General features: G+C 72.0%; 33 protein-coding genes. 23 read left to right on the top strand and 10 right to left on the bottom strand.

Going from position 1 to position 49,100, the window contains the following annotated elements; all coding sequences use genetic code 11:
- Positions 1-359 (top strand): hypothetical protein (locus JF597_RS31335; RefSeq protein WP_294003065.1); only part of this gene is annotated, 359 nt, incomplete at its 5' end.
- Here JF597_RS31335 and JF597_RS31330 read toward each other — a convergent pair.
- From JF597_RS31330 to JF597_RS31315, 4 genes are all read right to left on the bottom strand, one after another.
- Positions 325-3,972, bottom strand: coding sequence for a hypothetical protein (locus JF597_RS31330; RefSeq protein ID WP_294003063.1), 3,648 nt, complete (start codon positions 3,970-3,972; stop codon positions 325-327). The two genes, JF597_RS31335 and JF597_RS31330, sit on opposite strands and share 35 nt — an antisense overlap.
- 976 nt (positions 3,973-4,948) lie before the next feature.
- Positions 4,949-5,362 carry a hypothetical protein gene (locus JF597_RS31325; RefSeq protein WP_294003061.1) on the bottom strand — a complete coding sequence of 138 codons (414 nt, stop codon included), beginning with the start codon at positions 5,360-5,362 and terminating at the stop codon, positions 4,949-4,951.
- Complete coding sequence (locus tag JF597_RS31320; RefSeq protein ID WP_294003060.1) at positions 5,362-7,326, bottom strand: hypothetical protein; 1,965 nt, start codon at positions 7,324-7,326, stop codon at positions 5,362-5,364. Before JF597_RS31320 ends, JF597_RS31325 begins: the two co-directional genes overlap by 1 nt.
- Positions 7,327-8,110: 784 nt before the next feature.
- Positions 8,111-8,833, bottom strand: a complete 723-nt coding sequence (locus tag JF597_RS31315; RefSeq protein WP_294003058.1) for a hypothetical protein — start codon at positions 8,831-8,833, stop codon at positions 8,111-8,113.
- Positions 8,834-9,160: 327 nt separating this feature from the next.
- Here JF597_RS31315 and JF597_RS31310 point away from each other — a divergent pair, with 327 nt between their 5' ends.
- The 4 genes from JF597_RS31310 to JF597_RS31295 all read left to right on the top strand — a co-directional run bounded on the left by JF597_RS31310 (position 9,161) and on the right by JF597_RS31295 (position 13,697).
- Positions 9,161-9,958, top strand: a complete 798-nt coding sequence (locus tag JF597_RS31310) for a hypothetical protein (RefSeq protein ID WP_294003056.1) — start codon at positions 9,161-9,163, stop codon at positions 9,956-9,958.
- 1,470 nt (positions 9,959-11,428) lie between these two features.
- Positions 11,429-11,608, top strand: coding sequence for a hypothetical protein (locus JF597_RS31305; protein WP_294003054.1), 180 nt, complete (start codon positions 11,429-11,431; stop codon positions 11,606-11,608).
- 550 nt (positions 11,609-12,158) lie between these two features.
- On the top strand, positions 12,159-12,494 hold the full coding sequence (locus tag JF597_RS31300) for a hypothetical protein (RefSeq protein WP_294003052.1): 336 nt from the start codon (positions 12,159-12,161) through the stop codon (positions 12,492-12,494).
- 9 nt (positions 12,495-12,503) lie between these two features.
- Positions 12,504-13,697: a helix-turn-helix transcriptional regulator gene (locus JF597_RS31295; RefSeq protein ID WP_294003050.1), complete on the top strand. Its 1,194-nt coding sequence runs from the start codon at positions 12,504-12,506 to the stop codon at positions 13,695-13,697.
- Positions 13,698-13,810: 113 nt separating this feature from the next.
- Here the strand turns inward: JF597_RS31295 and JF597_RS31290 are convergent, their stop codons facing one another.
- The 3 genes from JF597_RS31290 to JF597_RS31280 all read right to left on the bottom strand — a co-directional run bounded on the left by JF597_RS31290 (position 13,811) and on the right by JF597_RS31280 (position 18,204).
- Positions 13,811-13,942: a hypothetical protein gene (locus JF597_RS31290; protein WP_294003048.1), complete on the bottom strand. Its 132-nt coding sequence runs from the start codon at positions 13,940-13,942 to the stop codon at positions 13,811-13,813.
- 212 nt (positions 13,943-14,154) lie between these two features.
- Positions 14,155-14,793 (bottom strand): hypothetical protein, encoded by a 639-nt coding sequence (locus JF597_RS31285; protein ID WP_294003046.1) that lies wholly within the window; start codon positions 14,791-14,793, stop codon positions 14,155-14,157.
- Between the two features lie 3 nt (positions 14,794-14,796).
- Complete coding sequence (locus tag JF597_RS31280) at positions 14,797-18,204, bottom strand: DnaB-like helicase C-terminal domain-containing protein (protein WP_294003044.1); 3,408 nt, start codon at positions 18,202-18,204, stop codon at positions 14,797-14,799.
- Between the two features lie 569 nt (positions 18,205-18,773).
- On the opposite strand from JF597_RS31280, the gene JF597_RS31275 reads away from it, so the two are divergent.
- Complete coding sequence (locus tag JF597_RS31275) at positions 18,774-20,132, top strand: DNA-binding protein (RefSeq protein WP_294003067.1); 1,359 nt, start codon at positions 18,774-18,776, stop codon at positions 20,130-20,132.
- 175 nt (positions 20,133-20,307) lie between these two features.
- Here JF597_RS31275 and JF597_RS31270 read toward each other — a convergent pair whose 3' ends face one another.
- Positions 20,308-22,029: an SIR2 family protein gene (locus tag JF597_RS31270; RefSeq protein WP_294003042.1), complete on the bottom strand. Its 1,722-nt coding sequence runs from the start codon at positions 22,027-22,029 to the stop codon at positions 20,308-20,310.
- A gap of 164 nt (positions 22,030-22,193) precedes the next feature.
- Here JF597_RS31270 and JF597_RS31265 point away from each other — a divergent pair, with 164 nt between their 5' ends.
- The 8 genes from JF597_RS31265 (at position 22,194) to JF597_RS31230 (ending at position 30,965) form a co-directional block, all read left to right on the top strand.
- A complete protein-coding gene (locus tag JF597_RS31265; RefSeq protein ID WP_294003040.1) occupies positions 22,194-23,060 on the top strand; it encodes a trypsin-like peptidase domain-containing protein in 867 nt (288 codons plus the stop codon).
- 272 nt (positions 23,061-23,332) lie between these two features.
- Complete coding sequence (locus tag JF597_RS31260; RefSeq protein WP_294003038.1) at positions 23,333-24,169, top strand: TnsA-like heteromeric transposase endonuclease subunit; 837 nt, start codon at positions 23,333-23,335, stop codon at positions 24,167-24,169.
- 41 nt (positions 24,170-24,210) lie between these two features.
- The gene (locus JF597_RS31255) at positions 24,211-26,133 is read left to right on the top strand and encodes a Mu transposase C-terminal domain-containing protein (RefSeq protein ID WP_294003036.1); all 1,923 of its coding nucleotides are present in this window, start codon (positions 24,211-24,213) and stop codon (positions 26,131-26,133) included.
- On the top strand, positions 26,127-28,223 hold the full coding sequence (locus tag JF597_RS31250; RefSeq protein WP_294003034.1) for a DDE-type integrase/transposase/recombinase: 2,097 nt from the start codon (positions 26,127-26,129) through the stop codon (positions 28,221-28,223). The genes JF597_RS31255 and JF597_RS31250 overlap by 7 nt, the downstream gene beginning before the upstream one ends.
- Positions 28,220-29,251 (top strand): TniB family NTP-binding protein, encoded by a 1,032-nt coding sequence (locus tag JF597_RS31245; RefSeq protein WP_294003032.1) that lies wholly within the window; start codon positions 28,220-28,222, stop codon positions 29,249-29,251. Before JF597_RS31250 ends, JF597_RS31245 begins: the two co-directional genes overlap by 4 nt.
- Before the next feature lie 32 nt (positions 29,252-29,283).
- Positions 29,284-30,180: a TniQ family protein gene (locus JF597_RS31240; RefSeq protein ID WP_294003030.1), complete on the top strand. Its 897-nt coding sequence runs from the start codon at positions 29,284-29,286 to the stop codon at positions 30,178-30,180.
- Positions 30,181-30,291: 111 nt separating this feature from the next.
- Positions 30,292-30,567, top strand: coding sequence for a hypothetical protein (locus tag JF597_RS31235; RefSeq protein ID WP_044471827.1), 276 nt, complete (start codon positions 30,292-30,294; stop codon positions 30,565-30,567).
- A complete protein-coding gene (locus JF597_RS31230) occupies positions 30,567-30,965 on the top strand; it encodes a hypothetical protein (protein ID WP_006375026.1) in 399 nt (132 codons plus the stop codon). Before JF597_RS31235 ends, JF597_RS31230 begins: the two co-directional genes overlap by 1 nt.
- Positions 30,966-31,196: 231 nt before the next feature.
- Here the strand turns inward: JF597_RS31230 and JF597_RS31225 are convergent, their stop codons facing one another.
- Both JF597_RS31225 and JF597_RS31220 read right to left on the bottom strand, forming a co-directional pair.
- Positions 31,197-34,397, bottom strand: coding sequence for an SMC family ATPase (locus JF597_RS31225; RefSeq protein ID WP_294003022.1), 3,201 nt, complete (start codon positions 34,395-34,397; stop codon positions 31,197-31,199).
- Positions 34,394-35,716 (bottom strand): exonuclease SbcCD subunit D, encoded by a 1,323-nt coding sequence (locus JF597_RS31220; protein WP_294003020.1) that lies wholly within the window; start codon positions 35,714-35,716, stop codon positions 34,394-34,396. Before JF597_RS31220 ends, JF597_RS31225 begins: the two co-directional genes overlap by 4 nt.
- A 135-nt stretch (positions 35,717-35,851) precedes the next feature.
- Between JF597_RS31220 and JF597_RS31215 the strand changes: the two genes are divergently transcribed.
- From JF597_RS31215 to JF597_RS31175, 9 genes are all read left to right on the top strand, one after another.
- On the top strand, positions 35,852-36,697 hold the full coding sequence (locus JF597_RS31215) for a hypothetical protein (RefSeq protein ID WP_294003018.1): 846 nt from the start codon (positions 35,852-35,854) through the stop codon (positions 36,695-36,697).
- Between the two features lie 48 nt (positions 36,698-36,745).
- The gene (locus JF597_RS31210) at positions 36,746-37,885 is read left to right on the top strand and encodes a hypothetical protein (protein WP_294003016.1); all 1,140 of its coding nucleotides are present in this window, start codon (positions 36,746-36,748) and stop codon (positions 37,883-37,885) included.
- Complete coding sequence (locus tag JF597_RS31205) at positions 37,882-39,393, top strand: hypothetical protein (protein ID WP_294003014.1); 1,512 nt, start codon at positions 37,882-37,884, stop codon at positions 39,391-39,393. Before JF597_RS31210 ends, JF597_RS31205 begins: the two co-directional genes overlap by 4 nt.
- Positions 39,383-40,732: an AAA domain-containing protein gene (locus tag JF597_RS31200; protein WP_294003012.1), complete on the top strand. Its 1,350-nt coding sequence runs from the start codon at positions 39,383-39,385 to the stop codon at positions 40,730-40,732. The genes JF597_RS31205 and JF597_RS31200 overlap by 11 nt, the downstream gene beginning before the upstream one ends.
- Positions 40,733-40,911: 179 nt before the next feature.
- On the top strand, positions 40,912-42,354 hold the full coding sequence (locus JF597_RS31195; RefSeq protein ID WP_294003010.1) for a DUF3375 domain-containing protein: 1,443 nt from the start codon (positions 40,912-40,914) through the stop codon (positions 42,352-42,354).
- Positions 42,351-42,941, top strand: a complete 591-nt coding sequence (locus tag JF597_RS31190; protein ID WP_294003008.1) for a DUF4194 domain-containing protein — start codon at positions 42,351-42,353, stop codon at positions 42,939-42,941. The genes JF597_RS31195 and JF597_RS31190 overlap by 4 nt, the downstream gene beginning before the upstream one ends.
- Complete coding sequence (locus JF597_RS31185) at positions 42,938-46,381, top strand: ATP-binding protein (protein ID WP_294003006.1); 3,444 nt, start codon at positions 42,938-42,940, stop codon at positions 46,379-46,381. Before JF597_RS31190 ends, JF597_RS31185 begins: the two co-directional genes overlap by 4 nt.
- Positions 46,378-47,556 (top strand): Wadjet anti-phage system protein JetD domain-containing protein, encoded by a 1,179-nt coding sequence (locus JF597_RS31180; RefSeq protein ID WP_294003004.1) that lies wholly within the window; start codon positions 46,378-46,380, stop codon positions 47,554-47,556. The genes JF597_RS31185 and JF597_RS31180 overlap by 4 nt, the downstream gene beginning before the upstream one ends.
- Positions 47,557-48,168: 612 nt before the next feature.
- On the top strand, positions 48,169-49,100 hold a 932-nt coding region (locus JF597_RS31175; RefSeq protein WP_294003002.1), incomplete at its 3' end, for an NAD-binding protein.

The raw sequence follows: 49,100 nt of genomic DNA, 5'->3' as shown, positions 1-49,100 counted from the left end.
AGCACGAGGGGCGGCGGGTGTGCGCGGCGTGCCGGCATGTGGCGCGGCTGGCCGAGAAGCACGAGGCGCTGCGGGTGCGCAGGGCTGAACTGGGCTGGTGGGCTGGGGTGTTGCTGTCGGAGCGGTTGGCGGTGGTGTGGGTGGAGCTGACCGCGGCGGCACCGTCGGGGTCGGGGCGGGCGCGGCCGCCGCTGGCCGGGCGGGTCCAGGTCGCGGACGAGACAGGCCTCGTCCTGGAGGACGTCCTGGTCCGTCTCGCCGGGCCACGGACCGGCGGGGCGCCGGGCTCGCGTGAGCAGCTGCTCGGCGCCGTCGAACACCGGTTCAGGCCTGGGCGGCGTCGATGTCGCCGGAGTTGACCAGTGCTTCCCTCAACGCCCGTAGCACGGCGGGGTGTTCGTGTGCGGGCCTAGCAGCGGCGGCGTCCAGCAGGGCGCGGGCGTGGCGTCGTACGGCCGCGTCCTGCCCGGTCTCAGCGGGGTGGGTGACCAGCTGTGCGGCCAGGAGGAGTGCGTCCTCGCTGTCGGGGTGGCGGGCGGCGCGTTCGGCGACGAGGTCGGCGTCCGTCAGGGCCGGGGTGTGCTCGGCGCTCGCCCGCGTCAGGGACAGCCACAGGTCCTCGTCGAGGCCGGTGTCCGCGAAGTCGCCCGCGCTGGCGAGGGCGCCGGACGGCAGGCCGGCCGCGAGCGCGGCGCGCCACAGGCCGGCCGCTGCGGCCAGCCGTTCGGCGGCATCGGGCCAGGCGGGGCCGCCGGTGCGCGGGGTCCGGGAGGCGATGGCGGCCAGCAGCAGGCCGGTCGCGTCCGCTCCCCCGGTACCGGTGGCCAACTCGGCCCACAAGACGGCCGGATCGCCCAGGAAGGCGGGGTCGGCCAGGAGCACGGCCGCCGTGTGGGCGGCGGCGCCGGGCGCCGGACCGGGATCGGCGTCGCGCAGCGCGGCGAAGAGCTCGGCACGCTCCAGGGCGGCGAGGACCTGGCGGTCGTACGGTCCCCAGCGCAGCCAGGAGTCGGCCGGCGAGGGACGGCCGGGGGCGAGACCGTACAGCGCGGTCCGGTGGTCGGCGGCGAAGTCGGGGGCGTGCCGGTGCAGGGCGGGCAGGCGCACCCCGATCGCGGTGGCCACCGCGTCCTGGTCCCCGCGCGCGGGGAGCGCACCGGACACCGTCTGAAGGACGTCGGCGGGCATCTCCCCGGCGGTGCGGGCCCGGTGGACGGCGTACTCGAGCAGGCACCCCAGCGCCCGCACTCCCGGATCCGACCCCAGCAGCGCCGCGTCCACTCCCCCGCCGCCTGCCGGGCCGGGACCGTCGGTGGGGGTGTCCTGGGCCGGGTCGGCGGCGGGGCAGGCCAGAGGGGCGGCCAGGGCGTGCAGGTGGGCCAGGACGGCCTTCTCCTGGTCGTCGGCGAGGGCGGTGTCGGTGCGCCACACGGTGGTGATCAGGTCGAACAGGGCCTGGTCGGCGAAGAACACCGCGGTGCTCCGGTCGTCGGCGGCCGCGGTGTCGGTGGCGGAGGTCGTCTCGTCAAGGCGGCGGCGTACGTCGAGCACCGCGGTGACGGCGTCCGTGAGCGCAGAGCCGGAGAGGGTGCCGGGACGGTCGGCGAGGACGGCGGCCGCGGCGAGGTAGAACGCGCCGAGCTCCGGCAGCTGAAGGGCGGCCAGGACGGCGGGCACGTCGGCGGTCCAGGCGGCCGGGTCGGTGGCGATGAGACGGTGCAGGACCATCGCGTAGCCCTCGGCGCCGGCGTCATCGGTCGCGGCCAGAGCGGCGGCGGCCGCCGCCGGACCGTGCCCGGCGGCGGCCTCGGCCAGGTCCTCGGCGTCCAGCACTGTGGTGGCCTTGTGCGGCTCCAGCACGGGCGCGGTACGCGGGTCGGACGAACCGGCGGGCTTGAGACGGCGCGCCGCCTCAAGCACCGGCTCCCAGTCGGCCAGCAGCCGCGCGGGCAGGACGGGCGACCAGTCCCACACCCGCAGCCACGAGGCGAGCGGCTCGGCGAGACCGTCGACCTGCTCGGCGTCGGCGGGCAGGACCTCGGCCACCTGGGCGGCCGACGGCGCGGTGCCGAGCGCTGTACGGACGTCCGCCTCCAGCTGCACGGCGTGCTCGGGCGGGCAGGTGCCGAGCACGAGGTCGAGGAGGCGGGCGGGCTCCGGCGCGGGCTCAGCGGCCAGCAGGCGCGGGACCAGCACGACGGCCTGCTCCCACCACTCCTGCCCGGCCGATCCGCCGGCGGGCGGACGGCCGGCCAGGTGAGCGGCGAGCAGCCGGTCGTGCAGCCGGCCGTCGACCGGGGCCACCCGGGCCAGCGGGCGGGTGCGCTCGGTCAGGTGCACGCCGGCGTCCGCGTCCGCTGCGGCGAGGTCGAGCACGGTGCGCGCCAGCCTCGGCCCGCCGTACGCGGCCGGATCACCGGCGTGCACCAGGTCGAGGTCGCCGCCGAAGACGAGCGGTCGGGAGGCCTCGGGCAGCAGCGCGATGTCGCGGGCGAGCAGGCCGGCCAGCACGGCCCGGATGATCGTGATGTTCGGGTGCGCGCTGGCGGCGCGGCCGGCCGGGTAGGCGGTGCACGCGAGTTCGCGCAGCAGCGCCGCGACCTCGTGACCGGGCAGACGCGCGGCCGTCTCCTCGGCGATCAGCTCCCGCGCCTCCTCCTCGCCGGCCACCGCGGCCGCGACCACCGCTTCCGCCGCGGCGACGTCCCTGGCGGCCAGAGCCTCCTTGGCCTTGGCCTCGGCGGTGGCCACGCGCTCGGCGACGGCCCGCAGCGACAGGTGGCCGGCGTGCTCGTCGTCGACCGCGCCAGCCAGCAGCCCCTCCACCACGAGGATCCACTCGCGCGTCCGCTCGGCGCGCGGGACCGTGCGCGCCCACCTCGCCGCCAGGTGCAGCGTCGCCCCCACAGCCGCACCCCCGCCCTCCTGTACTCCGGGGTGGGCAAGGACGGCGCGCAGCTGGCCGGCGTCGACGACGGCCCGGTGGCGTACGGCCAGGCTCAGCAGCCCGTCCAGGGCCAACCGGCCGGCCGCGGCGACCTGTTGCGCGCGTGCGACCGCGGCGGCGCCCTCGCCGGACGGTGCGGCCAGCCATCCCCGGGCGGCATCCGGGTCGGCGCTGGCGACGTGGCCGAGGAACGGGGCGGCCGGCCACCGTCCGCCGGCCGCCCCGTCCGGCATCAGCAGGTGCGGCGCGTGCTCCTGCAGCACGTTCAGCCACGCCGGCGCCGGGCCACAGCGGAAGAAGTAGTCGGTGGCGCGCGGGTCCGACCAGCGGGCGAGCTCGGCGACCTCGGCCTCGCCCGGGGCCTGGAGGGCGGCGAGCTCGAGGACGTGGGCCGCCCGGTCCGGGAGCGGCACCAGCAACTGGTGGGCCGCGCCGAGGAGATCGGCGTACAGCTGGACGGCCTCGCCGGGGCCGGCGGCGCTGCCGTGCAGGATGCCCGAGGCCACCCCGTAGACGGCTCCCCACACGTCCAGCGCCGTCTCCTGCGCCGCGCCGAGCGTGACCCCGGTCAGCCGCTCGACGATGCCGCGGGCTCGCGCCCGGTGGAAGCCACCCGGGCGTTCCAGCTCGCCGCGCAGCACCTCGGCCGCTGCCGACACCCGCTCCCACCCCGCGCCCACCGGGCCCCCGGAGCTGGAGTTGGCGGCCCCGGCGGCCGGCTCGCCGGACGGGGAATCGGCGGCAACCGGCGGGAGTGCGTCCACCGCGGCCAGCAGGTCCTTCGCCGCGGGCTTCAGGCCCGCCGTGACCGGGGCGCCGGGCAGGCTGAGCAGCGCGTCCGCCGCGGAGCGCACACACGCCGCGGCCACCTCCGCCGGCCGTACGAACCCCTCCCCGGTCAGCACCCGGTGCGCATCCCGCAGCAGCCCCAACGCCCGTACGCCCGCCTCGCCCTGAGCCGCCAGGGCGCCGGCGAGGACCTCGTCGACCACGGGCAGCTCAGCCGGCGGCATCTCGTTGCTCACCGGAGCACCGTAGAGCCCGGCGGGGGTGCCCGGGCCGGAACCGGACAGGCCGGCCACCGGGCCCGAGTCGGCGCAGCAGGACGGGAGTGTGGGCAATACGGGCGCGCGGCGGGTCACTCCTCGTCGCGGATCTTGTAGAACTCGTGCGCCTCGTTGAGCAGCTCCGCCGCTGCCGGACGCGGCGCGGGGCAGCATGTCCGGCCGCGTGTGTCAGGCGGCGAGGTCGGCGGCGGTACGCGCAGCGGATGGTCTCCTGGAGGGTGAACATGCAGTCGACGTCGGTCAGTTCGTCCTCCCGGGATGCGGGCGGCCTCCCGCATCGTGCGCAGGGCCAGTGAGGGCGTACAGGCCGCCGCGCCCCCGCGGGCCAGGTAGGGGGTCAAGCGGCCGGGCAGAGGGGCAGTCCACGTCGGTTTCGTCGAGGTCGACGCAGACCACGCACTCCTGATCGAACAACGGCCGGGCGCAGCAGCACGACGACGCTCCGAGAGCCCGGGCGGGCCCCGCACATCGACGAGATGCGACGGGCGCTCGAGGACCCCGGCGCCCAGCTCGCCCACGGCACCGAGCGCCAGCGACGGCCTGGGCACCGGGGCGCAGCAAACGCCGTACGGCCGGGGCCCGGCCGGAAGGGCGGGGTCGTCGTACAGCCGCACGCTGCCGCATGGGTGCGTGCGTGGAAGTGTGTGAATTTGCGAAAACCCCTCAGGCGGCGCCCAGTGCCCTGGCGGTCAGGTTGGTGCGCAGCCGCGGCAAGGGCGGACGGGGAGCAGCACTTCGATCGGGAAAGGCCGGCCGTTGGCCGGCGGGGGCGTGCCCCCTGTCGGGGGCCGTGTGCGGGGTGGGGGTCGGGTCACTTTCGGGACCCTGGTCGACTCGGGTGCGGGACCGGGGCTGTTGGCCCCGGAGCGGGTGGGCCCCCGGCACCGTCCTTCCGGTGCGGGGGCCCTTGTGTGTTTCCGGTGCCGGCCGGGGGTCAGGTGCGCCGGCGCGGTATGCGCGTCCGGTGCACGAGCGGGATGCCGAGACGGGCGGCCACAGTTTTTTCCAGGGCGGAGACGACGTGGCCGGGGGTGGCGTCACGCAGCGGGATCACCCAGTACTCGACCCACTCGTCCCGCTTCGACGTGCTGCCGTTGACGTGCTGGCCGAGTCTGGTCGCGGCGGCCCCCCGGTTCAAGGCCCGGGTGGGGGCGGTCTTTCCGCAGTAACAGGCGTTGCCGTTGCGGTTGACCGCGATGTAGATGGCCTTGTCCTCGTAGACGGAGTCCTCACCGATGGGGATCGGCTCGGGCTGCGGTTCGAGGAGCCACTGGCCCGCGAGGCGGGCGAGCATGGCGTACCGGTCGTCGGTGATGGCGACGACGCCGGCCCAGGTGGTGTCGGTCATCAGCGCGGCTCGCCCTCGGCGATGCGGGCGAGGTCGTTGCCCATGAAGCTGAGCTGCTTGAAGGACGGCTCCACGACGGTCCAGGAGAGTTCGGTGGTGGTGCCGTTCATCTTGCGCATGGCGATCAGGTCGTCGAGGTCGGAGGCGGCCGTGGTGAGGGACGTCTGGAAGGCCGTGAGGGCCTTGTCCTCGAGTTCGGTGGCGGTGGGGTCGTTCTGGTGGCCCTCCGGGGCGAACCCGTGATTGGCGGCGAGGCGCAGGTGGGCGTTGAAGTCGCTGCCCTTCCAGCCGTCCTTCTCGACGAGGTGGCCGTCGGCCCACCACTTCGGGGGCAGGCCGGCACGGATCCGCTTGATCGCGTCGGCGAGCACCTGCCGGCCCTCCTTCGTGTCGAGGACGGTCTTGATGACCGTGCCGACGCCGGCGCGCATGACCTTGATGTTGCCGACGATCTGCTCGGCGGAGCCGCCGGGCGCGAGGAGGTAGCCGCTGGTGACGAGGGTGACCATGGCGATCACGCCGAGGAGTAGCCGGGCGGGGACGTCGCCGTTGTCGGCGCGCGCCAGGAGGTCGTCCACAGCCTGGTCGTTGTCGATGTTCTCGACGGACCACTCGTGGTCGGCGAGTGCCTGCCACAGGCAGCCGGTGTCCAGCGCGGTCCGCACGGGCGCCAGCTTCTCCTTGGGGAGGCTGGAGTAGGAGCGCAGGCCGAGTTCGACGATCGGGCCGCTGCGGTGGGTGACCTGGAGGCTGCGCTTGTCGAGCTTCGCGGCCATGACCGCGTTCAGCCGGGGCTCCTTGCGGGTGAGCTGCTGGACGACGTACGTGAACCGCAGGTCGCGGAAGGCGGGGTTGAGTCCGAGGGACTTCATGGCGTCGGTGACGTCGGCGCGGCCGAGAAGGACGTCCCGCACGGCCTGGGCGTCGTCGCCGAGCTCGCCAGCGTCGAACAGGGCAGTGACGATCTCCTCGGCGGTGACACCGTTTTTCGAGGGCTCCTTGAACTCCCTCACTCCGATGTTCATGCGCATCAGCAGCGAGCGGACCGCGACGGGGAAGCGTCCCATGCCCATGTCCGGGTTGTCGTCGGTGTAGCCGACGATGACCTGCACCGGGACGGTCATCGCGTTGAGGAGCCTGGCGGCCTGGTCGCGCCTGGCACGGGCCGCCCTGCTCGTGCCGGTGGCGGCGTTGATGTCGCGGTGGGCGTTCTTGACGATCTCCCGGACGAGATCCCGCCGCTCGACGAGGGGAAGCCGCATGAGGTGGGACGGAAGCAGACTGTCGGGGTCCTTGGCGTTGGTGGGGCGGATCGAGCTGGCCGGGACCTTGATGCCGACGGTGCAGGACGCCCAGCGGCTGTTGCCGTCGACGAGGCTCAGGTCGTCGTCGGGGTGGCGTCCGGGGTTGAGGAAGGTGGCGGGGACGGCCGTCAGGGGCCGCTCCACGATGCGTCGGCCGACTTCCTGCGGGTTGTTCTTCCTCACGCCCTTGGACGCCCGGTCGATGGCGGCGAGGAGGTCGTCCATGGCGTCGGCGTAGACGAGGGTGGCGTCGGTGTCGTGCGCGGTGGGCATGGCCAGGACCCGCAGGTTGGCGCTGGTGTCCGGGTCGGCCGCGTAGTGGGCCTCGTCCAGGAGACGGTCGTTCTCGATCGCGGGGGACAGCATCAGCGTGTACGCGCGGTAGGTGAGGACGCTCAGCCAGCCGGTCTCCACGCGGTGGCGCTCCAGGCGGGCGCCTTCGAGGAGTCCGGGCTCGACAGCGCCGTACGCGATCCGGCGGATGGCGGCGGAGGAGATCTGGACGTCGCGGTGGCTCTCGAGGAACTTGATCGCCTTGGTGGTCTTGCTGACCGGCTCGACGCGGTGCTCGAACGGCGTCGAGCGGTCGCCGGAGCGGATGTCGATGACCTCGATACCGTCGATGTCGTCGTGCTCGTCAGGGATGTCGATGGTGCTCACAGGGCCTCAATCGAATGGGCCGGCGCGAGGCGGGCTCGCGGCCGGTGACCGGCGTACGCGAGCAGAGCGCCATCGGAGCGCAACGCACCCGTGCCCGCCCGGTGAGGACCGCGGTCCGTCGCTGAGCTGACCCGGCGTCGCTTCGGTGACCCGCAGGCGGATCCGGGTACCCGCCCAGTGACGTGCAGGCGGCGTACTCAGGTCTTGCCGGTGGATACCGCGGTGTCCACCGGCTGCACAACAGGCCGCCCTCGGCGGCGACGATGACAAAAGGGTACGCCCCTCCGAGCGGACGCAGCACGCGAGTTGACGGTCTTTCCGATCCGACCGGCTGCGACCTGCACGATCTCGCCCGACGGCCCGTCAGGGGCTGGGTGGGGGTCGCCTACCGTACGGGCCGCCGGGTCACCTCGACGTCCGCTCCACCAGGGTGCAGCGGACGACACCGTCGTACGGCCTCGCCACGGCGCGGTACGTGGGCGCGGCGGGTGACGAGCAGCAGGCCGGACCCGTTCCACGACGTCCCGGGACCCGCGCTTTCACCGGTTCCGGGAGCACGGCGGCCGTACGGCGGAGGAACCCCCGGGCCGGGCCGCCGAGTTGCGACGAGCCCGCGGACACGGTCGGCGCCGTACGGCGCTCGCCCCGTCGGCGCGCACCGCCGACCGCGTCCGCTCGAAGGCATCCACCCGCTCCGGCCGGTCACCCATACCCGGATTTCGACCAAAATGGCAGGTCAACCATCATACGGGGCAGGGCGGTTGTCTCATGCCGTCCGCGTGGGTCAGGCGGCCGGGTGGACGGCGAGGTCGGCGGCGGTACGCGCGAAGCGGGCAGCCTCCTCCAGGGTGAACATGCAGTCGGCGTCGGTCAGTTCGTCCTCGTCCGGGATGAGGGCGGCCTCCCGCAGCGTGCGCAGGGCCGCCGCCGCGACCACGGCGACCGGGGCCGTCGTGGTGTACACCCGCTCCCGCATCCTGGTATCGGTGAGCCATCCGCCGGCCCGCACCCCGTAGATCGCGGAGTTGCAGATGTGGTTGTGGTGGCCGACGAGCCTGTCGAGGACATCCGCGGCCGCGCGCAGCAGGTCCGGGCTCACCAGGTCCTCTTCCTCGGCGACCATCTCCAGCACCTCGTACACGACCTGGACGAGGGGGGCGTCGTGCAACGTGACCTCGCCGACGGCGTGCTCGTCCAGGGCGGCGACGTGGCGCGCGCGGGCGGCGGAGTTGACGGACATCCGGAGCAGGGCCTGCTTCAGCCCGCTGTCCTTCAGCGTCCAGGCCATGGCCTCGTCCACGAGGCGGGCGGCTTTCTCCCCGTCGGCGCCCAGGTCGGCGCGCAGGTGAGCGGCGAGCCGGCGGACGGGCTCGGTGTGGACGGGTTCCCTGCGGACGGACCGCGGGCGCGTCTCCTCGCGCAGCAGCTCGGTGTACTTGCCCTTGGTGCCCGTGGTCTTCTGCACGAGGCGGGCGCGCCAGCCGGCGCGGGACTGGTTGCGTGGCATGACGACTTCTCTCCGGGCACCCCGCGCCTGTCCGCAGTCGTGCGGGTGGGTGTCGCGGGCCCTGGTGGGGACCTTGGCCGTCTGAGCTGTCCCGGCGCGGGCGGGGATACAGCGGCGGCGGTCGGCGGTGCGCGTCCTGCCGCCCGGCATCGTAGCGGAAACCACCCGCCCTCCCCCGCCAACTCGCGCTCACCCCTCCAGCGCGCGCAGGGGTGAGCTGGGCAGTACCGGCGGCGTCCGGACACGAGACCGCGGGGACGTCTGGCGCTTGGACAGGTCGCGTTTCCCGCTACCGTCCGGGCAGCACACACAAACAGGGGGCCATACGTGCAACAACCGATCACCCGGATACGCCGCTCGTGGACCGAGAAGCCACGGTCGACCCGGATTCTCACCTACGTGCTCATTCCCGCCGGAGTCGTCCTGCTCGTCGAGGGCTTGCGGCTCGACAGCAGCAACTGGTGGACGGGCCACGACTACCTCCTCAACATCTACTCCGCGGCCACCGGCGTCTGCTTCGGTGTCCCCGCCGCGCTGCTCCTGTTCAACAAGCTGGCCAGCGACCAGGACACCGCCCGCCAGGCCAGACTCGCCCTGGCACGCGCTGGCGCCGAAGCCACCCAGTTCCAGCGGGCGTTGCTCTCAGTCTTCAGCGCGGCCGACCTCACCGACCTGACCGCCAAGGTCACCGACCTGCGCGACCAGATCACCGGCATCCGGGATCTGCCCGCCGACGCTTCTTCCCGCGACCAGGACATGGAGCGCTTCCTCGCCGACTTCGACACACTGCTGCCCAGCCCACTTGGACGCCCCCGCCGCTCTCTCAGATCGTTCCCCACCCACTACAGCGCCGAGTGGGCACCGGTGGATGACTGGCGCACCCGGGTGCAGAGCCGGTGGAACATCCTCTACAACGAGGTCCGTCCCAACCTGCCCGGCAACGGCTGGATCGCCGCCGACTCGGACACCGCCGCCCAACAGGCCCTCGACCGTCTCCTCCTGTCAGGCCGCAACCCTTGGAGAGCAGACCAGAGCGACGGTGCCGCCGTGAAGGCGATGCAGTACTTCCTGCGGGACGTCACCGCACTGTGCGGGGCCGCCACCGCACTCAACACGTACACGTGACCGCACCAACGAGGACAAGGTGATCCGCCTTCGCGCCCGGCCGGCTGCGGCAGCCTGAGCCGCAGCAGCTGGCGAGCGGTGGCACCAGCGTTTGACGCGGTCGCGCACGGCCCGGACGGTCGGGATGGGGCTGACCGGGGGAAGGCACCCAGACGGCTCGCGACGAGGACGTGGACGGGGAGCAGCACTTCGAGGCGGGGCCTGCCGTTGGCCGGCGGGGGCGTGCCCCCTGTCGGGGGCCGCGTGCGGGGTGGAGGCCGGGTCTCTTTCGGGCCTCTGGCCGGCCGGGGCGCAGGACCGGGGCCGTTGGCCCCGGTGGTGAACGGGCGGGTGGCGGGGGCGGGTTGTCCGTGCGGGGGTGTCGCGGGAGGTCACGGGGCCGCTCGCGGTACTGACAACAGGGCCTGGTCAGGGCGTTGTTGGTACGGACGTCCCATTGTCGGACCCTGCCGGTAGCGTCGTTGATGTCACGGGCCCCCAACACGCCGAAGAGCCCCTGAAAACACGGTCCTTGCTTGGCGGCCGGCCGTGTCCCAGGAGCTCCCGGCGTCGTGGTCCCCCAACCCCTCGTACGGGCAGCAGGAGGAACCTTGACTGACACCTGTGAAGCTACAGCACGGCACCGACAAGTGCTCCTACCAGCACAAACAGGCGGCGCGGGCGGTGGGCGGCAGGCGGGGCGCCCTCGCCCCGGCGCCGCGGTCCGGGCGGAGCTCGCCGTCCGATGACCGAGCTCTCCATCACCCCCGGCCTGCTGCTCACCCTCATGGTGTCGGCGGGCGCGGCCGTCGCCGTCTACCTCGACACCAAGAAGGGCAGCAGCACGGTCCCGGCCCGCGGAGACCTGTACATGGCGATCACCGCGGCTGCGGCCGTCGCGACCGTCCTGATGAGCCTCGGCCTCGCGTCCACGCCGCCGCCGGCCGCGCACCCCGGCGCCGTCCTGCCCGCCGCCAGGCAGCTGCTGAACCACTCCGGGCATCGGGCGCGGGGAGGGGCCGGCCGCACCGCCGGCTCCTCCCCGGGCAGCACCGGCCGGCGGCCAGCGGCGCAGCCGTGTACCGGCGAGATGGGATACGCCGCCGGCGACGACATCGACACCTCGCACGGGCCGGCCGCGGCGCAGCCGACAGCGCCGGTCGGGACCGCCGTCGGGCCCGGACCGTGCACGAGCAGCGAGCAGCAGGACGTTCCGCGTACGAGAGCCCAGCCCAGCACCGAGCCTTCGCCCGCACCTACCCCGGCCAGCGTTGCCGTCCCCCGCATCCCCAATCCCCGCGGGGAGAATGCGTCGCGGACCGGCCGTCCAGGCCAGGGACGCGGCGGACGAGGCGCATCAGCCCGGCCGGCCGGGCGTACGGCGATCCCCGGGCGGGCCGTCCGGGGCGCAGCTGAACGGCCCGCGGGTGAGGTGAGACAGCGTGCGAGGGTGACGCTGCGCGATGCTCTTGGAAGAGCAGATTCTGAACGATGTACGGGATTTCCCGGTGGCACCAGACGGCCCCGAACACCGCACTGAACAACGCCGAACGCTGCCGAACACCACCAACCAGCCGGACAGTCATCACCAGCAACGTCGGCCACAACGACGCTCCCCGCGCGAACGCCCTCCTCCTCGACACCCCCCGCGCCGGCCGGTCGAACAGCTGAGCAACGGCCTCGCCGCAGGCCCGGGGCGCGCGGGAAGTCACCGCCGTCGCCCTGGACGCACGTCAGGCCGGCACCGAGGGCGGTGCCGGCCTGACGTGGCGGCGGGCGCGGGCCAACGCGCCTGCCGGGAGTCCTGAAGCGGTTCGGGCTTGCGACCAGTAGCCGTCAGGAGGACACCGGCGAACTCGCCGCCGGTGTCGTGCTAGGACCACCGTCTTGCTGATACGGCCTAGGCCGCAAGTCGGCCGGAACAAACGGTGGGCCGCCAGAGGCGCCGCAGGCGCGCAACCCGTCGTCACCAGGCCGGTTTTGGCGGGCCGGCCGGGCGGCGGATTTCACGGCGAGACGAGGAACACCGGCGGGGCCGGTAAGCCACACACCGGACAAAAGCCGTACCGGGGCGGGGCGGCGGGATACCGGAGCGTGGAAGGCTGTGTGCCGCGCAGCCCGACCAACGGCAGGGCCAACTGCCTTAAGGACTGCGTCACTTTGCGACCAGTAGCCCCGGCATGCCGTCGGCGGCCCCCGTCAGGATGGAGTCCTGCGCACCATGAGCCTTCCCCCTCTCCCCCACCCGGCCGGGCCCGCCCCGGTCTGCACCTGTGCACCCAGCGCCCCGGAGGCACCGGCGCCGGAGCCGACGGGCGGCGGTGAACCGGACGGCGCCGCCGGGCGGTTCGGGCCCACCCACGCGCTGATCCTACTGATCGCCGTCCTCGGGCTCGGCTGCGGCCTGTTCCTCGCCGGCACCGAGCTGGGGACCGTCTTCGCACTCCTGGGCGGCTGCGGGGCGATCGGGGCGGCCACCCTCACCGCCGCCGGCGGCGGCCGCCGCCTGATGAGCATCCTCGTCGAGGCCGCCGTACGCTCCGGCGCGGGCAAGTAGGTGCCGGCCATGACCCGTCCCCCCGCCGGCGCCGCCGCTCAGCGCCACTACGCCCGTCTCGCCGAGCACCTCACCGCCCTGCGCGACACCGCCCGGCTGACCCAGCGCGCCCTGGCCGACGCCGCCAACATCTCCCGCGGCGCCGTCCAGCGCGCCGAGTCCGGCGCCGCCCCGCCCACCGCGGCCGTCCTCGACGCCTACCTCCGCGCCTGCGGCGCCGGCCCGGCCGACCAGGACAAGGCCCACCGCCTGCACACCCTCGGCCGCACCACCCAGCGCGGCAAGCTCCGCGCGCTCCAGGCACCCGCCCCCCACCTCGTCCGCGACGCGCGCGACTTCAGCCTCGCCCTGGCCGCGGCGTACGAACGGGCAGGCGCCCCGCCCCTGCGCGACCTCGACCGGCCGGGCCGGCCACGGGTGCCGCTCGCCACCGCGTCGCGGATCGTCAACCGCAAGGCCCTGCCCGCCAGCCGCGAGCAGCTGATCACCTTCCTCACCGTCTGCGGCATCCGTCCGGGCGCACAGCACCCGTACCTCGACGCCTACCAGCACGTCACCGCCCAGCGCGGCACCCGCCCCGCACCCCCGTGCAGGCAGCTCACGCAGTTGATCCGCCGCACCCACCCGCTCCCCCTCGCCCACGGCGGACCGGACACCGGCGCCCACTACGACTTCGGCCGGCTCGCCGCAGGCATCAGGCCGGCCATCGAAGCCCTCGCCGCACACCGCGCCCGCTTCGACGTCGACCGGCTGGCCGCGGGCATCAGGCCGGTCGTGGAAGCCCTCGCCGCAGACCACTCCCGCTACGACGTCACCGCCCTGGCCGCGGGCGTCCAGGTGCTCGCGGACGCCTTCGCCGTCATGTTCCGGTCGGCCAGCCGGGAAGCACACCGCAACGGCACCACCACACCCGACTGGATCACCGCCACCCGCCTCCTCACCGGCGGCACCGGCGGCACCGGCCCCACCCGACCCGACACCGCCGTCCACACCACCCTCACCACCGACGACCACGGCATCGACCTCATCGCGCACACCCCCGACGGCGGCACGGTCCTCTACCAGATCAAGACCCACCAGCAACGGCCCGGTCCTCCCCCGGCGTTGACGGGCACCCGCGTCCCGCCACCGGTCCGCTCAGCAGCCGGCCTCAGCACCCACCGGGGCCGGCCGGTCCTCTCCGCGGCCGCCACCGCTTCCTGACCGCCGCAAGGCGAGCTGCAGCCGCACGCAGACGGGACAACGGATCCGCGTCCCCTGACCGGCCGGAACGGCCTGCGCGGCGGTCACGCGGGGCCAGGTGCCCGGGCCCTGCCTCAGGACGACGGGCCCGCCAGCAGACCGTTCAGCACCCCGGCCAAAGCGACCTCGTCACCCTCCACGTCACCCGGCCCGACGGCGCCGAGGCGGGCACCACCACGACGCTGTTCGAGCCCGAGTACCACCACATGGTCTCCCCTCCCCGCACCTGACCCGGCACCGCCGACCGCAGGCCGGCGAAAGAGGAGCACACGGGGTGGGGTGTTCACCCGGCGAGGTAGCGGCCGAGGAGGACGGCGCCGAGGAGGAGGGGCGAGAAGATGCCCAGGAGGTTGATGAAGTTCATCAGCGGGCCGTCGCCTCGTCGTTGGCGTGGTGGCATGGGTGTTCGGGTCCTTTCTCAGGCGCCGAGGCCGACGTAGGAGACGTAGGTGTAGGCGCCCCAGTCGGAGTCGAGCTCGGTGATGATGTCGTCCCAGATTTCCTCGAGTTTGCCTTCGTCGCCGGCTTCCATGGCGTCGACCGCGTCGTCCCAGATGTAGCGCACCGCGGGCAGGGTCCGCACGGCCTGCTCGCCTTCGAGGTTGGGGCGGCGGGCGTGCTCGTCGACCAGGGATTGGTCGATGGGGTGGATCTCGACCGCGGTGCCCTTTCCCTGGTTGTTGAGGTGCTGTTTGAAGGCGCCGAGGTTGTCCAGGATGCGCTGGGTGCGCAGGTTCCAGTACGCGGTGTCGACGAGCTCGAGGTTCGCGGCGCTGGGCTTCTGCTTGCCGGCGAACCAGTTCTTCAGGGCACGGGACTTGACGGTGATCCCGGCCTCCCGCATGGCCTCGACGCCGGCGTCGCTGTTGAGGTACTTCAGGCGCGCCTTCAGGCCGCGGGGGGAAGTGACGGGGGACTTGATGCCGCCCTCGATGATCTGACGTTCCAGGGCCTCTTCCAGGGCGCGGCCGAGCGCGACGCCGCCGCGGACGTTCTCGAGGGAGCGGTTCGCGCCGTAGGTCCCGAAGTTTTTCCAGCCGCTGTCGTCGTACGGCATCGGTTAATTCCCCCCGAGGGTGTAAAGGCGCTTCACCTTCATCTGGGTGGGCTTGCGGCCCTCTTCCCAGACTGTTTTCCAGTCGCCTCCGGCGACGTGAAGTTCATCGACGCCGGATGCCTGGACCAGGATAAGGCCCCCCTGATGGGCTTTCCATCCTTTCAGCCAGAGGCTTGCGAACGCCTGGGAGCGGATGGTGTGGACCCACTCGGGTCGGCGGAGTTCCCGGTTCTTTCCTGATTCGCCGATCGTGGAGGTGAACCGGGAGTACATGGCTTTGACGTATTCCTCGGTGGCCGAGTCCTCGTTTTCGATCGCGGTCTGACGGGCCTGCTGCAGGACGCGGCGGAATTTCTCCAGGAGTGCTTCGGACGCGCCGGAGGTCCACGATTCCAGGATCCGGGGCGCCTCGCACAGGTCGAGTTCGTGGCAGCGGATCAGGAGACGGACGGTGGCCTCGTCCAGGAGGTAGGGGCCGGGCTCCTTGCGGTTGCCGATCGGGTTGGGCAGGTGGTCGTGGGGCCATACGAAGTGGTCGACGCGGTGGATCCCGGCGCGGCGGCGGTCGTAGCCCCCGCCCGGGTCGTGCTTGAGTGCGCCGATGGGCAGGTGCGTCTTGAAGGCGGACAGGTAGGCCGCGTTGGTGTCCAGGCCGACCACGTCCAGCGGGTGGCGCTCCCCCTTCTTGATGGCCTCATACAGGGGGGCGTTGCGCCATTTATGGCGGCCTTCCCAAATTCCGTCAGCCTCACCCTGCCCGGGTTTCGAGAGGAAATCCAGAGCGGGCGGATAAACGGTGTGGACGTAATTGGCGCCGACCCGGGTGAGTTTGAACAGGGCCATGGAGTCCGGCACGGCCTTCTTCTTGAGGGTGCTGATCGCAGCGTCGACGTCGCCGTTCGTCTCGTCGAGGGCCTGCTCGACCGCGTCGCGGATCTTGTTCAGGAAGAAGGTGTAGTTCCGGCCGCCGGTGCCGGGAGTGTCCTCGGGCGGAGGCGTGTCGTCACTGAACGACGCCGACGGTGCCTCCACCACACGCCGAGCCAGGTCGGCCGCCCGGGCGCCCTCTGCGGCACCGGGCGCGGCACCGGAGGCCTCAGCAGCCGTCTCGGACTCTGCGAACTCGGCGGGCGCGGCGGCGGGGGCCGGGCCTGCCTCCGGCGTGCCAGTGGCAGGGACCGGCGGCGACGCCGGGGCCGGGGCGGTGGCCGGGGTGGGGGCGCTGGTGGGGGTGGGGGCGCTGGTGGGGGTGGGGGCGCTGGTGGGGGTATCGCGGTGAGTGGCAGTGAACGCGGCCAGCGCGGCGCCGAGCCGCTCCCCCTCCGGTGTGGCCGGCACCGGCGGGCGGCGGGCGGCGAGGCCGTCCAGGGCCTGGCGCAGCCCGGGCAGTTCACCCTCCCGGGCGGGCGCGGCGGAGGCCTCGCGCAGCGCGGCGAGCGCGCCGGCCAGGCGGGCGGACAGGCCGTGGCGGGCACCGGAAGTGAACGGCAGTGCAGCGTCGAGGAGTTCAGCCTCCACGGCCGCGAACCCCTCCCCCACGGCCGCCGAGACGGTCGGCGCGGGACCGGGCTGCAGGGCGACACCCGGAGCGGCCTCGGCGGCCGGGCCAGCGGTGGCCTTCTCGCCCTTGCCGCTGCCGAACGCGTGCGCGGCCTTCGGGTCCCGCGGGCGGGCCGGCGCGTCGGTGAAGCGTGCGCACGCTACATCGGCGCGCAGCGCCACGGTCGTCAGCTCGCCGAAGTCGCGTTCGGCCACCGTCACCTGGGCGTCGTTGCCGGTGCGGGTCAGGGTCAGGGTGACGTGCGCGGCGTCCAGCGCGGCCAGGGCGTCGGGGTCGGCGGTGTCGAGCACGGCCACCACCGGCACGTTCCGGGTGCGGGCCAGGTGCGCCAGCACCCGGGCCGCCTCCGGCAGCGCGGGGCCGGACAGCGGGATGAACGGATCGGCCGCGTGCTGAAAGCGGTCGACGACGACCAGGGCCAGGCCCTCGACGTAGGGGGTGGTCTCGGCGATCGCCTCGGCGCTCAGGCCGGTGCCGTCGTCGACGTGCAGGTCGGCAGCGGCCAGCCGGGCCTGGACCGCGGCTGCGGCCTGCTGCTCGTCCGCGGTCAGGGAACCCGTGCGCAGCCGCCGGTAGTCGAGCCCGGCCTCGCTGGCGATCACCCGCAGCGCCACAGCCGTCCGCGACGGGCCCGACGCCGCGTACAGCACGGGGAGTTGGCGAGTGAGGGCGGTGTGCCGGGCAGCATGCACGGCCAGAAGCGAGCCGCCGGCGTGCGGCTCGGCCGCCACCACCGTCAGCACCCCCGACGGCAGGCTCCCCAGCGCGGCATCCAGGGCGTGCAGACCGAACCCGAACCGCGGCACAGCCGGCGGCGCGACGGCCTCGGTCAGGGCCAGCCCGGCGACCTCCCCCAGACCGTGCAGCCGGTGCAGCCCACCACCCGCGGACGGGACCAGTGGGGGGACCTCGACCGTACGCGCCGAGACCGCCGTACGGCCCGCGTCCCGGCCGCCGACGGCTTCCTCAGCGGCAGTGTGGCCGGCCGGCTCAGCCCCGGCGTCCCGGCCGGCCACAGCGGCGTCGGGCCCGACGGAGTCCGGGCCGGCACCCTGCAGATCCGCGGTGCGGTCGGCGACGGCCGGCGGCGCAATTACAGGCGCAGCACCAGAACTCGCCGAGGCCGCGACCGCGGCCTCGGCAACACCTTCGCCAGCGGGCGGGACGGCGAGGTCGGCAGCCGCGGACACATCGGCTGACGCGGCGTCCGCGACGTCGACGGCAGGTTCGGCGGAGGTCTCGGGCGCAGCGAAGACCTGGCGGGCAGCGGGCAGGCCCTTTCCAGCGGCCTCATGGGCCTGGGGCGCTGCGGACGCGCCGGACGGGAGATGCGCGGCGTCCGCCCACGCTGCGGCCGGTGCGAGCGGTGCGGGCGCGCCGCCGACTGGAACGGCAACCAGTGCATCGCCGGGCAGGACCAGGGCAGCGTCCACCAGGACCGCAAGCGGTGTCGTACGGTCCAGCAGCACCTGCGGCACACCCGGCACACCCGGTCGGCCGGCCGCGTCGATCACCCGGTCTCCCAGCTTCGGACGCGCTGCCGTCCGCGCCCACGACGGCCACCCCACCAGCCTCGCCCGCGAGGCGGCATCCAGCCGGCCCACCGGAATCAGCGCCGCACGGTAGGTACGGTGCGTTTTCCCGTCACGCTTGACCACCACCGTCATCCGGCCCTCGTCCCGGGCCGCGTCCACCAGCTCATACAGCCGGTTCCGCGCCTCGGTCACCCCCAACACCTCCGGCTCCTCGACCGGCATCGGCGCAGCGGCGGACGGATCGGCGGCACCGCCGGCCCCTTGCGCCGCGGGCTCGGCTGCGGACGGATCGGGGGCAGCGGAGTGGGCAGACATCAGGATCTCCAGACACGAGAAGCGGGACGGCCTGAGCACGGCCCCGGGCCCACCGGCAAACCACCGGGCGCTGAACACGACCACGCCCCCGCTTTCACGAACCAGCAGCGGGCGGGGGTGGACTCGGTCAAGACGGGCAGGGCGCAGCCACAGACACAACACACCTCCAGCGCACCCGAGTTGCCCCGGGCCACCAGCAGCAAGCCCCACCCTACCCAACACGTAACGGAACCCGCCACACGACCCGGGCGTCGACACGTAACAATAAAAGGGGAGAAGATGCTGGCGACGTGATGGGTGCAGGTGAGAATACGTAACGCAAGGTCGAGGGGGCGCGGGGCGGGCCAGGCCGACGCCGACGTCCGGCAGACGACTCGGGCGAACGGCAGGCTGCAGCGAGCCGCCGATTGCCTTGTGGGTCATGCCGGAACACCGGCGCCGAGTCTGGCAGCGGCCTGACCCGGGGAGCATCTCGGCCATCACCATTACCTTCTTCAGGGTCCCGCATGGGGCTCCAAGAACAGGAAACGGCACAGGGGAGAGCTGTGGCAGCAGGGGCGTTGCGGACCGTGCCGCTGGCCGGGGAACTGACCGCGTCGCTGATCAGCCGGGTTGCAGCCCGCTACGGTCTGGCGGCCGGGAATGTGCTGCGGCTGTGGACGTGCCGTAACTTTCCTGCGCGGCACGACGGCGGCGGCGTGCGGGCCGATGCGGAGGTCGTGCTCAACGATGCGGGGCGGCGTGTGCTCGCCGAGCTGTGCAGGGTGGAGCCAGCGGTGCTGGCGCGCGCTTTGCCGGCACTCACCGTGGACGACCCCAAGATCAGCACCGGCAGAGAGGCCGCCGTGGCGCAGGCGCGGTGGCGGGCGGCGGGCTCGGTGGTGGGGCCGGCCGCGTTCGGCTGCCGTCTGTGCACCGCGCGGCGCACCGGGCAGGCGGTACGTGCGGTGCGGTACGTGCCGCACTGGCGGCGGGTCTGCCTCAGGCACGGACGCTGGCTGTTGGACGCGGACGCCGACCAGCCCCTGCAGCACCTCGATCTGCGCGGCGTTGCGGAGGTGGTGGCCGCGCAGCGGCGATGGCCGGGCGTGGCGCGGCGTGCGGTGCGGGCCGGAGTAGAACCGGAGCAGGTGTTCGCCGTGGCGCATGCGGTGGTGGCCCGCTGGTGGGAGGAGGCCCTGTTCTGGGAGCAGGAGGAGATCTGGCCGCGCCGTCTGCACCAGCTGGCGGGCGGCAGCGTGGGGTCAGAGCTGGAGTGGTGGCGGATCGTGGGCAGGGACGCGGCTGTCTTCCCCGAGGTCGTGACCGTCGCCGGGGCGCTGCTGGAGCCGGCGACGGCCGAACTGGCCTGGCGCGCAAGCGGCGGGACGCAGCCTCGGGCGCGGGACGCCGATGACCCGTTCTGCTCCTGGCTGGGCGAACAGGTGGCCCGGACATGGCTGGGGCCCTTGGCAGCGGCCGATTACGGCAGCCCGCTGAGCAACTGGACGGGGGCCGTCGTGCGCGCACGACGCGGCGGGCCCGAAGGATGGCGAGATGACCCGTGGCGGCTGAAGCGTGAGCTGCAGCCCGCATCCATGGCCGGCCAGCTGCGCGTGCGGGCGGCGGAGAGGCAGGCGGGCGGCTCGGGCACCCGGTGGCGCGCCACCGTGCCCGCGGAACACCGCCTCCGCATCACCCAGTTGCTCGACGAGAGCCGGGAGCAGCTGGCTCAGCTGCGCGGCGTGCAAAGCGGCACCACCGCCGAGGTGGCCCGCACGCTGCTGGAGCACCTCAGCCACAGTGCCGAGCTGATAGACCGGGCCGTGCTGCATACCGCCGCCGCGGCCGTCGCTGCCGGGGTGGCGCTTCAGGACGTGGCCCAGTGGTCCCGCCTGCCCGCCGAGGAGCTGGCAGAGATTCTTGCCGCGGGCCAGGTCGACGGCTGACGCCCGGGGGCTGGTGCCGTGAGGCAAGCACACCAGCTACGCCACACCACAGTGCTGGGGACGGCGAGCGAGGTGTTGAGGGAGTCCATGGGCGAAGGTACCGCTGGCCCGGTGGCGGGGGTGAACGCTGTTGCTGTGTCGAGGTGTTCAGCTCAAGCACCAGGTCGGGTATCTCCTACGCGAAGCGCCTGCGGTGGGCGATGTCATCGAAGGAGAGTTCGGCGGAGGCCATCAGGTCCTGGAGCCGGGTGAGCTTGCCGCCGAGGAAGCCTTCCCGGAGCAGGGGAAGGTGGTCGCCGTGCTTGTCGATCTGAGTCCTGAGCCAGGTAGCGGGGGCGGGCTCGTACGTGTCGAGGTAGCAGTTCTGGCGGATGTGGGGCATGTCGAAGCCCTGGTCGGCGTCGTTCTGGACGAGCAGGCGCAGGTACTCGAAGCGCTCCCACGCCTCGCTGTAGGCGGTTGTGCTGAGGGCGAGGTGCCGGGTGAAGAGGGGGCGCAGCAGGTCGTGGAGGTATTCGGAGGACTCACGGCCAGGGGGGTTGAGGGTCGCGTAGGGGCTGAGGGCGGCCACGGCGTGGGGCTTGCCGCCCCATCGGTGCTCTACCTGCGGCTCGGTGAGGACCTGGACGAGGGTGTCCCAGCGTTCGGCGGCCAGCGCGGCGATACCTGCCGTGTAGATCATCATGACGGCGGGACCCTGTGCGAGGCGGGTCAGGGCGGGGAGGCCGCCGGGGGGCTGAGGTGCGGCGAGGGGTTCGATGTCGCGGAGCCACCAGCGGTCGGTGGTATTGCTGCCCCAGTAGGCGGTGACGGCGACCAGGGCGAGCAGCAGTTCCGTCTCGGACTCCAGAGTGGCGATCCGGCGGTTGTGTTCGGCCTCGATGTCAGCGCCCTTGGCAAGGTTCCACGGCCCCGTGGTGCGCAGGGGGAGGACGGCGACGCGGTCGAGCTCGCGGCGAAGGGTGTCGTGCAGGGTGATGGCCTGGCTGAAGCCGTTCAGGTCGCGCTTGGTCCTTGCCACCGCGATGTCGATGCTCACGGGGTGGCGACGGGCGAGGTCGGCGACTGCGTCAGCGGCGTCGGCAATCTCGGTGAAGAAGGTGTCGGCGTCGGCCGGGACGTAGGTGAGGCCGCGGTGGGTGAGGAGCTTGTGGGCGCTCTCGGGCAGCGGCCGGGGGTCGGCCCAGTAGGAGGCGAAGAAGCGGGTGCTGCTGCGGACGATGGCCTTGCGCAGGGCCGGGTCCCATTCGGCTGACCAGCCGGAGATGATCAGGCCGTACTCGGTGAACACACGGTCGAGTAGCTGATCGATCTCCTCGTCGTACTGGTCGAGTTCGTCGGGGGTGTTGCGCATGCTCTCGTGGTCGAGGTAGTCGCCGTGGATGTGAATGACAAGGGCCTTGATGGTGTGCAGGGGAGCGAGGCCGCGGGCGTCGTTGGCGTCGGCGACGACGGTGGGCTCGATGCCCACCTCGCGCAGGGCGGTCTCCATGAGCCGGTCGAAGTTGGTCGTCAGCACGATCGGCACGCGGCCGGCTGCGGCCAGCCGGGCGATGGCACGGTGCGCGGCGGTGGGCTGCTTGAGGCCGTCCTCACGCTCCTGGTCGTTAGGCTCGAAGTAGGCACGCAGCAGGGCCTGCCGTTCGTGCTGGGTTGTGCTGAGCGCGGTCAGGAGGCCGTCGTACGTGGCTGGGTGTCCGAAGCGCTCCTGGTACCAGGCGTGCAGGTCGACGATCCCGGTGGTGCCCTCGGCGGCCGCCAGGCGCGCGATGAGGTCCTCCTGGACGTTCCACGCGGACGGCATGCCCGCGGAGATCGAGGCGCCGGCCCCGAGCAGGACCGCGTACGCGCGGGGGGTGTCGCGCATGGTGAACGCGAGCTGGACGTGCGGTTCCACAACGGGCCTCCGGGTACGACGGCATGACGGGGCGTTGGTCGCACGGGGCGGCCTCTCCTCACCCCACCTTACTGTCAGATTGACGAAAACTGGAGTGGATGGTTGTTCCAGTCCGGCCGGGGCCCGGTGGGCAGGTTGCCGGGCCTGGCCCGTACCGTCGCCGCATGCGAGGCGTTCATGGGGTCAACACGCTGTCCTTCTCCGCCCTCTACATCGAGGCGTGGTTCCGGTCCCGGGGAGAGGGCCCTGATGTCCGTCTGGGGTCGGGGACCGGGTTCCTGGTGGGGGTGCCGGACGATTTCTGGCTTGTCACGGCGGGGCATGTGGTGAGCGGGCGCAACGCGGAGACCGGCGAGTTGGAGGACGACAGGGGGTTCTGGCCTGACTACCTACGCGTGCGCTTCGCCCGGCAGGGAGAGGGAGGAGAGTTCGAGCCCGTCGACCAGGAGGCCGCGCTGTACGCGGACGGTGACGAGGCCCAGGTACCTGTGTGGCGAAGTCCCGCGCAGCAGCGGGCCGATGTGGCTGCGGTGCCCATCGGCAGTGTCCCGGAAGGCGCGGTGGATGCCTTCCTGCTCACGGGGTGGCCCACGGTGCGGGACCTGTATCCGCAGGACCGGCGGGCAGGTGCTGGCGCCGAGGCTGATACCGAGCTTCCCCTTCGGGTCATGGACCGCCTGTACGTTCTGGGGTTCCCCTTCGGGGACACGGGCAGCTGGCCCTTCGCCGTCTGGACGGCCGCGCCGGTGGCCAGTGAACCGTTGGCGCGGTGGAATGGGCTTCCCGGCTTCCTGCTGGACTCCCGGACCCGCAGCGGCCAGTCGGGGTCGCCGGTCCTGATGCACATCCGTCCGGGCGAGATGGTGCTCGCCGGTGGCGAGGTGCATGTGCACGAGGAGTGGGTCACGGCCCTGGTGGGCGTCTACAGCGGACGGCTCAACGAGAATTCGGACCTGGGCATGGTGTGGACGACCGAGGTCCTGGACGAGATCCTCCCGGAGTTCGCTCCCAAGCGGCCGCCTGAGGGATGAAGGGCCCGGTCAGGCGCTGCGGGGCCGGCGCCTGGTCTTGTACGCGGGAGCTGACACCGCTTGTTGCCCAGAGCGAAGAGCGCCCCGCGTGGCGCGCACAGTGCTCGCGGGGCGGGCGGGAAGGTGCAGAGACCCGCACTGACACGGGCGGCACCAGGTGGCACCGTGGGCGCGCACGCTCATGGCGAGGGGCCGGGAGCCGAGAAGAACGTGTCCTGGTTACCGCCCGGTTCGCCTGCGCGGCGCGACCGGTATGACGTTGTCTGGAGTACGTGATCATCGACAGCAGCCAGGACGGCGCGCCGGCCGGCTTACCCGCCGTCGCCGGCAGCGTCTACCGGGTACCGGAACCGGGCACGGTGGAGGCGGAGTTCACCGGGGTGGACGGCACGCTCGTGCAGCGCCGCTGGGTGGAGGCCGCCGTAGCGGTGCGGTTCGAGCAGCTGGCTCCGGTGGCGGCGTTCCCGGTGGTGCCGGGGCGGCGGTGGGGGCCGGGCTGGTGGTGGTCGGCCACGACCGGGCGGCATGTGATGCACGGATCGCAGGCGATGTGCACGCAGTTGATGTTCCTGGACCGCGATCCGCGCGTGGTGGGCCTGTCGGCGCGGCCGGTGCGGCTGATCTGGCGCGATCCGGACAGCGGGCGGGTGCTGACGTGGGTGCCGCAGCTGTTCGCCCGCTACGCCGACGGCCGCGCGCTGCTTGCCAACTGCCCCGCCGCGACGGCTCCCGCCGCCGGCCGGGCCGAGCGCGGCGCCGCGGCGCTTGAAGCGGCGTGTGAGGCGGTGGGCTTCACCTACCGGCGCCTGGCGCCGCCCGAGAAAGTGGTGGCGGCGAACGTGCGGTGGCTGGCCGGCTACCGGCACCCCCGCCACCGCGACGCGGGCGGCCTTGAGCAGGCGGTGCTCGAGGCCTTCGCCGCGCCGCGGTCGCTGATGGCCGGGGCTGCGGCGGCGGGCGAGGTCCTCACCGCGCTGCCGGTGCTCTACCACGCGCTGTGGCACGGTCGGCTGGCCGCGGACCTGACACGGCCGCTGGGCGAGCACACCCTCGTGACGCCCGGCCCTACCGCAGGCGACGGGAAGCGGCGGGAGCAGCAGGAGAGTTGAGCAAGCACGTGGTGACCGCCCCTGGTGGGCGGTGTGTTGAGGTGGGCGCTCAGGTCACGTTCGAGGGCCGCGCCTGGCAGGTGACCGGCCTGGTCGACGGGCGGGTGCACCTGGCCGCCGAGGACGGGGCCACCGGGTGTGTGGTGGCCGCCCATCTGGTGTCCGCGCCCGGCTTCTCGGTGACGGGTCCCGCGGCTGCGGATCCGCCGGCCCCGGCGCTGTGGGAGATGGTGCCGCTGGCCGCGCAGGAGCGGGCCCTGGCCTGGCTGCGGCACATCCGCGAGGTCGAGACCGGGCGGCCCGGCGGCCCGGCAGGCGGCGGCGCGCCCCGGCCCGAATACGACCCGCAGCGCTTCACCCTCGCCGAGCGGGAAGAGGCCAAGGCGCGTGAACTGGCCGCGCTGGGCTGGGCCAGGGCCAGCCGGACCACGGTGCAGCGGATGCGGCTGGTCTACCAGCGGCAGGGGCTGTGGGGGCTGGTCGACAAGCGCCACCTGCGCGCCTTCTCCCCCACCGGGCGTACCGACGAGCGGGTGGTGGCCGCCGTACTGGAGGCCCTGCGCCGGCGCCGCGGCCGGTCGAAGACCACCACCCTGCAGGTCATCGAGCTGGCCGAGCAGATCGTGGTGGAGACCCACGGGCCGACCCGGGTGAAGCTGCCCGGCCGCTCGTCGCTGTACCGGCTGGTGAAGGTGCTGGCGGATCCGGCCGAGCCACCGGGCAGTGCGGCGCGCACCGCCACCGGCCCGGCCCGCTCGGGCGGCCCGCCGCCTGCGCTGCGGCCTGCCGAGCGGGTCCACGTCGCCACCGTCCGCCTGGGTCTGCGGGCGGTGGGCGAGGACGGGGGTGTGGTGCCGGTGGCGGTGACGGCGGCACTGGACGCGGCGAGCGGCTGCGTGCTGGCCGCCGTGCTGCACCCGCCCCAGGACGGGCCGGTTTCGTTGTCGGTGCTGCTGGCTGAGATGGCCGTGCCCAGGCCGCAGCGCCCGGGCTGGCCGGCCCTGCTGGAGCAGGCCCATGCGGGCGGGCCTGTCCGGCGGCTGGTGTCACTGCCCGCACGGATCGAGGCCACCGCGGCGCGTCCTGCGGCCGTGCCCGAGACGCTCGTCGTCGCCCCGTCCACGGCCGCCGTCGCCCCCGGTGTCCTGGCCGTGTGTGAGGGCCTGGGCATCAGCCTGGAGCCGGCCCCGTCCCGGACGGCGGGCGCCCGTCGCGGCGCCGCGTACACGCTGGAGGTCCTCGCCGGCCTGTTCGCGCGGCACGCCACCGCGGCGGAAGAAGCATGCGCAGCGGGAGAGACCGCCGGGGCGTACTGGAGCATGCCGCAGCTGCAGGACCTGCTGGACGAATGGATCACCGTCAGGTGGCACCAGCGGCCCCAGGAGCAGCTGCGCCATCCGCTGCTGCCCCGGGCGGGGCTTGCCCCCCAGGAGATGTGGGAGGTGCTGCTGGGCGTGGCCGGGACGGTGCCGCTGCCGCTGGCCGGGCAGCACTACGGCGAACTGCTGCCAGCAGCCCGGTGCGCCCTGACCGATTCCGGGATCCGGCTGGGCGGGCGCCGCTACGACGATGCGTGTCTGGACGAACACCGCGGCCGCGGCCGACGGTGGGAGGTCCACCACCACCCCCACGACCCGCGGCAGGTCTTCGTCCGGCTGCCCGACGGCCTGCTCCACGCGATCGGGTGGGCCGACGGCGAGCACACCCTGCGCCCGTTCGACGAGACGGTCCGGCGCCGCACCGGCAGCGTCCTTACGCGCCGCGGCGCGGGCGCACCGCCGGGCAGCGAGACGACCGACGGCTCCGGCGAGACAGGGCGCAGTGCAGACGTCGCGGCCGTGGAAGGGATCGCCGACGGCATGATGGTGCACGACGCTGATGGCGGCGGTGCCGGCGACCGCATTGCCCGGGATACCGGCGGGTTTGGGGTGTACGACCCGCAGGCGGAGGCCGAACTGTGGTGAGCGCACACGGCGGCCGCCCGGTTGCCGCAGCCCGGCACCGGCAGGTCAAGCTCGGGGCGTACGTGACGTTCGAGGGCCGCGCCTGGCAGGTGGCCGCCGTGGCCGGGGCGTCGGTGCGTCTCGTCGACGAGCACGGGCAGACCGCCTCCGTGCTTGCCTCCTTCCTGTTCGCCGACCCCTCCTTCGCCGTAATGGACTCGCCCGCCGCCGCGGTGCCGCCGTGGGGGCTGCTGGAGTCGGTGCCCGAGCGGGAGCGCGAGCGGGCCCTGGCCTGGCAGCGGCACATCCGCGAGGTCGAGACCGGGCTGCCCGGCGGGCCGGCAAGCGGCGGCGTGCCGCGGCCCGAATACGACCCGGCCCGGCGGTCGATGGCCGAGCGGGAACAGGCCAAGGCCGACGAACTCGCCCGGCTGGGCTGGCCCCAGGTCAGCCGGGCCACCGTGCGCCGCATGCGCGCCCGCTACCACGCGAGCGGCCTGCTCGGGCTGATCCCCCGCCGCAAGCCGTCGCGTGCGACAGGGCGGGCCGATGAGCGGGTGGTGGCCGCCGTGCTGGAGGCACTGCGCCGCCAGCGCGGCCGCTCGAAGGGCACGCTGAAGGGGCTGCGGGAGCTGACCGGGCAGATCCTGGCCGACACGCACGGGCCGGGCGCGGTCGAGCTGCCTGCGCCGTCGACGTTCAACCGGCTGGTGCGCGTGCTCGCCGATCCTCTGGAGCATCCCGGACGGCCGGCCCGCACCGCCACCACCACGCCGGTGCGGCCGTACACGCCGACGGTGGCGCTGCGGCCGGGCGAGCTGGTGCAGGTCGACACCACCCGGCTGGACGTGATGGCCGTCGGCGAGGACGGGAAGCCGGTGCGCCCGGAGCTGACGATCGCTCTCGACGTGGCGACCCGCTCGGTGGTGGCGGCCGTGCTGCGCGAGGAGGGCACCAAGGCCGTGGACGCCGCCCTGCTGCTGGCGGAGATGGCCGTGCCCCATCCCGCACGGCCCGGCTGGCCCGACCACCTGCGCCTGTCCCACGCCGCCGTCCCCTACGACCGGCTCCTCGCCCTGGACAACCGACTGGAACAGGCGGCAGCGCGGCCGGTGGTGGTGCCGGAGACGATCGTCATCGACCGCGGGGCCATCTTCGTCTCCGCAGCTTTCCTGGCCGCCTGCGAGACCCTCGGGGTGAGCGTGCAGCCCGCGCCACCGCGTTCCCCTGCTGCCAAGGGCGCCGTCGAGCGGACCTTCGGCAGTATCAACACGCTCGTCGCCCAGCACATCGCCGGCTACACCGGCTCCCACATCTTGGAGCGCGGCGAGACGGTTCAGGACGAAGCGCGGTTCACGGTGGCCCAGTTGCAGGAGCTGCTGGAGGAGTGGGTCACCGCCGTCTGGCAGCACCGCCCCCACGAGGGCCTGCGCCATCCGTTCCTGCCGAAGAAGGCCCTGGCCCCGAACGAGATGTGGGGCGCGCTGCTGGGCGCGTCCGGGTACGTGCCGCTTCCGCTGGCCGGCGCCGACTACCTGGAACTGCTGCCCGTACGCTTCCACCCCATAACCGGCCGCGGCATCCGCATCAACTACCGCACCTACGACCACGCCTGCCTCAATGAACACCGCGGCCGGCCCTCCCCCACCGGGCCCGGAGGCGGGTGGGAGGTCCACCTCAACCCGCACGACATACGCCAGATCTACATCCGCCTGCCCGACGGACACCTGCACGAGATCCCGTGGATCCACCGCGACCACGTCCACGCCCCCATGGGCGAGACCGCATGGCGCCACATCCGCGCCGCTGTGAACCGGCGCGTCGACCGCGAGCGCCACGAGGCCGACCTGGCCGAGGCCGCCGACCAGGTCCTGCGCCGCAGCCGCCCCCGGACCGGGAGCCCGGCAGCGACTGCCGCCCCGTCCCGGCCGGCGGACTCCCCGCCGGGGACACCGCCAGCTCAGTACCCCGCCCGGGGCCCCGGGGACAGCCTCGACGCCGCCGAAGCCAGCGCCCATGACGATGACGACAGCCAAGCCGGTGATGAAGAGTCCCCGCCGCCGGCCCGATTCGCGCTGTACGACGCCTTCGAGGAGGCCGAACACTGGTGACCAGCCCCGACACCACGCCCCCCGCCGAGGAGACGTCCGCAGGGACAGTCACCACCTTCGACGCCTTCGCCCGGTTCGCCACCACCGCACCGCCCACACCGCCGCAGCCGGGCCAGGCACCCCGCTCATCGGAGGAACGGCTGGCCTACCACTCCCAGTTCGTCACCGTGCGTACCCCGGCCATCGAAACCCTCTCACGCAGTGTGCGCACCCTGATGATCCTCGGCCGCCACCAGCAAGTGACCGCACGCCCGTCCCTGATCGTCACCGGCCCAGCCACGACCGGCAAGACGACCGCGCTGCTCGAAGTGGGCCGCACCTGCCACCTGGCCCACACCCGCCGCGCCGCGCCCGGCGACGACAGCGTGCCCGTCGCCTACGTGCTGGTGCCGCCCGGCGCCACCGCCAAGACCCTGGCCGGGGAGTTCGCCCGCTACCTCGGCATCCCCGTCACCACCCGCATGACCACCGCGCAGATCACCACCGCCGTCTGCCACACCTACACCGCGGCCGGGGTCAAGCTCGTGCTGATCGACGAGATCCACCGGCTCAATCCCCGCACGTCCACCGGCGCGGAGGCCGCCGACTGGCTCAAGGACCTCACCGAACGCGTGCGGGCCACGTTCGTCTACGCGGGCATCGACGTCACCGACAGCGCCGTGTTCACCGGGGTGCGCGGCGCGCAGCTGGCCGGGCGCGCCTCCCTGATCGACTGCGGGGCACTGCCCGCCCGGGCCGGCAAGCGGGAGCCGTTCCGGGAGCTGATCGCCTCCCTCGAGCAGGCTCTCGACCTGCACGCCCACCGCGCGGGCAGCCTGCCGAAGCTGGCCCCCTACCTGCACGAACGGACCGCCGGACGCATCGGCAGCCTCTCCCGCCTGATCCGCCAGGCCGCCATCGAAGCCATCCTCGACAGCAGCGAACGCATCACCAAAGGGCTGCTGGACGGCATCGCGCTCGACCACCTCGCCGAAGAGCACTACCGGCCCCGCTCGCCCCGCCGCCGTACCCGGCCCAACGGCCGGTGACCTCCCGGGCCGCGGCCAGACCTTCACCTGCGGTGCGGGCCGCCACCATGTGGCCGTCCGCGCCCGGCGCGCTGCGCGTACGGCCGCTGCCCGGCGAGGCCACCGCCTCCTACCTCACCCGCCTCGCCGCCGCCTACCGCCTCACCCCGGCCCAGCTCCTCGACGGTCTCTGCATCACCGTCACCGGCACCGAGCACGCCCTGCCCGCCGCCGAGATCCGCCTCAGCGCCGAGGCCGCCCGCCGCCTGTCCGGCTTCGCACGCATCCCCATCACGCACGTCACCCGTGCCCTGCCCCATCTGCGCCCGCCCGCGCCCTCGTTGGCCAACACCGACGCGCACGGCACGGCCACCGCCCACTGGCATGTGGTCGAGCCAGCCCTGCAGCCGCTGCTGGCGTGCACCGCCTGCACCATCGGCCGCAGCCCGCACACGGCAGCCCCCGCGTGGATCCACCCGCCGCCACACCTGCCCCGGATCATGATCTGCACCCGCCACCAACAGGCCTCAAGCGACCCCCGGCATCCCGCGCCCCTCGACATCCGAGCCGTCCCCGAACTCACCCAAGCCCACCTTCGCGCGCGGCGCCCGGCGACACCGGTCTCCCTGAGCTGGGCATCGACGATCACGACACGCTGGTACGACCACCATCAGCACGTACACGAACGCTGGCACACACGCCTGCACCGGCTTACCGCCGCCAACCCCCGCATGTCACCAGGCCCGGCCTCTCCCGCCCTGACCTGCCGCGAACTGATCACCTACCCCGAGACCCTCACCCTCGCCGCGGCTCTTGACCGCCTGCCCCCGCACCCCCTGACACGCACACAGCAGAGCGCCTTCCTCCACCAACTCGCCGGCCGCCTCCAACTGCCTCGCCTCGCACCCGCCGACCACGACCTGCTCTGGAAACGCCTCGCCACCCGCTGAGCCAACCCACACCACCGCCCGGCCCGCACAAGATTTGTTGCGGATGGTGATGCGGGTACTCCCGTCACAGCTCCTCTACCACCAGTAGAGGAACGCGGTACAGTTCGGGATATGGCAGCAGACGAGACGAGCATCAAGGTGAGCGCGGCCGCACGGGACCGGCTGGCGCGGTTGGCGGCCGAGCACGGCACGACCATCCGCAGCCTGGTCGAGGAGCTGGCACAGAGCACGCCCACGCAGGCCGAATACGCCGAGCGCGCCGAGCTGGCCCGCGCCGAGCTCGCCTCCGCCCTCGGCAGCGCGCCGAGCCCGGAGGCGGAGGCAAAGGCCCGGGCTCTGCTGGAGCGCCTGGGCGCCGCCTCGCCCGGTCCGCGGGCGATCGCGTAGTGGCGGCGATCGCGGTTGTCCTGGATCACACCACCGCCGTTGCTCTATATGACCCGAAGGACCCCCTCAATGAGGCGGTCGCCGCGTTCTATGTCCAGGCATCCGGCGGGCTCGGCGATCTGTACGCGCCGGTGCTGTCGCTGACGGCCGGCGACACCGAGCGGCCTGGGCTGCTCAGCTACATCAAGGGACTGCGGTTCATCCGGATCGAAGCGTTCGATACCGACGCCGCAGTCACCGCCACCGAACTGCTGCGCTTCGGGCACTCCTGGGCCGCCGTCCACGCCATCCACGCCGCCCGGCCGTCGGCCGCCCATCCGAGCGGCCGGTTTCTGCTCACCTTGACGCCGAAGGCGTACGCGGGCACCGGCGTCCAGGCTGTTCACCCCGGCCCATAACCGCCCGCGCCTGGAGCTCCGTCAAACCCGCCCGCACCGTCGCTGGCCCGGCCCACAGGGCCCAGCGCTCCTTCGCCGGGAACAGCACCGCCCCACCCAGTCCGCACCCAGGCGAGAACCCGCTCCTCGTCGGGACCCGTCTTCGCACCAACCCGGGCCAGCACCGTGTGGCCGTCCGCGCCCGGCCCGCTGCCCGGTGAGACCACCATCTCGCCTGACTCGCCAGCGCCGCTACCGCGCGAGTTCCTGTAGGCCGCTGGCCAGATCAGCTTGCACCAGGTCGTCGCGTTCGGCTGACGTCAGCCAGTGTGCGGAGGACCCGGCAGGGGTCCGCTCCACCCACAGGACCTCGTCGACCGCTTCGGCGACGGCATGCAGATGGCTGATCACCATGACGAGGCGGTTGCCTCCGGCCTGGGCGCGCAGCACGTCGAGGGCCGAGTCGAGTGTGGTGGTGTCGAGGGCTGCGAAGCCCTCGTCGAGGAACAGCGAGCCGAGGCTCGACCCGTTGCGGGAGTGCAGTTCGGCGAGCGCCAGGGCCAGGGCGAGCGACGCCAGGAACTTCTCACCGCCGGACAGCCGATTCGGGTGGTGGTTGACTCCGGAGCTGCGGCTGACGATGTCGAAGGTGTCGGCGAAGCCGAATCGTCCCTCGGTCATGTGCTGGAGCAGGTCGCTGGCCACGCCGAGCAGTGCGTGAGTGCGCAGGGTGGTGAGATGGCCCAGGAACTTGGCGTCGACCAGTTCGGTGCGCAGCACCTCCAGGGCCTCGCAGCGGGCTTTGCCGGCGGCGATGGCGAAGTCCAGGTCGGCGGCCGGTTTGATCGTGTCCAGCGCCTTCTGCTGTTTCCGGCGCTGCTCTTCGATCTCTCTGTTGGCGTGTGCAGCCGCGGTGACGAGGGGATGCAGTGCCGATGGAGCTGTCAGGTCGGCTGCGGAGGCGAAGTCCTCGACGTCGCGGAGCGCGGCGGCCTGCTCGCCAAGGCTAGTCGCCGCGGTGTTCGCGCGTTCGGTGGCGGTGGTAGCGCGTTCGGTGAGTTGGTCGTCCAGCATCAGGGTGACCGCGGACAGTTCCACGACGAATTGCCGGACTTCGGCGATTCCCGGCTCGGTGGGGGCCTGGGGCATCCGGTGGTTGCTGGCGTCGTCGAGGTGGGCAACCGCCTGGGTTGCGGCATGGGCCCAGGCGTCCAGGTTGCCTCGCAGTTCGTTCAGCGGGCGTTCCAGGCCGGTGCGGGCCTCCTGGTCGAGGGCGCGCTGCTGGGCGAGTACAGAGGTCTTCTCCGCTCGGGCCGCTTCTCTCCGGTCGAGCAGTTCTTGGGTTTCGGCCTGCCGGGTGGCGACCGCAGCGGCGGCAGCGGATGTCTCGTCGGCGGTGACGTCGATGGCCTCGTCCGGCAGTATCGCCCGGATGCGGGTGGGAAGCGCGTGGAGGTCGGCGGTGGTCCTGGCCGCGGCGCGGGCGTGCCTCTTGGAGGCTGTCACCGCGTCGTCGACGGCGCGGCGGTGTGCTTCCTTGCGCCTTTCCAGCGCCTTGTGTTCTGCCTCGAGGCGGGCGGTGAGGCGATGCTCTTCGGTTTTCAGGTGCTCGGCGTGGTCCTCGGCTGTCTGTTCGCACGCGGCGATGGCGTCGGTGATGGGTGCGGTGTTCTGCTCGGGGCGCTCCTGCGGTTGTGCGGCACCGTCGGTGGTCGGGGTCGCCAGGGCCGTGGTGGCCGCGGTCAGTGTCGCCGAAGCTGGTTCCGCCTCGAAGCCTCGGCCGGTTCCGGCGGCCAGGGACTCAAGGTCTTCGAACGCGCTCACTGCTTCCGCGATGGCCTTGCGTGCCTTTTGCTGTGTGTCCCGGTGGTCTTTCTCGCGGGTGAGGACCGTCTTCTCGGCCTCGGTCACGGTGGCGCGGGCTTCGGCGAGCCGTTCCACGGCCTCCTCTCGTACGGCCTTCGCCTCGTCGAGCTGTGTTTTCGCCGTAGTCAGCTCGACGGTATCGGTGGTGGAGGCGGGTGCGAAGTCGGCCGGGAGCTGGCGGTGGCATACGAGGCAGTCGTCGCCCGGCTGCAGTTCGGCGGCGACCGCGGCGGCCCTGTTGCGCAGTCGGTGTGCTTCCAGATGTTTCTCGGCGGCGGCGAGGGCTTTGTCGGCGGCGGCTGTTGCCGTTTCCAGCGGGCCGAGGTCGTCCCGAGCGGACCGGTGTTCGCTCACCGCGGTGGCCTCGGCGCTCGCGGTGTCGGCGACGCGGCGGGCCGTCGAGAGGGCTGTGGTCAGCGCGGTGCGGGCGGTGGAGGCGCGGATGCGGATCTCTCTGCTCGCCTGCGAAGCGGCGCGGGCTGCCTCTGCGAGCGGTTTCGTGTGTGCGACGCGCTCGGCCAGGTCCGTTTCGGTCGTGGTAATGTCCTCGCGTTCGCCTGCGAGTTGTCCGGTGAGTTCGGCGATCCGGTCGCGCTCGCTGCGGTGTTCCGTGGCGTGCTCCGCGAGGGTCTGGAGGATCACTGCGGCTTTGGTGAGGTCGCTTGGGCCTTCTCCTTCCGCCTCTGCTGCGGTGATCGCGTCGGTCAGTTCGCTTTCCTGGGCTCGGGCTTGGGCGTCGCGGTCATCCAGAGCGTCGCGTCGTGCGGCGATGTCGGCGGCAACGGCTTCGAGTGCGTCGAGGGCGGTGTCTGCGCCGGTCACCGTGCGCGCCGACAGGGTCGTTCTGGCGGCGGCCGTCTTTTCGGCGGCGGTCCGGGCTTCGGAGATTTCTTTCTGCAGCCCGGTGATGCGGTCGACGGCGGTGCTGAGGCGTTCGGCGCGGGCTTCGGCCGCGTCGGCGGCGGCGCCGGCTTCCTCGGCGGCCCGCTCGGGGTCGGCCGGCATGGATTCGCGTTTGGCCCGAGCGTCGACCAGCAGGTCCTTGAGCGCCTCGCGACGGCGGGCGGCCATCTGCTGGACCGACTCCAGGGACTCGGCACCGAAGAGTTCTCTCAGCCGCGCGCTCCGTTCCTTGGGGGCGGCGACAAGGAGACGGTCGAACTTGCCTTGCGGGAGCAGCCCGACACGCAGGAACGTGTCGTAGCCCATCTGCAGGATCGCCTTGATGCGGGGGTCGACGTCGTTGGCGCCGTCGATCTCCTCTCCGGTGTCGAGGTTCTTCAGATGGTGCCGGGCTGCGTTCGGGTTGGTGGCGTGCATGGTGCGATGGATGTGCCAGCGTTGTCCGTTGTGCAGGAAGGTGAGTTCGACGCTCATGGCCTGCGCGCCGTCGGCGATGAGTTGCCGGGGTTCCTTGGCGTCCCAGGAGCTTTTGCGGAACAGGGCGAAGACGATGGCGTCGAGCATGCTGCTCTTGCCGGCGCCGGTGTTGCCGAGGGCGGCGACCAGGTTCTTGCCGGTGAAGTCGACGGTGACCGGGGTGGGGTAGCTGCGGAGTCCGATGATGGACAGTGTCAGGGGTTTCATCGCGTTGTCTTCGCTCCGGGAGTGTCGATGCCGGGCAGCAGGCCTGAGCGGTCGATGGTGTCGAGGGGTTGGCCGGCGATGGCCGCGGTCAGCAGATTCTCCTCGCAGCACGGGGCGGGATCGTCGGGGTCAGGTTCGGCCTGCAGATGGGCGAGGGCGGCCATGGCACGGTCCAGAGCCAGGCCGGTGGTGCCGCGGCCGGGCAGGTAGTCGCGCAACAGGTCTTCGACATCGGGGAGTTCTCCGGTGGAGGCCTCCCGGTCCAGTACACGGTCGGCTGCCCCGGTGCGGCGTTCGTCGATGTCGACGAGCGTCGCCTGCGGCATCATCTTGGCGAGGGTGTCCGGCAGGAAGGGGTTGGAGACCTCCACGCTCACCACCGCCTTCACCCAGGCGTCTCCAACACGGCTGGCGCGTTGCGTGATCTCTTCCAAGGTGCCTTCCAGCCGGATCAGACGGCGGCCGGCGGTCAGCGGCACGAAGTCGATGCGGGGCTCGATGCCCGGGCCGACCTCGGCCAGCACCACGCCCTTGGTGTCGCCCCTCTCGCCGAAGTCCATCTGCAGCGGGCTGCCCGCGTAATGGGCCGGGAAGCCGGCACGGCCGACAGACTGCTGCTTGTGGATGTGGCCGAGGGCGCCGTAGGCGACCTCGGGCAGGTCAGCGGCGGCGGCTGCGTACTCGGCGGCGAGGGAGATCTTCCGCTCCGAGTGGGAAGGGGTGGCCCCCTCGACGAACAGGTGGGCGGCGAAGATCAGGACGTCCCGTGCGCCGCGGCCCGCGGCCAGGCGGCGGTACACGTCGGCCTGGACGATGCGTATCCGCTCGGTGTAGGCCGCGGTTGTCATGCCGGGGTCGGCGAAGTCGTAGGTGAACCGGTTGGGGTGCAGGTACGGCAGCGCGCCGATGCGCAGTGTCAGCTCCCCGCCTCTGGTGGGGTATTCGGCCACGAGCAGCCCGTCGGGGCGGGCGTCGGTGGCGAAGCGGACCCTGGCCTCGTCCCCTTCGCGGGTTCCCATGTCGCTCAGCATGAACTTCAGGAACGCCAGGACGTAGGTGGTGTCGTGGTTGCCGGCGACGACGACCACGGGCGCGATCTCGCCGAGGCGGCGCAGTACCTGCGCCGCACGGCGCAGGTCGTCCAGGCCCGGTCGGGAGCTGTCGAACAGGTCGCCGCTGTGCACGATCAGGTCGGGGGCGAAATCGGCGGCGATGTCGATGATCTCGTCCAGGACGGCGTCGACTTCGGTATCACGCCGGTAGCGGCCGATCTGGCGGCCCAGGTGCCAGTCGGAGGTGTGGAACACGCGTCCCGTCACGGGGTGCCTCCAGGGGAACGGTCTGCGGGGCGGCGCGGGCTGCGCCGCTGCGGCCGGAGGTTCGGTGGCGCCGACTGTACACCGAATCTCGGGAAGAAGTCTGGAAAGCTCTGGAACTCTGGTAACGTCTGGGGCATGAGTGATCCGCTGGACGCCTTGGAGAAGAGCATCAGCACCCTGCGCCGCGCGATTCGCGACGCTTCCGCAGCCGGTGACACCGAGCGCGCCGGCGAGCTGCGGATGCAACTGCGCCGCGCCGAGCGGGCCTGGGACGCCCTCGTCGACGCCGACGAACCGGCCACCACCCCGCCTCACCCCGTACCGGCAGCGGCTCCGGCCGCGCGGGGGTCACAGCTCCCGGCGCGCGAGCACGTCCACCGTGCCCTGATGCTGCTCGGGACCCCGGCCGCCCCCAAACTGATCGTCGGCGTGCACGAGGCGTTCTTCCCGGGCGAGCTGTCCGCGTCCAAGCTCTCCAGCCTGCGCCGGGACGAGGAGCGCTCCTACCGGTCCAGCCCCGGCGCCCGGCCGTACTACCTGTGCCCGGCACTGGCGCACGACCTGCTGACGCCGGTGCGGGCGCTCATCACCATCAGCACCTGGACGCTGGACCAGCGAATGATCGGCCCGCTGTCACCGCGCGTGGACTTCCTCACCGGCGCGATCCGCATCGCCGAGGCCGTGCGCACCTCGGCCGAGTCCACAGCCGGCGGGCCCGGTCCGGAGGCGCTGCGGCTGCTGTGGCGCTTCGCGGTGAACATCCCCGACGCCCTGCCGAGGAGCGTGGCCGGTCACGAGGGCGCGATGGACCCGCAGCAGGTGATCGACGCCGCCGGGGCCGAGCTGGACGTGCATGCCGACGCCGACCGCGCCGCCCGGGCGGAGGCCGCCCGGCGGGCACGCAAGTCGCTCAAGGACGACCAGCAGTTGTTCGGCGCGCCCGCGCAGGGCGTGACGTACCTGCGGACGGCCCGGGCCTGACCCCTGACGCTCAGCAGTCCCTTCTCCCCCGCAAGGATCTACGAGACCGTGAATGCACCAGTCGACGAACGCCTCGCCGCGCTTCGCGGATCCGCGAAGCGCCTGGACTACAACGCCCGGTCGCTGGCGGCCCTGCAGAACAACCCGCGCTGCACACTGCGGGCACTGCTCGACGCCTCCGGCTCTGACAAGGCCGCAATCGCCGCGCACGCCGGCCACCCCTCGCCCTTCGGCCAGTCCGTCTTCGCCCTCGCGCGCGGAAACGCCTTCGAGACGATGGTGAAGGACAACGGCTGCGCGGAGCTGGTGCGGGTCCTGCGCGAGACCCTGCAGCTGACGCTGCCGGAGGTGGGGTACGAGGACCTGAACAACGTCGGCGGCGACGGCCGCGCCGCGGTGCGCCACGACCGCACCGCACAGGTGCTGCTGCAGGCTGCCCGGGGTGACGGTGACGGCACCTTGTTCGACCATCCGATGCTGCGCCTGCGGGTCGGCGGGCACGAGGCGTTCCTGGAGCCGGACCTGGTGGCGTTCCGTGTCGACGGGCGCTTTCACATCGTGGAGATCAAGAGCTTCCCGATCCTCGACGGGCAGGCCGATCCCACGCAGGTGCGGGCGGCGACCACGCAGGCGTGCGCGTACATCATCGCGCTGCGTGACCTGCTCGCGCGGGCCGGTATCGACGGGCAGGCCGTGTCCGACACGGTCGTGCTGGTCGCGCCGAAGGACTTCACCAACCGGCCGACCGCGGCGTTCGTCGATGCCCGCAAGCAGGTGGCCGCGCTGAGCCGCCAGCTGTCGCGCATCGAGCGCATCGGCGACCTGGTGGACCTGGTGCCCGAGGGCCTCACCTTCGATCTCGACCTGGATGAGGAGCAACGGCCCCGGCGCCCGGCCGGGGAACTGGCCGCATCGCTGGACCGGGTCCTGGTGACCTACCGTCCGGACTGCCTGAACCACTGCGAGATGGCGTTCTACTGCCGCAGCCGTGCCCGCGCGGAGGCCTCGCTGGATGTCCTCGGGCCGGTGGTGCGCGAGCAGTTCGGCGGTATCGACACCACGACCATGGTGATGGGGCTGGCCCACGGCGAACTGCAGCCCAGCGAGGCCCAGTCCGAGATGGCCCACGCCCTGCGGCACGCAGCACGGCTGCGCACCGAACTGGAAGGTCTCGGAGGTGCGGCGTGAGCATACTGTCGGCGTTGGCGCATGTGCAGGCGATGGAGTCGATGCGGGCGGTGCCGCTGACCGAGTACCGGCACCGGCGTCTGTCAGGCCGGCCGGTGGTGATCGTCCCGCTGGCCATGGCCGGAGAGGCCGGGGCGCCCTTGGCCGCGATGGTCGGCTCCTCCAGGAGGACCGGGACGCTGCTGGTCGTGTCTCAGCCCCGCAACCGGGACCAGCGGTTCGCGTTCGCCGCCGGTCTCGGCCGGATCGTGGTGGACTACATCGATTCCTTCCGTCACAACCGCCGCGGTGAAGACGAGCGTTCCCTGTACACCGACGCGCCGCAGGTCCTGGTGCCCAACCCCGGCGGCGTCAAGGCCCTGGCCGATCTGGGACGCATGTGCCGCTTCCGCTCGACGTCCGGTCCTCACGCGGTGCCGGATGTCGTCCCCGAGTTCGGCATGTGGCTGACGTTCCTGGTCGACAGGGCCGAGCAGGCAGGCACCTCCCTTCTGCTGCCCGTCACCGGGATGCTCACCGAGCACTGGGCGACCGGCCAGAGCACGCTGGAGGACCAGAACCTCGCCTCCCTGATGGCCTGGATCTCTCCCCCGGCGGGCTTGAGCGTCGAGCAGGCCATGGCCGAGGCGGAGAACCCGGACGTGTGCCCGCCAGCGGGCCCGACGACCTCCCCCGAATTCGACAACCGCGACCTGGCGCCGGCGATCAGACGGTTCGACACAGCCCGCACCCTCGGTGACCCGCGTGCGCTGGCCACCGCCGAGTCCGACCTGCGGGAGCTGATCGCGGGGCAGATCCAGCCCACCTGGCGCATGGTGTGGGAGGCCATATCGCTTCTGCGGTCCGTGCCCGAGGCGCCGCAGACCGCCAGGCGCTTCGAACGCGATTGCGCGGCCTTCACCCGCTACTCCGACGACCGGGACGCCGGGGGCCTTCCGCAGCGCAAGCGGGACACCGCGATCAGCGCGGCCCGGAGGCTGAGCCGGCTGGAACGCGCGCTGGCCGACTTCGAGTCCGAGACGGCGTTCGACGACCGGTTCGTGCGGGCGGACCGGCGCAGCGCCGGGGAGGCGTTCGCCGGGACGGTCGTGGAGACCGAATCCGGCCGGACGGTCACCACGGCCAAGAACAGGCGGGTGCCACGACCGCGGGTCACCGTCCGCACCGAGGATCCCGTGCGGCTGGCCGCCGACACGAGGCTGATCAGCCCGTCCATGCCGGCCGGTCACAAGGCCGTGATCGTCTCCGTCCTTCCCGACGGGGACGCCACGCTGGTCATGGTGGAGGTCACGGGCGGAATGGGGCGCTCTGTCGCCCCGAAGCCGGGCACGGTGCCAGAGCCCGGCCAGAGCATCGACTACCTACCCGACCCGGGGTGGCGCCCGGAGCCACGATTCCCGGTGTCCGATCACACCCCGTGGACGCACAGTGCCGGCCCGGACGGGCCGGACACCGAATCCGCCGTACCCGAGGGCGCCGCCGCAGAGGAGTGGGGCAATGACGACTGACGACACCACCACGTTCGACGCGTCCGCGGCTGCGGGCGCCGCCACCGCAGCAATCCTGGCCGACCTGGCCGACTCCCGGCACAGGGCCGTCGTCGTCGACTCCCCGCCGGGCGCCGGCAAGAGCACCCTGGTGGTCGACGCCGCCCAGGAACTCACGGCGGGCGGCGAACGCCCGATCATCGTCGCCCAGACCAACAACCAGGTCGACGACCTGATCGAGCGGCTCGCCGAGAAGCATCCCGACCTTCCCCTCGGCCGTCTGAGCGCAAGCACCTACAGCCCGCCGCAGTCCCTGAGCGAGCTGACGAACACCACGATCGGGCGCACCCTGGCCGATCTGGCCGGCTGCCGGATCGTCGTCGGCACCGCCGCCAAGTGGGCCACCGTCCGCGACGCCACCACGTTCGGCTGGGCGATCCTGGACGAGGCCTACCAGATGCGCTCGGACATGCTGCTGCAGATCGTCGAACGCTTCGACCGCGGTCTGTTCGTCGGCGACCCGGGCCAGCTGGACCCGTTCACGATCGTCGGCACCGAGCGCTGGATCGGGCTGCCGCACGACCCGACGCAGAACGGCGTCAGCGTGATGCTGGAACACAACCCCGGTATCCCCGTGCACCGGCTGCCGGTGTCCTGGCGCCTGCCCGCCTCGGCCGCACCGACCATCGCCCAGGCGTTCTACCCCTTCAACCGCTTCACCGCCGGCACCGAAGAGGCCACCCGGGCCCTGGAGTTCAGCACCACCGGGTTCGCCCGCACCGACCTGGACGAGACCCTCGCCAAGGCGTTCACCACCGGCTGGGCCCTGCACGAACTGCCCCGCCGACACGTACCGCGCACCGACACCGAGACTCTCCGAACCGCCGCCGATCTCGCCGCCCGGCTGCTGATCCGCGGAGCGATCGCCACCTGCGAGCGCTACCCGGACGGACGGCCCCTGGACGCCGGTCACATCGCCATCGGCGTCGCCCACCGCGACCAGGCCGACCTGGTCCGGGCCGCGCTCGCCCGGACCGGAAACCCCGCCGCGCGGGGCGTGGCGGTGGACACTGCGAACCGGTTGCAGGGCCGCGAGTTCGAAGTCGTCATCGTCGTGCACCCGTTGTCCGGCCGCCGGGACGCCACGGCCTTCCATCTGGAGGCCGGGCGGCTGTGCGTCCTCGCCTCCCGCCACCGGCAGGCATGCATCGTCGTCGCCCGCGAAGGAATCACCGACCTCCTCGACAGCCACCCGTCCACCGACCCGGTGCACCTTTCCGTGCGCGCGAAGTTCCCTGACGGGTGGGAGGCCAACCAGGTCATGCTGGACAAGCTCGCCCGACACCGCGTCGCCGCATGATGCCCGCGCAACGTCAACGCCCGAGTACGGGGCTTTCCCGCCGAATTCGCAAATTCATTCGTTTTTCCGGGTTTTGTGAGTGCCGGTTTCTAGAGTGACGTCACCTGCTGTGCCCGGGGCAGGACAGACTTTGCATGCGATCGGGGGGTTGTGTGGATTTCGACCAGGTCACAGAGCTCATGCGTCATCCGGCGTGGGTGCTGCTGCGCGCGGACAATGCCGCTTTGGTGCTGTCGTTCTGCGGCACGGTGTTCGTCGACGAGAACGCGCGCGGTGTGCCGGAGACCGTGCTGGAGTCCCGGCTGGACGACCGGCTCTACCTCCTCAACGAGGAAAAGCCCGGCTCGTTTCCCCGGCCTGCCGACGCCTATCTGGCGGAGTGGACGAAGAACGGCTGGCTGCGTAAGTACTACCCGCCTGGGGAGGACGAGGCGCACTTCGACGCGACTGCGGCACTCGAGAAGGCCGTGGCCTGGGTGCGGGACCTGCCCGCACGTTCGTTCATCGGAACCGAGTCCCGCCTGAACACCATCGTCGCGCTCCTGCGGCAGATGGCGTTCGGAACGGAGACCGATCCGCAGACACGCATCGACGAACTGCGCCGGGAGCGTGACGCGATCGACGCCCAGATCGCCCGGCTGCGCGCCGGTGAGGTCGACATGCTGTCCCCGCTCGCTCTGCTGGACCGCTACCAGCAGGTGGAGAGCACCGCGGTCGAACTCCTGCGGGACTTCCGCGAGGTGGAGGCGAATCTTCGGGAACTGGACGTACGGCTGCGCCACCAGGTCGCCACCGCCGAGGGCGGGAAGGGAGAGCAACTGGCCGCGTTCCTGCTGGACCGCGACGAGATCGCCCGGTCCGATCAGGGACAGAGCTTCCAGGCATTCTTCGACTACCTCCTCTCCCCCCGCCGCCAGCAGGAACTGCGGGAGCTGCTGCAACAGGTCAACCAGCTGCCGCAACTGGACGGCAGGACCAACCAGAGCCTGCTGCAGATCCCCTTCGCCTGGCTGGAGGCAGCCGAGAACACCCAGGACACAGTCCGGCAGCTGACCGAGCAACTGCGCCGCTTCCTGGTCGACCGCAGCCGAGCGGAGGACCGCCGCGTACTGGCGCTGGTGCGCTCCATCCAGCGCCACGTCACCGCCCTGGAAGGCCGAGCCGACCTGCCCGGCATGACGCTGGACATCCCTCAGGCACATCTGACGCTGCCGATGGAGCGACGGCTGTACATGCCCGTCGAACGCATCGAGCTGGACACCGTCGCGGTGGATGAATCCGAGGACGCGGAGGTGGACATCTCCGAGCTTTTCTCCGGCGTCCACGTCGACACCGAGGCGCTGGCCGGTCATGTCCTGGAGGCGGTCGCCGCAAGCCCGAGCGGCCAGGCGAACCTGGCCGCCATCGTCGACGACCACCCGCTGGCCCTGGGGCTGGCGGAACTGCTCGCCTACTTCCAGGTGGAGCACCCCGGCCTGGACATGATCGTGAACCCGGACCGCACCGACCTCTTGGTCTACCCGCGCGTTCACGTGCCCGGGCACACGCAGGCGAGAGTGCCGCATGTGACGTTCGTACGCGACGAAGGCGGCACCGCCGCCGGAAAGGCGGAGCAGGAGTGAGCGACGCCCTGACCGTCCCCGTGGTTCACCTGCTGAAAGCGGGCGTGCTCTATCAGAGTGACGCCCCTGCCGTCTGGGAGCAGATCGTCGGCCAGCAGGCGGCGATCGGCGACTACCTCAGCGTGATCGGCCTCGACGTCGTCATCGACCGCGCCGAGGGCTACGCCTACGTCCGGCAGCAGGATCTCGATTCCCGTGACGACGGCGTCCCGGTGCCGCGGCTGGTCACCCGCCACCGGCTCTCGTTCCCCGTCAGCCTGATGCTCGTCCTGCTGCGCGGACGGCTCGCGGACAGCGACGCCGACTCCGCCGACCCGCGCCTGGTACTCACCCGCGACGACCTGGTCGAGATGGTCCGCGGCTTCCTCCCCCCACGCAGTAACGAAGCCCAGCTCGTTGACCAGATCGACGCCCACATCAAGAAGCTCGTCGACCTCAAGGCACTGCGCCAGACGAAACAGACCGGCGCCTACGAGGTCCGCCGCCACATCAAGGCCCTGGTCGACGCCCAGGCCCTCAACGACTTCAACGGCCTCCTCGCCACCTACCGCGACGCTGCCTCCACCACGGCCAAGGACGACACATGACCCTCACCACCGACCCGGCAGCGCTCATCCCCCGGCAGGCGACGCCAGCAGAGTCGGCCAGCACGTTCGGCGTCGGCCCCGGTTACCGGCTCGCCCGTCTGGAGGTGCTCAACTGGGGCACCTTCCACGGCACCACCTGTACCTTCACCATCGACGGGCACTGTGCCCTGCTCACCGGGGGCGTGGGATCGGGCAAGTCCACCCTCGTCGATTCGCTCACCACGCTGCTTCTGCCCGCCCACAAAATCGCTTACAACAAAGCGGCGGGCGCCGACGCCAAGGAGCGCGACCTGCGGTCCTACGTCCTCGGCCATCACAAGAACGAGCGCGTCGAGGCATCGGACACCACCCGCCCCGTGGGGCTGCGCGACCATACGTCCTACAGCGTGATCCTGGGCGTCTTCGCCAACTACGCCCTCGGCACCCACCTCACGCTCGCCCAAGTCTTCTACTGGACATCCCCGACCAGCAGCGGGCAGCCCGAGCGGTTCTACCTCACCGCCGAGGCACCGCTGTCCATCGACACCGACTTCACCGGCTTCGGCACCGACATCACCGACCTGCGCCGACAGCTGAAACAGCGCGGGGCCACCATCCACGGCAGCACATACACCCAGTACGGCAAGGCGCTGCTGAGAGGTCTGGGCATCCCGAGCCTGCAGGCCCTGGACCTGTTCCACCAGACGGTGTCGATGAAGGCCGTGGGCAGCCTGGACGAGTTCGTCCGCGAGCGGATGCTGGAGCCGTTCGACGCGAAGACGGCCGTCGACAAGATCGTCGCCCACTTCGACGCGCTCACCGCCAGCCACAACGAAGTCGTCCGGGCCCGTCGGATGATCGAGGACCTGACGCCGATCGTGATGGCATGCGACCGGTACGACACCGTCCAAAGGGAGATCACCGCCCTGGACAAGCGCCGCGGTGCCGTCCCCGCGTTCTTCGCCCAGCACCGCTACCGGCTCCTCACAACACGTCACACCGCGCTTATGTCCGGTGCGGCGGAACTGGAGGAACTGCAGTCCACTCGTGAGCGACAGCTGGAACAGCTGCGCGGGACGGCGGACGGCCTGCGGCGCCGTATCGACGGAGTCGGCGGGGAGAAGCTCGTCTCCCTGACCGGCCGGATCGAAGAGCTCGGCCGCGAACGCGAACGGCGCCGCAAGCGCGCCACCGAGTACAGCACCTGGCTCACGCAGGCCGGCATGGATCCCGTCCCCGACGCCGCCTCCTTCCGTGAGCGGACCAATCAGATCTCCACCGCCCGCTCCCGGGCCGAGGAGCAAGAGCAGCAAGCCCGCGGGAAACTCGACGATCTCGCCATCGCGCGCCACGACAACACCACCGCGACCGACGCGCTGCGACTCGAGATCACCAGCCTGCAGCAGCAGCGCTCCAGCATCCCCGCCCAGTTGCTGGCCCTACGCCACGAACTCGCCACCGCCGCAGGCGTCTCCGACGAAGTCCTGCCGTTCACCGGCGAGCTGATCCAGGTCCGCGACGACGAAGCCGAATGGGCCGGCGCCGCCGAGCGCGTACTGCACGGGTTCGCCCTGTCCCTGCTGATCCCCCACGCCCACTACGACACCGTCTCGGCCTGGGTCAACGGCCGTCACCTGGGCCTCAGACTGGTCTACTACCACGTCCCCGCCCACACACCCATCACCACGCTGCCGGACGCCCCCACCCTGCTGACCGGCAAAATCCAGCTCAAGTCCGACAGCTGGGCCCGCGATTGGCTCGCCGCGCGGCTGCGCTCGCGTGCCGACTACCTGTGCGCCGAAGACCTGGATGCGTTCACCCGCGCCACCCGGCCCGCCGTCACCCGGCAGGGCCTTGTCAAGGGCGGTGGAGGCCGCCACGAGAAGAACGACGCCTACCGCATCGACGACCGGCGCAACTGGGTGCTGGGCTGGAGCAACCAGGCCAAGCTCGACGCCCTCCTCGCCGAGGCCACCCGCCTCACCCGCGAAAGCGCCGACATCACCACGGCCACCCGGGAACTCGAGAAGCAGCAGCGGGCCCGCGCCGGAACCAGTGCCGCCCTCACCCTGCTGGCCAGCGTCGACACCTACGCGGAACTCGACTGGCGGGGCACCGTCGCGGACATCGAGCAGTTCGAGCAGCAGAAGAAAGCCCTGGAAGCAGAAGCCGGCCTGGACAAGCTCACCGCGCAGCTCCAGTGGACCGAGAACGAGATCGTACAGAGCAGCAAGACGTTCACCACGGGGCAGGAGGAACTGGGCGGTCTGCGCCGCGACGTCCAGCACATCGCCAGCCTGCTGGGCAGGACCACCACGTTCCTCGCGCAGTGCGACCTCGACGGCATGGCGGAGCACGAGGAAGCCCTGAGGAAGTTCCTGCCCGCAGCCGACAGCGACGAGCACAGACTCCTGGAGATGCTGGACGACGCCGAGCGCCATGCCGAAGCACGTCTGCTGCGCAGCAGCGGCAGCCGCCACGACGCCCTGCGCCACGCCAGCAGCCAGGCAGCGGGGCTGATGACCGCCTTCCGCAGCAGGTACCCGGTCCACACCGCCGAGCTGGACAACACCATCGAATCCGCCGACGGCTACCGCGCGTTGCACAGCCGGCTCACCGACGAGGACCTGCCCCGGTTCGAGGAGCAGTTCCTCCAATACCTGCGCACCAACGTCATCCGCGACATCGCTTCCTTCCAGGCCCGCCTCGGCGCTCAGGAGCAGCAGATCCGCGAGCGCATCGACGTGATCAACACCTCGCTGGCCGGCATCGACTACAACCCGGGCCGCTACATCCGGCTCAACGCCGCCCCCACGCCGAACAAGGAGATCCGCGAGTTCCAGCACGACCTGCGCGCCTGCACCAGCGAAGCACTCTCGAACGACGCCGACGACACCTATACCGAGGAAAAGTTCCTCCAGGTCAAGGTGCTCCTCGACCGCTTCAAGGGCCGCCCGGAGCACACCCGTCTAGACAAGGAGTGGACCGCCCGTGTCACCGACGTGCGGCGCTGGTTCGTCTTCTCCGCCAGCGAACTCAACCGCGAGGACGACGCCGAGTACGAGGTCCACTCCGACTCCGGCGGCAAGTCCGGCGGCCAGAAGGAGAAACTCGCCTACACCATCCTCGCGGCTTCCCTCGCCTACCAGTTCCGCATCGACCCCACCGCCGCGAAACCCAAGACCTTCCACTTCGTCACCATCGACGAAGCCTTCGGACGCGGTGACGACCCCTCCGCCCACTTCGCCCTCGACCTGTTCCAGCGCCTGGGTCTGCAGCTCCTCGTCGTCACCCCGCTCCAGAAACTCCACGTCATCGAGCCCCACGTCACCCGCGTCGGCTACGTCGACCGCCCCGACAAGACCCGCTCCCGCCTGAACAACCTCACCATCGAGGAGTTCCGGGCCCGCAAGCAGGCAGCAGCCCAGCAGGCGAACCAGCCCCCGAGGAAGCAGTCGTGACCCCGGCAGAATGGACCCGCCCCGAGCATGTGGTGGAAACCCTGCGCCGCAAGTGGACCAGCGGCCGCTACCTCACCGCCGCCGCGGGCGGACGCCCCTTCGAAGCCATCGGAGTGCCGCTGAAGGGCCCGACCGCGGCCGATGCCCTGCAGCATTACGAGCAGGCACTCGCCTGGGCCCAGTGCTGGGCTCCCGACCGACACCCGCATCTGCGCATCCAGACCAAATCCATCGGAGGCCGCAACGGCACCCCGTCGAACACCGTTCCGGCCCGAGTCTGGGTCGACACCCGCGACCGCCTCTGGACACTGCTCCGCGTCACCACCCAGGTCGACCACTTCCACACCCTGCACGAGCAGACCGCACGCCAGGACCCCGGCATCGCACAGTGGATGGCCGACCACCCCATGAAGGTCCTCACCCACGCCGCAGACTGGCACCGGCTCGTGCGCACCACGTGCTGGATCCGTGACCACGACACCGAGGCGGTCTACCTGCGCGAGATCGACACTCCGGGCGTGGACACCAAGTTCATCGAGACCAACAAAGGAATCCTCGCCGAACTCCTCGACTGTGTGCTCCCCGAGAGTCGCGTCAACACCAGCGCACCGAAGAGCGATCTCGTCGCACGGTACGGCTTCCGCACCAAACCCATCTACATCCGCCTGCGCTACCTCGGCGCCTCTCCCCTGCCCTTCAGCGAACTCACCGTCCGCGCCGAAGAACTGGCCGGCTGGTCCCCGGGGGTGCGCACCGTCTTCGTCCTCGAGAACGAGATCACCTACCTCTCGCTGCCGCCGGTCCCCGACGCCGTCGCCATCCTCGGCTCCGGATATGCCGCTGCCCTGCTGCGTCATCTGCCCTGGCTCGACGATGTCGACCTCTGTTACTGGGGCGACATCGACACCCATGGCTTCGCCATCCTGGACCAGGTCCGAGGACGTTTCCCGCACACCACGTCACTGCTCATGGACCGCGCCACCCTCCTCGCCCACGAGTCCCACTGGGGCCAGGAGAAGACACAGGCACGCGGCGGCCTGACACGCCTCACCCCCGAGGAGGGCCGCCTCGACGAAGACCTGCGAACCGGCGCCTACCGGCCGCACCTACGCCTGGAGCAGGAGCGCATCGCCATCACCGCCGTGCGAGAGGCACTGACACGGCACCGGGAATGACACCCAAGGCCGAGAACACCGGACGGCCACGGACCAGGAACCGTGATCGAGGGCGAGGCCACGCCCGCGTCCGTCCGGCCGGGTGGTCCGCAGTTCCGCGATAACGCCGGATATGACCGCTCCGGCCGGCGTAACGCCCCCTCCCCCGGGGCCCCCGGGCCCGGCTACCGAGGCGGGACACCATCGTCCGTTTGCGGACGGAGACCGATGATGACGTGGCGGCCCGTGCCCTGATCCAGCGTTTTCAGCCCACGTATCCTCCGGCGCCGGACACTCGACTCCGCATAAACCCCACCCACGGAACAGACCTACCGCTCAATACAACTGAGCAACACCAGGACACAACCAAGATCAATAAACAAACGCGTCAGCTACGCCACACACGGGCCCGGAATCGACAGCTCATCGCCACCGGGGCTGCCCACGAGTCGAACGATCCCACCGGTACCCCTCCGGCGGGACGCTCTCCCGCCTCCCTTCGCGTCCACCTGGCGTACGTCCACCGCGCATCCGGCGTACCCCGCCCACCCCCATGGCGCCGCACCGCTTCCGTGTTGCTCCCCGATGCCTGGCGAGGACACTGAAGACAAAGGTGAAGGGTCAGGAGGTGCTGTGTGGCCGTCACGCACAGGCCGGCGGGTGCTCCTGGCGGCGTTCGCCCTCCTGGCGCTGCTCGTAGCTGGCGTCGGCGGGTATGCGCTGCTCGGGTTCTCGCTGCCCGACGCCGTCTATATGACGGTGATGACGCTGACCACGGAAGGGTTCTCCGGCGCCGACCGGCTCACCGAGGCCGGCAAACTCTTCACCGCCGCGCTGGCGGTGGTGGGGGTCGCGGTCTTCGTCGCGACCCTGGGGCTGATCGGGACAGCACTGGTGGAGGGGCGGTTCGGGCCCGCGGGAAGGAAGCGGCGCATGCAGCACCGCATCGACACGCTGCGCGACCATTTCATCGTCTGCGCCTACGGGCGGGTCGGTCAGGCCGTGACCCGCGAGTTCGAGGCCGAGGGCGTCCCCTTCGTCGTCATCGAGAACAAGGCCGCCCTGGAAGAGCAGCTGCAGCGTGATCGCGCGCCTTACCTGATCGGCAACGCCGCCTCCGAGCAGGTGCTGCGCCGCGCGGGCATCACGCACGCCCGCGGCCTGGTCTGCGCGGTCGACTCGGACGCCGAGAACGTCTACATCACCCTGATCGCCCACTCCCTTAACCCCTCGCTCGCCATCGTCTCGCGCGCCTCGGAGGCGGCGTCGGCCGAACGCCTCACCCACGCTGGCGCGAGCAGCGTGGTCTCTCCCTACATCACCAGCGGCCGGCGGATGGCTCTGCTGGCGGTCCGCCCGCACGTGGTGGACTTCCTGGAGTTCACCCGGGCCGGCAGCTCCGACGTCCGGATCGAGGAGATCCGCTTCGATGCCGGCTCCCGCCTCGTGGGCCGGCCCCTGCGACAGGCCTGCGGGGGAGCGCTGCCCCTGCTGATCCGCCGCGCCGACGGCGCCCTGGAACCCAACCCCGATCCCGAGACCGCCGTGCAGGCCGGCGACACCAT

It is taken from the genome of Streptomyces sp. (assembly GCF_019510245.1).
Classification (GTDB): Bacteria; Actinomycetota; Actinomycetes; order Streptomycetales; family Streptomycetaceae; genus Streptomyces.
Note: the sequence above shows the minus strand (reverse complement) of the source record. Positions and strands in the feature narration are given on the sequence as shown.

Excerpts from the sequence above, each read along its gene's own strand:
- JF597_RS31200 (WP_294003012.1), top strand. The coding sequence starts at position 39,383 with ATGACGACTGACGACACCACCACGTTCGACGCGTCCGCGGCTGCGGGC.
- JF597_RS31215 (WP_294003018.1), top strand. The coding sequence starts at position 35,852 with ATGAGTGATCCGCTGGACGCCTTGGAGAAGAGCATCAGCACCCTGCGC.
- JF597_RS31285 (WP_294003046.1), bottom strand. The coding sequence starts at position 14,793 with ATGCCGTACGACGACAGCGGCTGGAAAAACTTCGGGACCTACGGCGCG.
- JF597_RS31235 (WP_044471827.1), top strand. The coding sequence starts at position 30,292 with ATGGCAGCAGACGAGACGAGCATCAAGGTGAGCGCGGCCGCACGGGAC.
- JF597_RS31265 (WP_294003040.1), top strand. The coding sequence starts at position 22,194 with ATGCGAGGCGTTCATGGGGTCAACACGCTGTCCTTCTCCGCCCTCTAC.
- JF597_RS31225 (WP_294003022.1), bottom strand. The coding sequence starts at position 34,397 with ATGAAACCCCTGACACTGTCCATCATCGGACTCCGCAGCTACCCCACC.
- JF597_RS31195 (WP_294003010.1), top strand. The coding sequence starts at position 40,912 with ATGCGTCATCCGGCGTGGGTGCTGCTGCGCGCGGACAATGCCGCTTTG.
- JF597_RS31305 (WP_294003054.1), top strand. The coding sequence starts at position 11,429 with ATGTACGGGATTTCCCGGTGGCACCAGACGGCCCCGAACACCGCACTG.
- JF597_RS31325 (WP_294003061.1), bottom strand. The coding sequence starts at position 5,362 with ATGACCGACACCACCTGGGCCGGCGTCGTCGCCATCACCGACGACCGG.
- JF597_RS31295 (WP_294003050.1), top strand. The coding sequence starts at position 12,504 with ATGACCCGTCCCCCCGCCGGCGCCGCCGCTCAGCGCCACTACGCCCGT.
- JF597_RS31185 (WP_294003006.1), top strand. The coding sequence starts at position 42,938 with ATGACCCTCACCACCGACCCGGCAGCGCTCATCCCCCGGCAGGCGACG.
- JF597_RS31280 (WP_294003044.1), bottom strand. The coding sequence starts at position 18,204 with ATGTCTGCCCACTCCGCTGCCCCCGATCCGTCCGCAGCCGAGCCCGCG.
- JF597_RS31300 (WP_294003052.1), top strand. The coding sequence starts at position 12,159 with ATGAGCCTTCCCCCTCTCCCCCACCCGGCCGGGCCCGCCCCGGTCTGC.
- JF597_RS31315 (WP_294003058.1), bottom strand. The coding sequence starts at position 8,833 with ATGCCACGCAACCAGTCCCGCGCCGGCTGGCGCGCCCGCCTCGTGCAG.